This is a genomic window from Streptomyces sp. CA-243310, assembly GCF_050936775.1.
GTDB lineage: Bacteria > Actinomycetota > Actinomycetes > Streptomycetales > Streptomycetaceae > Streptomyces.
Genome location: NZ_JBNJMF010000003.1, coordinates 171,088 through 228,758 on the forward strand (window position 1 = coordinate 171,088; position 57,671 = coordinate 228,758).

A 57,671-nucleotide genomic window follows, 5' to 3' on the forward strand; every position below is an offset into this window, starting at 1 on the left:
GATTCAGAACGGGCCGAGGTGGGGTGCTAACGCCGTTAGCACCCCACCTCGCCCGCCGGGGAAACCGGTTACCCCTCGCTCCGGGCAGCCAGAAGGCGTTCCAGGAGTACCGCACGCTGCGCCTCGGCCATCCTCTCGAAGACGAGGTCGGCCACCTCATTGCCGTCGTGCCACGGCACCCGCGCTGTACCGGACTCCGGGCTCACAGGTGGTACGTCGTACTGCTCCTCCTGCTTGCCGCTTGTGGCGGTGGAGCGAGCCGGAGCAGGAACCGGGTCGGGGGTGCTAACGGCGTTAGCACCCGGGCCGGCCTTCTTGCGCACCTTGCCGGCGGCACGCTTGGCGAGGGCTCCTTCCGCGGCCGGCTGCTGTTGCTGCGCGGGCAACTGACCGACGTTGCGGGCGATCTCGACCGGGAGGGTGCGGTCCTCGACCTGCTTCTGAAGCTCGGGGGTGAGCTTGAGCAGGGCGATGCGTTGGGTGACCCAAGGGCTGGACTTGCCCAGGGCCCGGGCGACGGCGCGCTGGGATCCGTGGACCTGGACGAGCCGTTCCAGGGCTTTGGCTTCGTCGAGCGGGTCGAGGCTCTCGTGCTGGATGGCGGCCGTGAGGGCGGTTTCCAGGAGGGTGTCGGCGTCCTCTGCGAGAGAGTCGTCGAGGTGGACCGGTACGTCGTCCAGGCCGGCGAGGTTCGCGGCGGCGAGGCGCCGGTTACCGTCCACGACGATGTACGCGGCCGCTCCGACCTTGTCCTCCTGGCCGGGGTGCGCGGCGAGGAAAGCCTGTCGGGTCACGACGGCGAGGGGCTGGATGACGCCTCGCGACGTGAGACTGTCCGCGAGGTCCTCGACGGCCTTGAGTTCCTCACGCGGGTTGTACGGGTTGTGCGCGAGGGCGTCGAGGGCGACACGGAGCGTCCCGGCCTGGCCGACGTGCGCGGCCTCGGCAGCGGGAACGTCCTGCCCGGAGAATCGCGCGAAGGAGGCCGCGCGGCTGCTCATGGGCTGAGCGACCGCGTTGAAGGTGGGGGAGTCCCCCAGCATGTCCGCCTTGCTCACGGGAGTTTCACCCCTCGGGCGATCTTCCTCATCTGGTGGGACTGCTCGCAGTCGGGCGCGTAGTCGAGGAGCGCACGCTGCTTGCGCACGGCTTCGCGCTGCTCCTTCACGTCCGGTACGACGGCGAGGACCGGGGGAGTACCGAGCGACTTCCACTTGTCCAACGAGGACGTCGCGATGTACCCGCGGCGGCTGTCGAACTTGTTGACGACGAGACCCAGCTGTTCGATGACGACGTCGAAGTCCCGCGCGACGGAGTCGATCTGCTGGATGAGCATGCCGTAGGCCTGGGCCGAGGTGTCCTCGGCTTCCACGGGAACGACGAGGCCGGATGAACCGGGCTTCTCACCGTCCCTCTGGCGGCCGTAGGTCAGGGCGGCGTCCATGGCGAGGCCGAGACTGGGCGGCGCGTCCAGGACGATGACGTCGAAGTGCTCTTCGAGGGGTGCGAGGGCACGTTCGAGTGCGGCGTGGCGCAGACCGCGGAACGTGGTGAGGCCCGAGTCGAGGAGGAACGCGTCGAACGCCGCGGGCAGGATCCGCAGTCGGTCGCCGAACCGGTCACCGTCTATGGCGACCGTCAGGTCGAGCAGCGCGTGCTTGGCCTGGTCGCGGTGCAGCATGTGGGTGATGAGGCTTTCCTCGCCGGCGGGGATGGCGGTGAGGCCGAGCTGGTGGGTGAGGTGGCCCTGCGGGTCGTAGTCGACGAGGAGGACGCGCAGGCCTCCGGTCGCCGCGTCGGCCGCTGCGCCGACGGCCGTCGGGTCCTCGGCGAGGGCCTGGGCGAGACCTGCGGAGACGGCGGTCTTGCCGACGCCACCCTTCTGGTTGCAGACGACGATCCGCCGGGTGGTCGCCGTCGCTTCGGCGGGGTTGTCCGCGAGCCAGAGCACCACGGATTGGGCCAGTCCCTGGATGTAGGAGACACCGCGCTCGCGACAGTCGGCCTTGAATTCCTCGTAGAGGCCTTCGGGCAGGTAGGTGCCGAACGAGTCGGCCCCGGCGGTGTTGACGTCGGGCAGTTCGTCGGTGCAGTTCCGCCAGGCGTGGATGCCGTTGGTGACGGCGTCCTGCATGTCGGTCTGCAGCTGTGCCGCGCGGACCTTGAGTGCTTGCTGGAGGTGGGCGGGCAGCTTGGAGACGAGCTTCTCCCGCTCACCTCCCGAGGTGGGAGATGACATGGACGGCAGCATACTGCCGCGCGGACGGTTTCAAGCTGCACGTTAGATGCGTTTTGCCTTGTTTCAACGGTAGTTCCTCCCTCGCTGCTCACGCCGTTAGCGCCTGTGCCGTACCTGCCGAAGAGCGCCAGGGACGTGCGCGCACCGGCGGCCCGACCCTTGGAACCCTGAGAGACAAGGGAGTTGACGGTTCGCCGGCCTTGGGGGTGGGGGAGTCGGCCGCCCGGCCCGCCTGGATCCACTGCCGTGGCTGCCGGGAGGCGTTGCGGTGATGGCCGGAGCCCTCCTGAGGACGTGCCGCGGTGATCTCGCCGCCTCCGCCCTCGCCGGCTCCGATCTGCCCCTGGGGCGCGGATGCCCGCGGTCGGGACGACCCGAGGTCCTCGACGTCGGGCCCTGGCCACGGCGGGGCAAGCGGCACGCGGATCTCACCGTGCACCACACGCGTGTCTCACCGTGAACAGCGAGACGTGCGCGCCGCGTACGAAGGGCCTTGCCACGGCGGAGACCCGGCCGAGCACGGTCCCGCTTCAGTCGCTTTCACGTCACCGCAGATCAGAGCGCTGCAAGCCAGGGATCAGCGACTGAAGCGACTCAAGCACCGGCATGGGTTCTCCCGATGGTCCGTCGGTCCGTCGGTCCGTCGAACCGTCGCCCCGACGGACCGGCGGGACAACCGTCAGAGGTCGGCGGCTTGCGCCGGCCGCTCCGACCGTTCGGTCTTGCGACCCTTGCTCCCGGCCGCCAGCGTGGTGGGGTCGACCGCTTCCGCCGGGGCTCCGGAGGCGTAGAGGCCGTCCGGGACGCTGTCGCGGTCGTGCGGCAGGAGCCAGAAGACACGCCGGCGGAACGTGCCGCTGGACCTGGAGGGCTTGGCTTGCGGCCCGAGTTGGGCGTAGCCGACGAGTCGGCCGTCGCGGTGGTAGGCGGGCTTGCCTCGGCGGGTGGGGAGGCGGTCGAGGGACTGGCGGACGTAGTCGAGCTCCGCGACGTCCTCGAGCCAGATCAGGTCGACTTCGTGACGGATCTCGTCGTCGGAGATGAGCGAGCTCACGCGTTCTCCTCCTCTGCGAGCAGTCCGATGCCGGGGTAGTACTTCTTCGAGTTGGACAAGATCATTTCTTTGGGTGAGGCGAGGCCCACGAGTTCTCGGGCCCGTGCCGCGAAGGCGCGGGAGGAAACGGTGGGCGCGCCCTCATTCTGACACCAGGTGCGGTAGACGCTGTAGAGGCGGGCTTGTTCGGCCCGGTGGTCGGCGTGGAAGGTGCAGCATTCCTCGAAGAAGCGGCCGGTGTGGTCTTCGGTTTCCGCGTATGCGGTGGTCGCGATACGGACGGGGGCGGGTCCGGTGAGGTCCTTCTCACCGGCGAGGTAGCGGCGCGCGCCGTCGATGAGCCAGGCGAGGATGCCGGGACCTTCCTCGGTGACGAGGATGTCGGCGAGGTTGTCGATCTTCCGGTCGTCGGAGACGACCTTCTCGAAGGGGACCAGGCGCATGCGGCGCCAGAACGCGAAACCGCCGGTGCCGACCTCGGGGCGGTGGTTGCCGATGAGCCAGAGCTTGTGGGTGGGCGCGAAGGAGAAGAAGTCCTGCCGCATCCGGCGCGCCTTGATGCGGTCGCCGCCGGTGAGGAGCTTGACGCGGGCCTCGTCGAACTTGTCGCCGGGCTTGACCTCGGAGCAGACGATGACACGCCTGCCGTGGAGCTCGGCGAGTTCGGTGGGGTGACCGTCGAAGGCGCGGGCCATCAGGAATCCGGGCGGCGCCGCGTCCGCGTAATCGCCCAGCAGCTTCATGAGGACGTCGAGGAGGACGGACTTGCCGTTCTTCCCCGCGCCGAACAGAAAGGGCATCACCTGGGCGCCGACGTCACCGGTGATGGAGTAGCCCAGCATGAGGTGGAGGAAGTCGATCATCTCCCGGCCCTCGGTGTCCGCTCCGAAGGTGTCGGTGAGGAAGCGCTCCCAGCGGGGTGTGGGCTGCTGCTTGGGTCCGGTGGACGTCGAGCGGGAGTGGAAGTCCTTGTCGGGCCGGGGGGCCCGCAGGAGTCCGGTGTGCAGGTCGACGATGCCTGCGGGAGTGCACAGCGCGTACGGGTCGGCATCGAGGAGTTCGGCCCTGAGGACCATGCCGGGGGCGGACTTCGCCTGGGTGAGCATGGCGTTCACACCCGAGGTGCTCAGGGCCCGGCGCCGGTGCTTCTGCAGGGACTGGTTGCTGTGGAGCCCGCGGGGGTCGGTGGTGGCGATGGCCTCGGCGAGGTCTCCCGCCGCCCAGACGACGGTGTCGTCCTCGTCGACCTGCCAGCGGGTGGTGTCCCAGCGGTACCAACCCAGGCCCGGGACGTGGCGATAGTCGCCCGCGTACAGCCGTACGAAGAGTTTGGCGTTGCCGCGGTCGCTGAGGGTGTCGGGGAGGAGTCCGGCGGGGGTCGCGTGATCCAGGTGCGCCTGCTCTCCGCCCTGGGCGGGCAGGGGAGGCGGTGGCGCCTGGGCGAGGATCTGCGCGGCGACGGCCTCGGGGTCGAAGTCGAAGAGGAAGCCGTGGGTCTCGGGTGCGGGGTTCACCGGCGGCCTCCAAGGTGCAGGGGGCGCTGTGCGCCGGCGGCGATGCCGCTGCGAATGATCCGGCCGGAACGCTGCTCTTGGCCGGGACGGGCGGCTGCGGCGGCGTCCCGCAGAGCCTCCTGCGCGTCGGAGTCGCTGAGATGGCCCGCGGCAACGAGGCCTCCCAGCGTGTAGGCGGCCCTGTTCAGCTTCTCCGTGAAGCCTGCGCCTTCGGCGAACTGTGCGCAGGACACGACGTCGGCGAGGAGGGCGGTGAGGAGCCGTGAGGTCTTGTCCTGGCCTCCACCGGCCGCGAGGACGGCCTGGCGGGCCCTCGGGGGCACCGGGCGGGGGGCCGGAATGTGGGCGGCGGGCAGGTGTCCGGTCCGCTGGAGTTCCTGGGCGAGCCACGCGGGCAGTGGGGCGGGCCGGCGTACGGACCCGAGAGGCTTGTACGTTCCGGCGGACGTGCTGGTGCCGGGCGCGATGATGTACCCGCCGTGGGCTCGGATGTCGACCTGCCAGGCGAGGGCCCTCTTGCCGGATCCCGTGGAGCACTGCCACCGCCGCCCGTCGGTGGCCCGGTACCAGACGTGCATGCCGCCCGAGGGCGTCTGTACGCGAAGGGTCGACGCGTCGTCGGCGGGGGAGTTCTCGCCTCGGAGCGCCGCCAACACGGCCAGGGAGTGAAAGCCCGTTCGCAGGCCCCGCAGGTCGACGGCGTCACCGACGGGGATCCCGGGGAGGAGCCTGTCGCGGTGGGGGAGTTCGCTCTCGTGGGCGTCGATGTCGATGACGACGATGTCCGCCGGGCCGCAGGCGACGCCGACGCCCAGCGACGGGTTGGTGGTCCACCACTGCTCGATGCGGGAGTAGTCCAGGGTCGCGGCGTGGAAGCCGTGACACCAGCGACCAGCCGGCAGGCAGGGGCAGTCGGTGTGGGTATGGCCTTGTTCGCCGCAGTCGTGGCAGTTGGCAGTGGGGGTTTTGCGACCGGGCGCCAACGGGTGGACTGGCCAGCCGTTGCTGGCGCACCACCGGGCCAGTCTCAGGCCGGCGACTGAGCGCTCAGGGGTGGGCTGCCCTGAGTCGCTGCGAGAAAACCGCAGCTCAGCGGGCATGCACTTCCTCTCACAGCGACTGAAGCGACTCAACAACGAACACAGCCTAGCGAAGTCGGTGGGGAAGCGGGCGCAGCGTGTCGCGGCTATCTGGCTCGGCGTGTCGCTGCACGACCGTTGGGTCTCTCCCCAGCGACTGAAGCGAAGGACGGAGCGACCCAACGGTTTCAGTCGCTTGAGTCGCTCTCAGAAGAATCGCAGGTCACAGGCCTACAGCAGCACCAACAGCGACTGAAGCGACTGAAGCCCCCTATATATGACGCACACGCGCACACATGAATGTCTTCATATACCTGAAGTTGAGTCGCTTCAGTCGCTGATTGGGTGCGTGGAGGTGCTCTGAGCTGCAGTTTTCTGGAGCGACTGAAGCCAGCGACTGAACTTTTTCCGGGTCTCCGTCCGTGAAGAGGCCGACTCCGGGGCGATCCTGCGGTCCCGGGCTTCGATCGGGACCCCCACGGAACGCCGGGTGAACGGAATTTGACATTCCAGTCCCTTCAGTCCCTCCGGTCCCTCACTCCTTCCCACGAGAACCCTCTGACCTGCGTCGATGGAGGCGGTACTGCCCAGGGGCCGAACGCACCCAGGGAGTGAACTCGGCCTCGGAGGCGCGCGGGCGGCCTCGACAGTCCCTCGGGCGCCCCCGGCACTGCCCTGGACTCGGGAACCCGGCAGGGGGCAGGTCCGGCGCCCCGCCTCCACCGGCAGGGCTCATCGGGGTCCCCCTGCTTCGGGCCACCGCGGACCTGTGACTGCCGGTCAATCCCCCATCGAAGGGCCCCGAAAGCTCCCTGAAGCCCTCTGTGGGGCCCTCGGGGCCGTAGGGGGCGCTCGTGGACTCCCCGGCGGGTCGGGTGCCGGTAGGGCCTCAGGGGGGCCTTCCAGGGCTCTGGGTCCATGGCGGGGTCCGAGCCTCGCGAAGCCGGGTGCGCTCAGGGTCTGACGGACTGTCCGAGGGAGGGCCCGGGGACGTTCCTGGAGGGTTCCGGAGGGCCCACCCCCTCCCTCGGTACCCGCTCCCCCCGGAACAGGTACTGAACGCGGGTGGGACCCCTTCGGTCCCTGTCGCTTTAGTCACTGCATAAACCTGCTGGTCAGCGGCTCCTCCCTCGTCGTTCAGGGACTGGAGGGACTCAATTTCGCAGTTATGAGCCACCCAGGAATACAGGACCTCTTGCTTACGCCTGCACATGTACACACACGCATGAGAAGTGGAAGTACCAACTTTGAGTCCCTTCAGTCCCTCCGGGTGGATCTCAACCTCTCTGACCTGCGACTTTTCCAAGGGACTGAACAGGTAGGGACTGAACCGGAGTCGAAGCGCTTCAGTACCTGACGCCGACTGGCTCCGCTCGGAAGCACACTGCGGGGCCGGCCGAGTCGGGAGGGACTGACGGGAGAGGCCTCACCGGAGCCTGACTGGAGGATGGAACGAGCCGTGAGCCCGAACCCCTCGGTGAACGGCAGCGACACGCCCGGGAGTCGTTCACCTTCAGGGCAAGATTTTTTCCGGATGAACCTGCCTAAAACTCCAGGTACTGAGGGACTGAAGGGACTGAACTCTCAATACAGCGGCAAAATCAACCTGAGTCTCCCCGGACTCTGGGGTAACCTCCGCGATAGTGAATCTTCAGTCCCTCTGGTCCCTGAACTGCAGGTGAGAACGCACTTCGGGGGACCGGCACCGGGACAGCAACAACCGTTCCTCACATCGCGTCAAGGAAGAGCCAGTGCCCGTCCATTCCGAGAACCCGCCACAAGAGGTGCGCGGCGGGACAGCACTGGACGTGGCGCTCTGGATGGCCCTCAGGGGCTACCCCGTGCACCCTCTGGCCCCGGGGACCAAGACACCCGCACCGAACTGCTCGGACTGCCGAACGGCCCGACACGCGCCTCAGGACTGCCCCTGCCGCTCCCGGGGAGGTTGGTGCCACGGTTTCCACGCGGCGACCACGGACCCCGACACGGTGCGCCGGTGGTGGGGGACCGATCCGGAACCCGGCATCGGAGTCTCCTGTGGACCCGCGGGGCTGGTCGTCGTCGACGTCGATGCCCACGGGGCGACGGTCCCGGACCGAGGGAAACTGCTGCCGGGCATCCCCATCGACGACCGCGTCGACCTGACCGGACTGGAGAGCGGATACGACACCCTGGCGCTGCTGGCCGCGTACAGGTCCGCGCCCAACCCCTGCGAGGACACGTCGACGTTGCGTGTCCGTACGCCCTCCGGAGGGATGCACATCTGGTACCGGGCAGCCCAGGACGGCCCCCGCTTCCGCTGCTCCAGCGGATCGAGTTCCAGGGTGGCGCTCGCCTGGCAGGTCGACGTCCGTGCCGTGGGCGGGTACATCGTGGCCCCCTCGACGCGTACCGTCGCCGGAGTCTACGAACCGCTGCCCGGAGCCCGCGTGCCGGCCGCCCTGCCCCTGTGGCTCTCCGCCGAACTCGTCCGAACCGGTCACCGTGTGGACGCCCCACCCGTTCCGCAGGAGCCCCCCGTGCCAGGGGCGAAGGCCGCGGCCTCCCGCGGTCACCGACAGGACGGACAGCGCGTGCTGGCCTCTCTCCTCGACGAGGTCCGCTCCTGCGGAGCGAGCCGCGAGGGAACGGCGTTCAGCGAGAAACTCAACCGGGCCGCGTTCACCGCCGGAGGACTGGCGGCGGCGGGCCACATCACCGAGGCGGAGGCGCGGCGCTCGCTCCTCGAAGCCGCGGAGCACGCCCGGCCCCACCAGCCACGCCGCATCGCACTCATCGTCGAAACAGGGCTGCGCGCCGGAAGCGATCGACCGATCCACCCCAAGGGACGTCCATGAGCAGCGCTGGAAGCACGGGGTTCAACGCCCAGGCAGCGGCGGAACAGCTCGCCGCGTTCACCACGGACACCGCGACGCCGGGCCGACGCCTGCCCGCTCAGCAGAGCGGAGCTCCCGGCGCGGGCGCCGACTTCATCCAAGCGGGCCTCCTGCACAACCTCACCGACCGCGGCAACGCCAAACTCTTCGCCTACCTCCACCACAACCGTTTCCGGCACGTCGAAGGCCTGGGTTGGTACGTCTGGGACGAGTACCGGTGGAAGCGCACCGGCGGCGAGAAGGCCGCGATCTGGGCGGCCGGGGACATGGCGGAGGACCTGCCCGCGCACGACCCCCGCGGCGTGTTCACCGATCGGGAACTGGCCCAGCACCGCAAGCGCACCATGTCGACGTCGGGTGTGAAGGCCATGCTCACGCAGGCCAAGGCCTCACCCGAACTCGCCCTGGACCCGGACACCCTGGACGGCGACAAGTACGCGCTGTGCACGCCCGCCGGCGTCGTGGACCTTCGTACCGGCGACCTCCACAAGCCCAACCCGACCCGCGACCTGCACTCCCGCGCCACCCACCTGGCGCCCGAGGCCATGCCCACGCCCCGGTTCCACACGTTCCTCAAGCAGACCTTCGGCGACGACGACAAGGGCAAGGAGATGATCCACTTCCTTCATCTCCTGCTCGGCTACTCCATCACCGGTGACGTCGGCGGGCAGGTGCTGCCCTTCCTCTACGGAGTCGGTGCGAACGGCAAGTCGGCCCTGCTCGACGTCGTCATCAAGATCCTCGGCGACTACGCGGACGTGGCACCGCCCGGCTTCCTGATGGAACGCGGCAAGTTCAACGAGCACTCCACCGAGCTGACCGAACTCCACGGACGGCGGCTGTTCGTGTGCAGCGAACTCAAGCCGCACGACAAGTTCGACGAGGCGCGTGTCAAACTCCTCACCGGTGGGGATCGCCTCAAGGCCCGCCGCATGCGGCAGGACTTCTTCAGCTTCGAGCCCACCCACAAGCTGTGGCTCCTGGGCAACCACCGCCCGGAGGTCGGCACCGGAGGCCATGCCTTCTGGCGCCGGATCCGGCTCATCCCCTTCGAGAAGGTCGTTCCCGACCATCGGAAGATCGACAACCTGGCGGAGGCGCTCGTGCAGGAGGAGGGACCGGGGATCCTCCACTGGATGATCCAGGGGGCCAAGGCCTACCTCGCCGGCAAACCGCCCTTGACCGGCCCCAACGTCGTGCGCGCGGCCACCCAGGCCTACGCCACGACCGAGGACCACATCGGGCGGTTCCTCCTGGAGTGCTGCACCACCGGTGCGCACCTCGCCGAACCCCGTGATCTCAAGGTCGAGCAGGGAGCCCTCTACCGCGCCTACAGTGCCTGGTGCCTTGATGGGGAGGGCCTGCGCCCCGCCACCACGCGGGCGTTCGCCACACGCATCCGAGCCGAGGCGGGCGTCGCCTCGCCCAACGAGATGCTCCGTTCTAACGGCCAGAAGTTCTACCCGGGGCTCGCCCTCCTGGCCGACGAGGAGCAGGTTCCGCGTGACGCGATCAGGGCAAGCACGACGTGACTGGCCGACGTGTGCCGCCGCCTCGGGACGGGCACCCCTACGATGGACAAGGACGATGAACACACCCACCCACCGACGGAGACCCTCGCGGTCCTGTCGCATATCGGCATCGGCGCCGCGAGCGGCGCGGAGAGACCAGGGGCCCGGAGGGCCGACGTGAACGAGGAAGGACTCAGGCCATGAGCTCGCTACTGACAGCCAGCGATCTCGCCCACGAGGTCAAAGTGGTGTGGCTGGAGGACCCTGAAGAGCTCGACTACGTCCGACAGGCCCTGGACAAGACCCCCCGCCGTCGGGGAAAGCCGCGCTACCACCGTGACGGACGCATGATCGGTTTCACCGAACTCGGCGAGACGGCGGAAGCCGATCCGGACAGCGGCCTGCAGAAGCGGCGTGTGTTCTACCTCCTGCCGCACGATCGGGACGCCGAGCCCGAGGGTCTCTATCGGGAAGGCGCTCCGGGCGAGGCCGTCGACCCGCGCACGATCGAGCCCAGGCAGGTGGGAAGGAAGACCGAACGCTCACAGCGAGGGCTCTCCGCACCCACCGTTGCCTGACTTCGGTCCCTCCGGTCCGTCTCCCTTGGCGGGAATCCCGTCTCACCTGCCGGCGTGGAACGCTCTGACCTGACGTTTCTCGGGGCCATGTCCGTGTCTCGCCCAGGAGACGGTTGGCTGAAACGCGTTGAGGTCAATGGCGAATTTCAGTCCCTTCAGTCCCTTGGGACCCTGCGGAGCGGAACGTCTGGAAGGCGACGTCGACGTGGTCGACGTCGGTGAACGCGACCAGGAGGCTCGTGGCACGGGCGCCGCGGTGAAGCCGAAGCGGACGCGGGTCTCGATGACCGGGCCGGTGGTACGAGCCGCCTTGTTCCGGGCGCGGGGTTTTGATCCGGTCCCTGGCATGGCGCGCTGGCGGTGCCGGGCGATGGGGTACTGATCGGATGTCGGGGCGCACTTGTTCATCTTGCGGTGCATGTGGAGGCGGGGGGCTCACCGTTAACGCCGTTAACGCCGTTGACGGGGGAGTCGCCGGTACGCGGGCCCCGGCGGCTGGACGCGTGGGCTGAGCCTGAGGGCCGTTAACGGCGTTAACGCCGTTAACGGCGCCGGCGCCCCCGGCGTGGGCGCGGCATCAGATACGGGTCATCAGCAGCTCCGTGACGGTCTTGAGGTCGTCGGGTGTGAGGTGGGCGGTGAGGGCGTCCGCGATGGTCTCCGGGGAGTGCGTGGAGATCGTGATGCGGGGGGAGCCGGTGACTGACTCGGGCGCTGTCGGTGCTGCGGGCGCTGCCGGTGCTGCGGGGGGCTTGACGGCGTTAACGGCGTTAACGCCGTTGACGCCGTTGACGGGAGCGGGCGTCGCACGGGTGCGCTGGCGTGGGGGATTGACGGCGCCGGCGGCGTCGCTCGCCGCCGCTGCCTGCTCCTCCTGGGGGAGGCGACCGATACGGCGGGCCGGTTCCACCTTGAGCTCGCCGGTTTCCACCTTCTCCTGAAGGGTGGGCGTGAGGTTCAGCAGCGTCAGGCGCTGGGAGACCCAGGCCGGAGTCTTGCCGAGCCGCCTGGCCACCTGGGCCTGCGAACCGTGGACGTCGACGAGTTCCTGGAGCGCTCGGGCCTGGTCCATGGGTGCCACGTCGACCCGGTGCACGTTGGCGATCAGTGCGGATTCGAGGATGTCCGCCGCCGACGCGGACAGGGCGTCGTTGACGTGGATGTGCATGGTCTTGAGGCCGGCCAACTGCGCGGCCGCGAGCCGCCGGTTCCCGTCGATCACCACGTACGGGGCGCGGCCGAGGCCATCGGTCTGGCCCGGGTGGGCCTCCATGAACGCCATGCGGGTGGCGACCGCGAGGGGCTGGAGTTGGCCGCGGGAGACCAGGGACTGGGCCAGTTCGTCCAGCTCGGTCAGGTCCTCGCGGAGGTTGAACGGGTTGTGTGCCAGCGCCTCGATGGGTACCTCGGAGGGCGGGACGACCCCGGAGGTGGGGGCGCCCGTGGCCTCCGCGATTGCGGCGCGGCGGGAGCTGACACCTGCCGGCTGGGCTCGCGCGAAGGATGCCGAGACTCCGAGTTTGTCGGCCTTGCTCATGAGATCTCCCTGGCGAGCGCGCGCAGGGCGACCGCCTGGTCGCCCTTGGGGGCGTAGACGAACAGTGGCTGCTTGACCCGTACGGCCTCGCGCTGTTCCTTGAGGTCGGGGACGATGGCGACGACCCGCGGATCCTTTATGTCCATCCAGGCCTGGAGGGACGAGGTCGCGATGTAGCCGCGTCGCCCGTCGTAGAGGTTCACGACGAGGCCGAGGTAGTCGATGTCGAGGCTGAGGTCGTCGCGCAGATCGTTGATCTGGGAGGTGAGCAGGTCGTACGCGTCAGCCGAGGAGTCCTCTGCCTGTACGACGATCAGCGCGCCGGAGGCCCCGGACTGTTCGGCGTCGCGGCGGCGTCCGTAGTAGATGGCGGCGTCCATGCTGAGGCCGAGGCTCGGGGGGCAGTCGATGAGGATGACGTCGTAATCGGCCTCGACGGGGGCGAGGGCGCGTTCGAGGGCGGCCTCGCGGGCGCGGACGGTGGAGAGACGGACGTCGAGGAGGAAGGCGTCGGTGCAGGCCGGAAGGATGTGCAGCCGGTCGCCGAAACGCTCGTCCGGGATGGGGACGATCAGGTCGGCGAGCGGGCCCTTCGCCTCGCCGGCCATGTGGCAGGTCAGGCTGTCCCCGCCGATGGGGAGCGGCTGTCGACCGAGCTGCTTGGTGAGGTGGCCCTGCGGGTCGAAGTCCACGAGCAGGACGCGCATGCCCAGGCCCGGGAGGTCTTCGAGGTCGAGGGGCGTGGTCGGCAGCGGCTGCTGTGCCTCGTACGTGGCCTCGCCGTCGACCTGGACCGGGGAGCGACGGGCCAGTTGGCGGGCGACGCGGACCGGGTGGAGGGTGGCGGGATCCTCGGCGAGGGCTTCTGCCGTGCCGGCGGTGACGGCGGTCTTGCCGACGCCGCCCTTCTGGTTGCAGACGACGATGCGTCGTACGACGGAGGGCCGCTTCACCGTGGGAGCCGGGTTCATCTCCAGCCAGAGCCGGACGGCTTGGGCGAGACCCTGGATCAGGGAGACGCCGCGGTGCTTGGAGTCGGTACGGAAGGACTCCCACTGGCCGGCGGGCAGCCAGGTGGAGAACGACTCGGCACCGGAGGTGTCGACGGGGGACGGTGCCGAGGCGAGGGCGCTCCAGTGGGCGATGCCCTGGTGGACGGCGTCCTGGATGTCGACCCGCAGTTGAGCGGTGCGGATCTTCAATTCCTGGCGCAGCCACGGCGGGAGCTTGGAGACGACCTTCTCTCGGTCGCTCTGGGAGGAGGGTGAAGTCATGAGAGGGACTTTACTAACGTTCCAGGGTGTTCGTGAGCGCCACGCTTGGGTTTTGCTAACGAAACGATACGCAGTGGCCTTCTTCAGGCCCGGGCACGTGACAGGGCGGCCTCGCACACGCCGTGGCGAGCACCCCCGTGGTTCACCACGGCGCGTGCGAGGCCGCCCTGGATACGCAGTCAGCCGACCTGGTCCGCAGGGGAGTCCGGGTTCGGAAGACCGAGTTGGGCCCGGCACTCGGGCGAGCCTGCCGGGTCGAATGCGGAAATGCGGTGCGCGGGCGTGATGCCGGGGAGGAGGAACGTCCACAGGTCGGAGATCCGGGCGTGGAGGTCCTCGCGGGTGGTGCGGACGTAGGAGGTGACCTGGATGCCGGTGAACGAGCCGATGAGGAGGGTCGAGAGGTCGGTGACGTCCAGCGCGGGGAGTACGTCGCCCGCCTGCTGGGCCGGCGTCAGCAGGGTGTGGGCGGTGTTCATCCACGTGTTGTACGGCGTCGAGTCCGGGTGGGTGAACGAACCGAACTCGATGACCAGGCGGATGCCCGCCCGGATGCGGACGTTGGTGCGCAGGCCGTGTGCCATCTGGTGCGTGACGTCGATGGCGGTCTGGAGGCCGGGGCTCTCGATGGCCGGGAGGTCGTCGGACACCTGGAACTGTTCGTCCATCAGGGTGCGGGCGAGGGCTTCCTTCGACTGGAAGTGGAAGTAGAGGGCGCCCTTGGTGACTCCGGCGTGCTTGACGACGTCGCTGAGGCTGGTGCCGTGGAAGCCGGCGTCGTCGAACGCGATGGCCGCGCCGTCTAGGATCGCCTGCCGGGTGACCTCGGCGCGTTCCTGTCTGACCCTGGCCACGTGTGTCTCCTGATGCTGTCCGGTCGTCCGACCGATCGTGCTGCTGTGGTGGGTGGTGCGGGTGGGGCTGTCTGGCCAATCTAGCGGGGTGGGAACAAAGAAAACCAGTCGACAAGTACTTTTTCACGGAGCGGGGTGACGGTCTGTGGGGGCTTGATCGGGTTCGACCCGGTCCTCTTCGACGGAGCGGAGAGGGTGGGCACCGTTAACGGCGTTAACGGCGTTAACGCCGTTAAGTGGAGTGAGGCCTTCCGACAGTCAGGGCGTGTGCGCGCTCGCCCCGGTGGGCGCGGGGTATTCCGGGAGCGCGAGCGTGCTGACCTTCTGGCCCTGCTTCAGCATCCAGGCCAGACAGCGGGGTCGGCTGAGAACGGTGTTGCGCAGGCGCAGTCCGAGTCGGGTGGCGGGGGCCAGAAAAGGGCCCGTACGGTCGCCACCGCGTTGGCAGCCCTCGGCGTACGGGCGGACCAGGGACTCGTAGCGGGCGAAGGCGGCTTGGTGGTTTCCGGGGGTGCGGGCGAGTTCGGAGGCCAGAACGTACGCGGCCACGATCCCGGTCCCGGTGCCCATTCCGCCGATCGTCGCCCCGCAGGCGGCGTCTCCGACGAGGGCCACCCTTCCGGCGGACCAGGTGTCGACGTCGGCTCGGCTGATGGAGTCGAAGTACAGGTCCGGGGTTTCGTGGAGGGTGGCGAGGAGCTCGCGGGTCCTCCAGGGGAGGGGACTGAAGGCGCGGGTGATGTGTTCCTTCCGGGCGCGGTGGTCGTGGCGGTCGTACGACACGGGCGGCGAGGCGAAGACGAAGAAGGCACGGTCGGCGGTCGTGGACGCCAGCCGGCCCGGAACGTTGTAGCCGGTACTGCCGGGGCGGGGGAGGTCAAGGCGGGTCGGAAGGGACCAGGATGCGGCGTGGTAGCCGAGGTGCCTGACGTACTGCTCCTCCGGGCCGAAGGCGAGCCGACGGATGTGGGAGTGCAGGCCGTCGGCGCCGATGACGAGATCGAAGGTGCGGGGTGGGGAGTGGCGGAAGGTGACCTGCACGCCGGTGGCGGTCTCGGTGAGGCCGGTGACGGAGTCGCCGAAGACGTACTCGGTGGTGGGGCGTGAGGCTTCGTACAGCACCCGCGAGAGGTCCCCGCGGAGCACCTCGATGTCCCCGCCGGCGAACTCCGCAGGGAGGTGGAGGAGTTCGTTGTCGTCCTGGTCGACGAAGGTCATGGGGCTGCCGCCGGTCTGGATGCGGCGGAGCGCGTCGAGGATGCCCATGCGTTCCAGGACGGTGAGATGGGTGGTGCCGCGGAAGTCGACGGCCTGGCCACCCGCGCGGAGAGCCGGGGCGATCTCGACGACCGTGGGGCGGAAACCGTGGCGGCCCAGCCAGTGGGCGAGGGCGGGTCCGGCGATGCTCGCGCCGGAGATGAGGACCGTCATGGGGGGCTGGGGGTGTCGGGACACGGGGTCTCCTTGGATGAGCACATTACTGCGTCCGGTGGACGCAGTTCGTTCCGTGTACGGTAGACGCAGTTTTCGTGCGAACGCAAGGAGATGGCGATGTCCGGCGAAGAGTGGGGCGCGGCGGTGCGCTTGCTGTGGGGGCCGCCGACCAGCCCCGCGCGCGGGCCTAAGCGGGGCCTCACGCTGGAGGGCATCGCGGGGGCGGCCGGCCGGATCGCCGACACGCAAGGGCTGGGCGGCGTGTCGATGCAGCTGGTGGCCGGCGAACTGGGGGTCACCAAGATGGCCCTCTACCGGTACGTGCCGGGGAAGTCGGAGCTGGTCGCGCTGATGGTGGAGTCGGCGATGCCCGAACCGCTTCTGCTGGACGAGGCCTTGGCGGGCGCCGACGGATGGCGGGGCGGGCTCGAAGTCTGGGCGCGGGGCCTGCTCGCCGGATTCCGGGAACACCCGTGGTTGCTGGAGGCGACCGTGGGGGCGCGGGTGATGGGGCCGAAGGAGATCGGCTGGATGGAGCGCGCCCTCGTGGCGCTCGACGGGTGCGGTCTGAGCGGGGCCGAGGCCATGGACACGGTGGTGTTGGTGGCGGGCCACGTCCGCGGGATCGCCGAGCAGGAGCGGGCAGCGAGGGGCGGGGCGAGTGATCCGGGTGTAACGAGTGGTCCGGATGGAACCCGCGGTGCGTATGCGGAGAGTGGTGCGTATGCAGAGAGTGGGCCGGATGCTGCGAGTGGGCCGGATGCGATGCTCGGGAGGGTGCTGGGTGAGGTGATGCGCGAGCACGGGGAGAGGTACCCGGCGTTGTGTGCCGCCTTGGCCTCGGTCGCGGAGCACGGGGGGCAGGACCAGGCGCTGGAGTTCGGGCTGGAGCGGATCTTCGACGGTGTGGGCTTGCTGGTGGAGCGGCGGACCCGGGGCTGAGGCGGGCAGGGCTGGTCGCGCGCGGACGGAGGGGCCCGGGCGGCAGGGATGCGACGGACGGGCACGCGCCGTTCGGGGCGGTCGTGTTCGGGGCGTTCGCACCGCGCGGGGCGGGGGCCGTGGGCGTGGCTGCTGAGCGGATGCGGGAGTTCGTGGTGCCGGTGCTGCTGCCGCCGGTGAGGGAGTTCAGGGGACTGGACGGGGAGCGGGCGCGGCGCCTTCGACGGGAAGCGGGAACGCTCTCGACCGAAGTCGGCGTTAACGGCGTTAACGCCGTTAACGCTCTTGGCGGTCTTGCCTGGGGCGCGTTGGCGTTTCGGACGCGCAAGGTGGGCGGGGCGGTGGGTGCGGGCGCTGGGGAGGGGCCGGGCCTCAGGCGATGCCACCAAGGGGCGGATCGTTAACGGCGTTAACGCCGTTAACGATCCGACTGCCACGTCGTCCGGCAGCGACTGCGGGGCGCCCGCGGTGAGCTGAGCATCGTAGGTGTGCACCGCGACCGACCGGGTGCCGCACCAGATCGGACAACGTCCACTCGGGGCAGGTCGCCGCCCGCACATCGAGGTCGGGCGCGCAGGCGATTGCGGCGCGGAAGGCGGTCGTTCGTCGATCGTTCGTCTATCAGCAGCGGCTGTTGCGGCTGAGGCGCGGCTGAGGCGCGGCGGATCCGGCGGTCACGGGCGGGCGATCATCTCAGCGGGTGGTCCAGCCGCCGTCCACGGAGAGGGTGGTGCCGACCACGAACGAGGCGCGGTCGCTGCAGAGCCAGGCAGCGGCCTCCGCGATCTCCTGGGGCTCCGCGATGCGGGGCAGCGGCGCCGAGTTCAGGAGCATCTGCTCGACCTCGGGGTTCTGCTGGAGCCAGGTGTCGATCATCTCGCTGCGAGTGGATCCGGGTGCGATGGCGTTGATGCGGATGCCGTGCGGCGCGTACTCGCAAGCGGCTGCCTTGGTCATGCCGACGACCGCGTGCTTCGAGGCGACGTAGGGGGCGGCGACGGGCGTGGCGACCAGCCCTGCGGTGCTGCTGTTGTTGACGATGGAGCCGCCGCCGGTGGTCAGCATGGCGCGGATCTCGTGGCGCATGCAGTTCCATACCCCGCGGACGTTGGTGTCCATGATGGTGTCGTAGACGTCCTCGTCGAGTTCGTGCATGGGCGCCGGAAGCGCACCGACACCCGCGTTGTTGAAGGCGGCATCCAGCCGGCCGAACGAGGTGACGGCAGCCTCGACGGCGCGTGCCACGTCCCGGGAATCACGGACGTCGGCGACCACGTACTGGACCTGGTGGCCGGCGGCGCGCAGTTCGTCGGTCAGCGTGGCCAGCGGGTCCTCGCGGCGGGACACGAGGGTCACGGAGGCGCCCTCACGACAGAACACCCGGGCGGCGGCTGCTCCGATACCGGCGCTCGCTCCCGTGATCAGTGCTGATTTCCCAGCCAAAAACCGACTGCTGTCGTCCCCCGTCATCACGTCGCGACCGTAGCACGGCGAGGGGTGCCGGAAGGGGGGCGGAGGGTAGGTGGCACGAACCTGTCATGACAGCCGATTGTGCTGGTTGGAGGCTTGCGAAGGTCGGGACGGTGCACGAGGTCGCGAGTGCCCCTGCTGGGAGGGTGGGCGCGGCGCTCCAATCGGCCGGAGGTGTTCACTCCGGTACGAGTCCGGCCAACCTCCAGTGCACCCGCCGACCGTGGCACCAAGATCTCGTGGCCCTTTGTGTAAATCGAGGGTGCGATGAATGCGGCGAGTGCGGTGTGTGGAGCCTCCATGATCAAGAAGGAGCGTGCGGCTCGCACGCGCGAAACGTTGGTGCGTGCTGCCGCGCAGGTCTTCGCGGAGGAGGGGTTCGCGGCAGCGTTGGTCTCGGCGATCAGTCGCCGGGCGGGGGTGACCGCCGGTGGCCTGCACTTCCACTTCGCGAGCAAGACCGAGATCGCCCGGGCCGTCGAGGAACGTGCGGCGGATGCGGTTGCCCGGATCGCCGACGCGGAGCGGGCGGTGGGCCATCCGGTGCGGGTGTTGGTCGATTCGACGGCCGAGCTGATGGAACTGCTCGCGCAGGACGTCGTGGTGCGGGCCGGCTTCGCGCTGTCGGCCGACTCCTCCCACGAGAGTCGGGTGGACCTGCGCGGGCAGTGGCGGCTGTGGGTGGAGGAGTTGCTGGCGGCGGCGGAGCGGGGCGGGATGCTCGCGGAGGGTGTGTCCTCGCAGGACGCGGCGCGGGCGGTGGTGGCCTCGACCGTCGGGCTGGAGGTGTTGAGCGCGGCCGAACCGGAGTGGGTGGCGCCGCAGACCCTCGCGCGGATCTGGGGGTTGGTTCTGCCGCGATTGCTGGCGGGTGAGGAACTCGAAGCAGACTAAACGGTCTGTTTGATGGACCCTTTGAAGGGCGTTTCTCGCCTCGGGTGCTCGCCATTGAGGGGTGGAAACTCCCGGTCTGCTCCTGGAACTCCCGTGAACTCGCAGGTCAAATAGGATTCTTGACTGGAACTCGGGCGCCGCCGGCCTGAAGCTAGGGTGGTGCAAGGTTCATTGACAAACCGTCGGTCCTGTTTTTTACTGACTCTTGCGACTCATCCAAGGACAGGGGAGTACGACGTGGACATCGATGTACTGGGCGCACTGGACGTGCGGGAGAACGGAATCTCCATCACGCCGACCGCCCCCAAGCCCCGGCAGGTCCTGGCCCTCTTGGCCCTCCATGCCGACCAGGTGGTGCCCGTATCGGCACTGATCGAGGAGCTGTGGGGCGGCCTGCCGCCGCGCAGCGCCCGTACGACGTTGCAGACCTATGTACTGCAATTGCGCGCCCTGATCGCGACCGCCCTGGAGGGGAGCGACACTTCGCGGACTCCGAAGGACGTGTTGGTGACGTTGCCGGGGGGTTATTTGTTGAGTGGTGGTGGTGGGACGAGTGATGTGCGGGAGTTCGAGCGGTTGTCGGGGTTGGGGTATCGGGCGATGGATGTGGGTGATCATCCGGGTGGTGCGCGGTTGTTGAGGGAGGCGTTGGCGTTGTGGTCGGGGCCGGCGTTCGCGGATGTTCAGGGTGGTGTGCAGTTGGACATGGAGATGCGTCGGTTGGAGGAGACGCGGTTGTGTGCGTTGGATCAGCGGATCGAGGCGGATTTGCGGTTGGGTCGGCATCGTGAGGTGTTGGCGGAGTTGACGGTGTTGGTGAGCAGGTATCGCACGCACGAGAATCTGCATGGGCAGTTCATGTTGGCTCTGCACCGTTCCGGTCGGCGTGGTGAGGCGCTGGACGTCTACCAGCGACTGCGGACCACGCTCGTACGGGACCTGGGGCTTGAGCCGTCGGGGGCGCTGCGCAGACTCCAGCGCTCCATCCTGATGGCGGGGCCGGAGGGAGCGGCGACAGCCGCCGACGGCGCCGGCGCGGGCGCGGTGGGAAGTACCCGGGTGGAGCGGTTGGTACGGGTCTGAGCCCGGAGCGGCGCCCGTGGGTGCGGGTGTGTGGGTGAGTTTTCGTACTTCTCCTGCGGTGGGATGCGTGTGGGTGGGGGACGTGCGTGTGAGTGGGGCGGGGTCGAGCGGGGCTGGGGCTGAGCGGGGGCTGGTGGGGTCGGACGAGGGCGGCACGTGCGGTGCCGCCGCGAACCGGCTCGGGTGAGAGGAGACGAGCGGTGCAGGAGAGGTCGGAGCGGACGCGTAGGCGACTGCTCTTCGCCGGAGCCGAGATGTTTCACCGGAACGGCTACGCCAATGCGACGCTCGGCGAGATCGCGAGTGTGGCCGGGGTCACGAAAGGGGCGCTGTACTTCCACTTCGCCTCGAAGGACGAGCTGGCGGACGCGGTGCAGCAGTGGGGCTGTGGGCTGTTGCACGAGGCGGTACGGGGATTGCGGGAGGCCGGGGACTCGCCGTTGCAGGCGCTGATCGGCACGACGCACTGGCTGGCGCGGACCCTGCACGAGGATCCGGCGATCCCGGCGAGCTTCCGGATCACCAAGGAGTGCGCGGGACAGCAACCGGCGGTGGTGGACTTTCACGGGGCGTGGCTGTCGGTGGTCTGTCGGCTGCTGCGGATGGCCCGGGACGCGGGGGAGTTGGCGGGCTTCTCGGGAGGGGTCGGCGAGGGCGATGGCGCGGGTGAGGGCGATGGAGCCGACGGGACCGGTGGAGCCGGGAGCGGCGGTGCCGGAGGTCGGTGGGAGGGGGCGGAGGCGTTGGTGGCGGCCGCCGTCTGTGGGATCGAGGTGCTGTCCGGGACCGGGCTGTCGTACCGGGAGTTGAAGGGCAAGGTGGCCGCCCTCTGGGGGCTGCTCCTGCCGAGCCTGGTGGGGGAGGCGCGGGCCGGGGAGTACCGGACGTGTGGTGAGGCGGGCACCGCGGACGAGCGGTGCCTGGAGGCGGTGGGGTTCGTGGCAAGCGGGGGCTAGGTCGATGTCTTCGCTTTTCGATCGCAGGATCGGTCTGCCGGTTGCCGGTTGCCGGTTGCCGTGCGGAGTCGGGTTCAGGCCCGTGTTCAGGCCTTGGTTCAGGGTCGTTGGCCGGGTCGTTGTCAGGTTCGGATTCGTTTTCGGTTTCGCGAAGTGGAGGGGAGACCGTGAAGATTCAGGTTCTGGGTCCGTTGAGTGCCGAGGTCAACGGGGGCTCGATCGTTCCGACTGCGGGCAAGCCGCGCCAGATCCTGGCGCTCTTCTCGCTGCAGCCAGGTCGAGTGATTCCGGTACCCACGCTCATGGAGGAGATCTGGGGTCACGATCTCCCGCAGAGCGCGCTGACCACACTCCAGTCGTACATCCTGCAACTGCGTCGTCGACTGGGCACCGCCATGGGGCCGGGACGGCCCGGCAGGGCCAAGGAGGTGCTCGCCACGCGGCACGGTGGGTACGTGTTGCAGGTGCCGCCGGAGGCGGTGGACGTGTACACGTACGACAGCCTTCTGGCCCGGGGGCAGAACGCGTTCGAGGCCGGTGACGACGAGAGATCCGCGGCCATGCTGAGGGATGCGCTCGCGCTGTGGAACGGGCCGGCGCTGGTCGACGTACGGCTCGGCCCGATTCTGGAGATCGAGTGCATGCGGCTGGAGGAGAGCCGCCTGGTCGCGGTCGAGCGGCGGATCGACGTCGACCTGCGATTGGGGCGGCACACGGAACTCCTGGTGGAACTGACCGAACTGACGGCGCGGCACCCCCAGCACGAGGGGTTGCACTCGCAGGTCATGGTGGCGCTCTACCGGTCGGGTCGGCAGGCGGCGGCGCTGGACGTGTACCGACGGTTGCGGAACCGTCTGATCGACGACCTGGGGGTGGAGCCGTCGCCGCAGTTGCAGCGACTGCACCAGGCGATGCTGGCGGTGGACCCGGCGTTGGATGTGGCGGCGGGGGCGAAGCGGGGGTCGACGTTCGATCTGTACGCGGCGTAGCCGTTTCCCTGGCCGGGGGTGGGATGTGGCGGGGCCGGGGGCTCTGCCGGTGTGGTGCGGTGTGGCGCGGCGCGGCGCGGTGTGGTGTGGCGCGGTGCGGCGCGGCGCGGTGCGGTGTGGTGCGGCGCCGTGGGGCGTGGCCCGGACTGCGTCCGGCTTTCCGGGGCTCCGCCCCGGACCCCGCGCCTCAAACGCCGGCGGGGCTGAGATGGGCTGGCCCGGCGGGGCTGGGGTGGGGTTCGTGTGATCGGGGTGCGTGGCAGGGTGGGGGGATGGGTGATCTTGGGCAGGGGTTTCGGGAGTTCCGGCTGGGCGTGGGCGAAGGGGAGCTGGACGACCTTCGCGGGCGGTTGGAGCGGGTGCGGTGGCCCGATGAGTTGAGCGGGGTCGGGTGGGCGTACGGGATGCCGCTGTCCGAGGTGCGGGAACTCGTCCGGTACTGGCGCGAGGAGTACGACTGGCGGGCCGCCGAGGCGCGGCTCAACGAGTGGCCGCAGTACACCACCGAGATCGACGGGGCCACCGTCCACTTCGCGTACCTCCGCTCGCCCGAGCCGCGTGCGACACCCCTGCTGATGACCCACGGCTGGCCCGGGTCGTTCGTGGAGTTCCAGCGGGTCGCCGGGCCGTTGACCGATCCGCGGGCGCATGGCGGGGACCCCGCCGATGCCTTCCACCTGGTACTTCCGCACATCCCGGGGTTCGCCCTGTCGGGGCCGACCACCGAACCCGGCTGGGAGTTTCGGCGGGTGGCGCGCGCCTTCGGGACCCTGATGGACCGGCTCGGGCACGAGCGGTACGGGGTGCAGGGCGGCGACTGGGGCGCCGCGGTCTCGCGGGAGTTGGGGCGGGTGCGGCCCGGGAACGTGGTGGGAGTCCATCTGAACCTGCTGCCCGGCGCCGGGGCGACGTCCGAACCCACGCCGGAGGAGCTGGCCGCGCTGGATCCCGTCGAGCGGGAGCGGACGTCGGCGTCCTGGGAGCGGTACCGGGTGTGGGCGCGGGAGCGCCAGGGGTACGCCGACATCCAGTCGACCCGGCCGCAGACCCTCGCGTACGCGTTGAACGATTCCCCCGTCGGACTGCTCGCCTGGATCGGGGAGAAGTTCGCCGAGTGGAGCGATCCGCGAACCCCCGTGGACCGGGACCGGATGCTGACGAACGTCATGCTGTACTGGCTGACGGGCACGGCCGGTTCCGCCGCCCGGATCTACTACGAGCGCGCGCACGCCGACCACCACGGGCAGCCGCCCGAGGTGTCGAGGACGCCGACCGCACTCGCCGATTTCCCCCGGGACAACTTCATTCCGCTGCGGCACATCGCCGAACGCACCGATCGCATCGTGCGCTGGACCTCGTACGACAAGGGCGGGCACTTTCCCGCCATGGAGGTGCCCGAGTCGCTGGTGGAGGACGTACGGGCCTTCTTCCGGCAGCTGAGGGCGGCGCCGCGAGCGCGGGGTTCCCGAGGGGTGACGTTCTGAGGGCCGCGTCCGACAGGTGCGGTGTCGGCCGGTGTGGGTGGCGGACGGGACTGCCATCATCAGCCGATGGACGACGAACAGAGGACCCGACCCGTTCTGACGGGTGATGAACGCGCCACGCTCACCAGCGTTCTGCAGGGGCAGCGGGACACGCTGCTGATGAAGTGCGCGGGCCTGACGGTCGAGCAACTGCGCCGCAAGGCGGTCGCGCCGTCCGAGCTGAGCCTGCTCGGGCTGGTACGGCATCTGGCGGAAGTCGAGCGGAGCTGGTTCCGCAATGTGCTCAACGCCGAGGGAGTGAGCAGCTTCTTCCCCAGGAACGAGGCCGGCGAGCGGACGGACTTCCACGTCGAGGACGCGGACCCGGCGGAGTCGTTCCGGATCTGGCAGGAGAGCTGCGAGCGCTCCCGCGCGATCGTGGCGGCGGCGGAGTCCCTGGACGTGCGGGGGCGCCACGAGGACCAGACCTACTCCCTGCACTACGTCCTGGCCCACATGATCGAGGAGTACGCCCGACACAACGGGCACGCCGACCTGCTGCGCGAGGTGATCGACGGGGTCACCGGGGAGTAGCGGGAGCCGGGGGAGGGTCGGGGGCCGCCGGCCGTGTCGGTGGGGGCAGCTGGTGGCTACGGGGCCGCCGGGGTGCCCTGACGGTCCACGGCGTCCAGGGCCAATGCCCACGGGAAGGGGGCCGGGACGTCCTCGTCCGGCGGACCGGGGGTGTACCCGCCCTCGCCGTGGAGGAGTTCCACGCCGGCTCCCCGCAGCTCGGCCAGCGAGAGGTCGAAGCGCGGGTGCGCCGCGAGCGCGGCGTTCGTGCAGGGCATGGCGACGACGGGAATGTCCTTGCCGATGGCCTCGGCGGCGATCCCGGCGACGAACCGGTCGGTGAGCCCGAGAGCCCAGGCGTTGAGCGAGTTGAAGGTGACCGGGGCGAACAGCACGGCGTCGGCCGCGGGCCACACGTCGGGTTCCCCGGGCAGCTTGTACTGCCAGCGCACCGGGTTCCCGGTCAGGGCGGCGAGTCCGTCGAGGCTCTCGGACACCCAGTGCGCGGCCGTCGGGGTCAGACCGAGGCAGACGTCCCAACCGCGCGACTGGGCGTTCTCGATCACGTGGGCCACGTCGAAGACGGGCGGGGCGGCGGAGCAGAGCAGATACAGGGTCCTGGTCATACCGCCATGTGATCATATTCCTCCACCTCAAGCGGACTTGAGGTGTGAAAGTCATCGCCGAGAACACAAAGAACGCGGCGGGTGGAGACCGCCCGTCCCCGGGCCGCGACCCCGCGTGACGTGGAGCGCCGGCGGAGAGAGTGGCGCGAGGTTCTTGCGCGGGGTGCGATGAGTTTCGGGGGGCGGGGCCGTCTATCCCTGTGACGCGGCGGAAAGAGAATGTGGACGGTGTGCACATTGCCTTGTAGGCTGCGGGTCATGGAGATGTGGACGCCGTCCACATGGGTGGGCGGCACCGCCGCGCATCGGCGGTCGACAAGGGAGCGGGACACATGCGCATCGTGGTCAGCGAGTTCATCAGCCTGGACGGCGTCGTGCAGGCACCGGGCGGCGCGGGCGAGGACGGCGACGGCGGATTCGCGCACGGCGGCTGGTCGCACCCGTTCTTCGACCCGGAGGTGGTGGGCGGTGCCTTCTCGGACGCGATGGGCGGGGCCGAGGCGCTGCTGTTCGGGCGACGGACCTGGCAGACCATGGCGGCCGCGTGGCCGGAGCGGGCGGGGGACCCGTTCGCCGACCGGATGAACGCGATCCGCAAGTACGTCGTGTCCGAGACGCTCGACGACTCCGAGCCTGCCTGGGAGAACACCACGCGCATCCCCGGTGGCGAGGCGCTCGCCCGCATCCGGGAGCTGCGCGCGGCGGAGGGCGGCGACCTGCTCGTCATGGGGAGCCCCACCCTCGTCCGCACCCTGTTGAGCGAAGGATTGGCCGACGAGCTGCGGCTCATGATCATGCCGGTGCTGCTCGGCGGCGGTAAGTCGATCTTCCCGGACGACGGCGGTCTGCGGACGCTGGAACTGGTCTCCACGGTCACCAGCGCCGCCGGCGTCAACGTGTGCACCTACCGGCCGGTGACCGGCGGCTGAGGCCGCCCCACCCTTCACCCACACCACCCACGCACCCGTCTCCGTACGAGAGGAACCCCGACATGACCGACGCCGTCAAGGGCCCCGCGAGCTACTTCCCCTCGATCGAGAAGAAGCACGGTCGACCGATCTCGCAGTGGAAGGAACTCATCCGGTCCTCGCCCCTCACCCGGCACATGGAGCTGGTCAGCTGGCTCAAGGCCGAACACGGCCTGGGCCACGGTCACGCCAACGCCCTCGTGGCCCACACCCTCGCCGAGGACGCCGGCAAGTGAACCGCTGAGGGGCAAGTGAACCGCGGAGGGGGTTGCGGGAGCAGGCCGGACGCTCGCGTAGGAGGCTGAACTTCCTCGCCGGCGCCGGGCCGCCGGGCCGGCCACGGGCGCGCGTTCGCGTTGTCCACGGCCCTCAAGCGGGTACGGGGGGTGGGCCCGCAGGAGTTCCGCGCCGGGAAAGCCCTGGCGGTCGAGGCTCCGAAGGACGCTCGGGGCCCGCTGACGGTGGTGCTCCGGGGGTGGCGGCGACCCAAGGAGCCCTCGGCTCGCCCCCAGCCCCGGTCCCGGCGCCGCCCCCGGCGCCGCGCGCCCGCGTCAGAGGGTGAGGACGCCGACCCGCTGGGTGCCGCTGAGTTCGCCCGTGGTCGTGAAGCCCAGACCGAGGTAGAAGGGCTCGGGGGTGTGCTCGCCCGGGTTCCAGGTGACGTACGCGTGGGTGCCGCCGAGGCGGCGGATCTCCTCGGCGACCGCCTGGACCGCGAAGCGTCCGTATCCCCGGCCCTGGCGCGCGGCGGAGATGTTCAGGCGCCAGATGCCGGAGCGGCGGTCGTTCGCGTCGTCCGCCCAGGAGATGTCGAGGAAGGCCATGACGAAGCCGACCACTTCCTCCGCCCCGTCGTCCCCGCGGTCCACGATGGCCCGCGGCCAGGCGTTCGTCCCGTACACGTAGGCCTCCGCCAACGATTTCAGGACAGGTGACACAAGGTGCTCCTGATGCGGGTGAAGACGAATCGCGCACACCGCGTCGAAGTTTTCCGGGGTGACCGGTACCAGGCGGGGAGTTGAGCTGCTCATCGTCTCAGCCTACTTTCCGCCAGGGTGACGATCGACGGAACGGTGATGCTGTAAGAAGTAAGTGCGGACCACTCCTCCACTTCCTTGCGGGCCGTGCTTCCCGTACCGCCCGTGCTTCCCGTACCTCCCGACGAAAGGCTGTCGTTGATTCCCGAACGGATCCTCGTGACGGGCGCCACCGGCTTCGTCGGATCCCATGTGACGGACCGTCTGACGGCCGCCCTGGGCGCCCCGGACGGACGGAGGGGCCCGGAAGGCCCGGTCGGTCCCGCGCTGCGGTTGCTCACCCACCGGCGGGCTCTCCCGGGGCGCACGGGTGGGGCGGTGGCCGGGGTCGAGACGGTGACCGGCGATCTGACGGACCAGGCGTCCCTGCGGGGCATCTGCGAGGGCGTCACCGCGGTCGTCCACCTCGCGGCCCGGATCGGCGGCACCGAGGAGGAGTGCCGGACGGTCAACACCGAGGGCACCCGCGCCCTGCTGGCCGAGGCCGCGCAGGCCGGCGTACGGCGCTTCGTGCACCTCGGCACCGCCGCCGTCTACCGGGACGAACCCCACCGGGGCGAGGCCGAGGGGCTGTTGGCCGAGGAACCGGTCTCCGCGACCAGCGTCACCCGTCTGGAGGGCGAGCGACTGGTCCTCGCCGCAGGGGGCGTCGTGGTGCGGCCCCACCTGGTCTACGGACGCGGTGACACCTGGATGGTCCCCGCGCTGGTCGACCTGATGGGGCGCTTGCCCCACTGGGTGGACGGAGGACGCGCGCGGCTCTCGATGATCTCCGCGGACGCGCTGGCGGACGCGGTGGTGGACCTGGCCCGGCTCCCCGGACGGCTCGCGGGACAGGTCCTGCACGCCTGCCACCCGGAGCCGGTCGGCGCCCGGGAACTGGTCACCACCGTGGGGGAGGCCCTCGGGGTGCCCCTGCCGGAACAGGACGTCACGCTGGAGGAGGCCTGCGCACGGCTGGGTGCGGCGGGCGACCCGGTCACCCGCCGCAGGATCTCGCTGCTGGCGGTCGATCACTGGTACGACGGCAGCCGCTTGTGGAAGCTGGTCGGCGCGGAGCCCGGACCTGGGCTGCCGGAAGGATTCGCCCGGTACGCGCCGTGGTACCGGGAGCACATGGGCCGATGAGCGGCCACGGCTCCCGGCCGAGGAGGCCGGATCAGTCGGAGGCTATGGTTCCGGTGACGGTCGCCTCGAATATCCGGGCGTCGCCCTGGTGTCCGGTGACGTGCACGGTGCGGATGCCCGGGTCCATGGAGTGGGGGACCTCGGTGTCGATCCAGCACGGGGCGTCGAGTTCCGCGTAGTTGTGGAACGAGGACTCCACCGCCGTGGGTCTGAAGGAGCGGGCGTGGAGCGTCCCGCAGGCGGCCTGGCGGGCCGCCTCCACCAGGACCATGCCCGGGTGGTGGTCGTTGGCGTGCTCGAAGAGGATCGGGTGCGTCAGGTCCGGCGAGAGCAACCAGCGGCCGGGCCGGTCGCCCGGGGCGAGGACCACGTCGAAGGGCAGCAACCGGCCCGCCTCCGCCGGCAGGATCGGCGCCGGACGCGGCGGGAGCTGCGCGGGAGCGGCCGTGGACAGCGCGCCGTACTCGCCGCGCAGCCGACGGTAGACCGCCGGGGGAACGAAACTGAAGAGCCCGGAACCGGTGGCCGCGATCCGTCCCTCACGGCGGACGCTCACCTCCAGGAAGCCGGAGAACCGGTTGCCCTTCCAGCCGAAGTCCCGGCAGGTGGCGATGAGTTCCAGGTCGGTCGGGCCGGCGCCGATCAGCAGCTGTTCCAGGTCGGCCTTGAAGCCCAGGCTCCACAGCAGCACACTGTGCCCCAGGGGCACCCCGTATTCCGCGTGGCACAGTAAAAGGCCGGCCTGACGGACGGTCTCGCCCACTTGGACGAGGTCGTGTCCGGTACCGTCCGCGCTGATGAAGAAGGTATGGGCCCGCGGCCACTGGCCGGTCAGCAGGAAGGTGTCGTCACCGATCCGTTCGTAGCCGGTCAGGAACACCTCCGCCACCGAGCTGCGATGCACGTACTCCCGGGGGACGGTGCTCGTGAGCCGGGGGAGTTCGTCACAGCGCGTCGTCCGCCGCACGCCGGCTTCCTTCATGGACAGCGCGGGGGTGTTGTTCTCGAACGTGAGCAGGGTCATGGACCTCTCCGCAGAGCCGAGTTGACGGATGGGACGAGCACTTGAAGTCGTAAGATACGTACTCTCCGGTTTTGTTTGCAAGGATGTTCTGGCCTCCACTTGGCGCAGATGTCGCTGCGGGGCCGATGTGAGGGTGCGAGTGTCACCGTAAGGTTAAAACAAACCAGGTGGATGGTTCGTTTGAGGCGGTGACAGCCTGTTCATTCTTGGCTGCTCAGCGAAGTTGATCGTGCGAGAGCGCGACCAACGCGAGAACTTCTCCCGCCACGTGAGACGGACTTGACTGCCGTGGCCAGAAGGTCACGGTTTATTGTTTCCGTCTTGATAAAATACGAACCTTCTGGTTGGTTTTACGGGGGGGAGCGGAATCCCGAAGGGGTTCCGTCCGTGTGGGCCCGTGAACATCGGAGGCATCGTGGCACGTCAGGAACGTGCAGTGCGCACGCGTCGTGCAATCTTGGAAGCGGCGGCCTCGGTCTTCGACGAGCGCGGATATGAGGCTGCGACCATCGCGGACATCCTCACCCGCGCCGGAGTGACCAAGGGAGCGTTGTACTTCCACTTCTCGTCCAAGCAGGACCTGGCGCGAGGAGTCCTCGACGAGCAGTTCGCCGAGGGGGGCGTACCACCGCGCCAGAGCAAACTGCAGGAACTCGTCGACACGTCGATGGTGATGGCCCATCGCATGCAGCGCGACCCCATGCTGAGCGCCGGCGCGCGGCTCTCGCTCGGTCCCGACATGCGGGAGATCTTCGGAGGCGGATCGGTCCCCGGCTGGATCAAGGTGACCGAGGAGATGCTGATCCAGGCCAAGGCACGCGGCGAGCTGCTGCCGCACGTCAACACGGCCGAGACGGCCTGGACCCTCTCGGCCTGCTGGACCGGGGTGCAGATCTACTCGCAGACGCTCGTCAACCGCGAGGACATCGAACACCGGGTCTCGGTGCTCTTCGAGCACGTCTACCCGAGCATCGCGACGCCCGCGGTCCTGGCCCGGCTGGAGATGGGGCGGACCCGCGGGGCCGAGGTGGTGGCCGAGATGGAACGGTTGGGGGCCGCGGAGGTGGTCGGCGACCAGGTCGCCTCCTGACGCGCGTCGGCGTTTCTCGGGCACGGCTCCACCGAGGCGTCGGACCGTGCCTGCGAAGCTTTGTAATCCCCTGGGCAAACCGCCGAGGCGGTTTGTGGAGATCGCATGGTCAAGCAAGAGCGTGCTGCCCGCACGCGTGAGATTCTGGTCCGCGCCGCCGCGGAGGTGTTCGTCGAGGAGGGTTTCGCCACGGCCTCGATCGGCGCGATCAGCAAACGGGCCGGGGTCAGTGCCGGCGGCCTGCACTTCCATTTCGGCAGCAAGACGGCCTTGGCCGAGGCGGTGGTGGACCGGGCCGCGGCATCCGTGCGCGTGATCACGGTCTCCCGGCCGGCGGGCGGAAACGCGCTCCAGGTGCTCGTCGACTCGACGCACGACCTGATGGCACTCCTCGCGCATGATCCCGTGGTCAGCGCGGGATTCGGGCTCTGCGTGACGACCGGGACCGGCGACGACGCGGCAGCCGGCCCCTGCGGTGTGCGCCGTCAGTGGCAGCGCTGGGTCGAGGCCATGTTCCGTACCGCCGCCCGGAACGGGGAACTCGCCGACGGCGTCTCGGCGCAGGACGCGGCCGCCGCCGTGGTGGCGGCGATCGTCGGCTTCGAGGCCCTCGGAGCCGACGAGGGAGCATGGCTCGCCGAGCCCTCGCTCGCCCGGTACTGGGCCCTGATGCTGCCCCGGATCGCCGCCGACGGCTCGCTCGGAGAGCTGCGCGCAGACGGCTCGGACCCGATGTGCGTGGCCGGCGCCGCCCGAAGCGGCGCCCCCGACTAGAAAACTGAACGGTCCGTTCCGGTCTCTGAAGCACCCCTCAGGAAGGTTTCTGAGGGGTGTTTTTGTGCGCGCCGGCGGCTTCCAGGGACCCCCGATCCCTGGCAAATGCGCAGGTCAGATGCTGTTCGCCGGTGTCTGTGGCCTCTGATGGCAAAAAAACGGCCCAGCCGGTTTGGTATTGACAAACCGCTGATGCTGTTTTTTGCTCATTCCGGTGAAAGTCGAGGGCTCATCCATGGACGAAGCAGGGGAGTACGGCGTGGACATCGATGTACTGGGCGCACTGGACGTGCGGGAGAACGGGATCTCCATCACGCCGACCGCGGCCAAACCCCGTCAGGTGCTCGCGCTCCTCGCGTTGCACGCCGACCAGACGGTCCCCGTCGCCGCGCTGATCGAGGAGCTGTGGGGCGAGCAACCGCCGCGCAGCGCCCGCACCACGCTGCAGACGTACATCCTCCAGCTCCGGGCGCTCATCGCCACGGCCCTCGCCAACGGCGGGGACACTTCGCGGACTCCGAAGGACGTGTTGGTGACGTTGCCGGGGGGTTATTTGTTGAGTGGTGGTGGTGGGACGAGTGATGTGCGGGAGTTCGAGCGGTTGTCGGGGTTGGGGTATCGGGCGATGGATGTGGGTGATCATCCGGGTGGTGCGCGGTTGTTGAGGGAGGCGTTGGCGTTGTGGTCGGGGCCGGCGTTCGCGGATGTTCAGGGTGGTGTGCAGTTGGACATGGAGATGCGTCGGTTGGAGGAGACGCGGTTGTGTGCGTTGGATCAGCGGATCGAGGCGGATTTGCGGTTGGGTCGGCATCGTGAGGTGTTGGCGGAGTTGACGGTGTTGGTGAGCAGGTATCGCACGCATGAGAATCTGCATGGGCAGTTCATGTTGGCCCTGCACCGTTCCGGTCGGCGTGGTGAGGCGCTGGACGTCTACCAGCGACTGCGGACCACGCTCGTACGCGAACTCGGCATAGAGCCCTCGGCGGCCCTGCGCCGGCTTCAGCGCTCCATCCTGATGACCGGGCCCGAACGCCCCCTGGATTCCACCGAGACGCCCAAGAGGCGACTGGTTCCCGTGGGCTGACAGGTCATCGCACGGTCTCTGTGCGCTCATTTCCCCGCGGCCACCGGAACCCCACTCCGGAAAAGCCCGGACAGCACCGCGGAAAGAACTGCCGCGGGAGCCCCCGAGGAAAGGTCATCATCACTGATGAAGGGGCTCCCACCAGCGGAAAGGCACCCAACCGCGCGCCGGCGCGGAGGGCCGCTCGACGCAGGCTCAAGAATTCGGTGACCTTGCCCGGGGCCCCGTTACCGTGATCGGGTCGAATGCTGAAATCCGAGTATGGCGCGACGAATTGCGGAGGGGAGACGGGAAACCGTGAAGATTCAGATTCTGGGACCTTTGAGTGCCGAGGTCAACGGAGGATCGATCGTTCCCACGGCGGGCAAGCCGTGTCAGATCCTGGCGCTCCTCGCGCTCTACCCGGGCCGGGTGATGCCCGTGCCGACCCTCATGGAGGAGATCTGGGGCACCGACCTGCCACAGAGCGCGCTCACCACCCTGCAGACGTACATCCTCCAACTGCGCCGCCGGCTCGGCACGGCCATGGGGCCGGGGGCCCCCGGCTCGGCGAAGGACATCCTCGCCACCCGGCACGGCGGATACCTGCTCCAGATCCCCCCGGAGTCCGTGGACGTCCACACGTACGAGACCCTCGTGGCCGGCGGCCAGAACGCCTTCGAGCAGGGCGACGACGAGACCGCGGCGGACCTGCTGCGCAGGGCGCTCGCCCTGTGGCAGGGGCCGGCGCTCGTCGACGTACGGGTGGGCCCGATCCTCGACATCGAGGTGCTGCGGCTCGCGGAGAGCCGACTCGTCACCACCGAACGGCGGATCGATGTCGACCTGCGGCTGGGCAGGCACACCGAACTCCTTGCGGAACTGACCGAACTGATTGCCCGGCACCCGCAGCACGAGGGACTGCACTCGCAGGCGATGGTCGCGCTCTACCGATCGGGGCGACAGGCGCGGGCGCTGGACGTCTTCCGGCGGCTGCGGACACGGCTCATCGACGAACTGGGCGTGGAGCCGTCGCAGCAGCTGCAACGGCTGCACCAGGCGATGCTGAAGGTGGACCCCGCGTTGGACGTGGCGGCGGGGCCGCGGAGGTCTTCGACGTTCGACCTGTACGCGGCGTAGCCCTCCGGGGGTTGTGCGGGTGCGGATGGCGGCGCGGTGCGGGTGGGCCGGGCCGCGGCCGGGGTTGCGGGGCTCCGCCCCGGACCCCGCGCCTCAAACGCCGGCGGGGCTGAAAGGGCCCGGCGGGGCTGGAATTGCCCGGTCGGGCCAGGGGGCGTTGAGTGGTGCTCCAGGGAGGGTGGTCAGGCTCGGGGTACCCGGGACGCGTCCGCGTGCTCGCGGACGAGGAGAGGGGTACACCCATGGACCGGCTGGAACTCACCGACCTGACGCGGATCCTGCGCGCATGGGGAGGTGAGGAGGAGGGCGTCGAGCTGGACGACGACGTCCGCGACCTGTACTGGGTGGAGCTCGGCTACGACTGCCTTTCCGTCCTCCAGACCACCGGATACCTGGAGCGGAGGTTCGCCATCGCCTTCGACGAGGAGGCCATGGAGTACGCCGACACCCCGCGCCGCTACCTCGACCTGGTCAACCACGTGCTGGGTTCCCGCGCCGCGGTCTGAGGTCGCGCCCCGGAACTCCACCCGGAGTCCAGGAAGCTTCCTGCGGATACGGACAGGCTCTGCATCAAGCGTTGAGAGAGGGTGTCTGATGTCTGTCGAACGAGTGCACCGGATGACACACGCGGTGGACGTCGCCGCACCGGCCGGCGTCCTGTACGCGCTGGTGGCCGACACCGCCCAGTGGCCGCTGCTGGTACCGGACACCGTCCATGTCGAGCCGTGGGACTTCGACGGCAGCCGGGAACGGTTCTCCCTGTGGGACACCCGCGACGGGACCGTACGGTCGTCGTTGTGGCGGCGGACCCTGGACCCCGAACGGCGGCGCATCGACTTCCGCCAGGAGGTTCCCGCGGCGCCCGTCACCTCCGCGGGCGGCAGTTGGACGGTACGGCAGCTCGCCCCGGGCTGGTCGCGGCTGACCCTGGAACAGGACTTCACCGTCGCCGGCAACCGCGGCTCCGACGTCGAGCGGACCCGCGCCGACGTCGAACGAGGCGGGCGGGACATGCTCGACCGGCTGCGCGAGGCCGCCGAGCGCTGGGAGCGGCTCGACGCGCTGACGATGAGCTTCGAGGACTCCGTCCGCGTCGACGGACCGGGCGAACCGGTCGGCGCCTTCCTGTACGACGTGGCCTCCTGGCCCGACCGGGTCCCGCACATCGCGCGCGTCGACGTCGTCGAGGACCGCCCGGGAGTGCAGCGCGCCACCACGCACACGCTGACCGTCGACGGCTCCGTCCACACGACGGAGTCCGTACGGGTGTCCTTTCCGGCTGCCGGCCGCACCGTCTACAAGGAGACCGTGCCGTCGCCGCTGCTGGCCGCGCACACCGGGGAGTGGTCGATCGTCCCGGACGAGACGGGAGTCACCGTGATCTCCCTGCACCACGTGCTGCTGGACGAGCGGATGGTGGAACGCGTCCTCGGTCCCGACGCCGACCTGACGCAGGCGCGCCGGTACGTCCGCGAGACCCTCGGCCGGGAGAGCGCGGCCACCTTCGAGCAGGCCCGCGCGTACGCGCGGAACGCCGTCAGGGGCCTGCGGGCGCTGTGAGCGCCGGACCGCGAGCGGAGGTCCGGCGCCCCTTCGCCCCGGTCAGCCGCCCAGGACCGTCCAGGTGTCGTTGCCGGCGAGGAGGGCGGAGAGGTCCGCCTTGCCCTGCTGCGCGATGGCGGTGTCGAGTTGGTCGGCCATGAGGGTGTCGTAGACGGGGCGTTGGACGCTGCGCAGGACTCCGATGGGGGTGTGGTGGAGGGTGTCGGGGTCGGCGAGGCGGGAGAGGGCGAAGGCGGTGGTGGGGCTGGTGGTGTGGGCGTCGTGGATGAGGAGGTGGGGGGTGTTCTCGGGGGTGAGGGTGACTGCTTCGAGGTCGCCGGTGGTGGGGTTGCGGATGACGCCTTTGGTGTGGTCGGTGCCGAAGCGGACGGGTTGGCCGTGTTCGAGGCGGATGACGGCGTCTTGTGCTTGTTCGTTGTCCTTGAGGGCTTCGAAGGCGCCGTCGTTGAAGATGTTGCAGTTCTGGTAGATCTCGACGAGTGCGGTGCCTTGGTGGTCGGCGGCTTGGCGCAGGACGTCGGTGAGGTGTTTGCGGTCGGAGTCGATGGTGCGGGCGACGAAGCCGGCTTCGGCTCCGATGGCGAGGGAGACGGGGTTGAAGGGGGCGTCGAGGGAGCCCATGGGGGTGGATTTGGTGATTTTTCCGAGTTCGGAGGTGGGGGAGTACTGGCCTTTGGTGAGGCCGTAGATGCGGTTGTTGAAGAGGAGGATTTTGAGGTTGACGTTGCGGCGGAGGGCGTGGATGAGGTGGTTTCCGCCGATGGAGAGGGCGTCTCCGTCGCCGGTGACGACCCAGACGGAGAGGTCGCGGCGGGAGGTGGCGAGGCCGGTGGCGATGGCGGGTGCGCGTCCGTGGATGGAGTGCATGCCGTAGGTGTTCATGTAGTAGGGGAATCGGGAGGAGCAGCCGATTCCGGAGACGAAGACGATGTTCTCTTTGGCGAGGCCGAGTTCGGGCATGAAGCCCTGGACGGCGGCGAGCACGGCGTAGTCGCCGCAGCCCGGGCACCAGCGGACCTCCTGATCCGACTTGAAGTCCTTCGCCGACTGACGGGCTTCCGCCTTCGGGACGAGGGACAGGGCTTCACTGGGCACGACTTGCCTCCTGGACGGCCTCGGCCAACTGCGCGGCTTTGAAGGGCATCCCGTTGACCTGGGTGACGGAATGGATGTTCGTCAGGTACTTGGCCCGGATCAGGGTGGCGAGCTGCCCGAGGTTCATCTCCGGCAGCACCACCTTGTCGTAGCGCTCCAAGACCTCGTCCAGATTGCGGGGGAAGGGGTTCAGATGACGCAGGTGGGCCTGGGCGACCGGGAAGCCGTCCTTGCGCAGCCGGCGTACGGCCGCGGTGATGGGGCCGTAGGTGGAGCCCCAGCCGAGGACGAGGACGCGGGCCTCGTCGGGGTCGTCCACGTCCAGGTCGGGGACCCGGATGCCGTCGATCTTGGCCTGGCGGGTGCGGACCATGAACTCGTGGTTGGCGGGGTCGTAGGAGATGTTGCCGGTGCCGTCCTGCTTCTCGATGCCGCCGATGCGGTGTTCGAGGCCGGGAGTGCCGGGGACCGCCCACGGGCGCGCCAGGGTCTGGGGATCGCGCTTGTAGGGCCAGAACACCTCGGTGCCGTCCGCCAGCTCGTGGTTCGGACCGGTGGCGAAGCGGGTGCGCAGATCCGGAAGTTCGTCCACGTCCGGGATCTTCCACGGTTCGGAGCCGTTGGCGAGGTAACCGTCGGACAGCAGGAACACCGGGGTCCGGTAGGTCAGCGCGATCCGGGCGGCATCGATCGCCGCGTCGAAGCAGTCCGCGGGGGTGCGCGGGGCCACGATCGGGACGGGTGCCTCGCCGTTGCGCCCGTACATGGCCTGGAGCAGGTCGGCCTGCTCGGTCTTGGTCGGCAGCCCCGTCGAGGGCCCGCCGCGCTGGATGTCCACGATCAGCAGCGGCAGCTCCAGCGACACCGCCAGACCGATGGTCTCCGACTTCAGCGCCACACCGGGGCCCGAGGTGGTCGTGACCCCCAGGGCGCCGCCGAAGGCCGCGCCCAGGGCCGCGCCGATCCCGGCGATCTCGTCCTCGGCCTGGAAACTGCGGATCCCGAAGTTCTTGTGCCGGCTCAGCTCGTGCAGGATGTCCGACGCCGGCGTGATCGGGTACGAGCCCAGGTAGACCGGCAGGTCGGCGAGGTGCCCGGCGGCGATGAGCCCGTACGACAGGGCCAGGTTCCCGGAGATGTTGCGGTAGGTGCCGCTGGGGAACGCGCTGGTGGCGGGCGCGACCTCGTAGGAGACGGCGAAGTCCTCGGTGGTCTCGCCGAAGTTCCAGCCGGCCCGGAAGGCGGCCACGTTCGCCTCGGCGATCTCCGGCTTCTTCGCGAACTTCCGACGCAGGAACCGCTCCGTGCCCTCCGTCGGACGGTGGTACATCCACGACAGCAGGCCCAGCGCGAACATGTTCTTGCTGCGCTCGGCCTCCTTGCGCGACAGCCCGAACTCCTTCAGCGCCTCCACCGTCAACGTGGTGAGCGGGACCGGGTGCACGCGGTAGGCGTCCAACGAGCCGTCCTCCAACGGGGAGGTCGCGTAGCCGACCTTCGCCATCGGGCGCTTGGTGAACTCATCGGTGTTGACGATGATCTCCGCGCCGCGCGGAACGTCCGCGATGTTCGCCTTCAGCGCCGCCGGATTCATCGCCACCAGCACATTCGGGGCGTCGCCCGGTGTCAGGATGTCGTGATCGGCGAAATGCAGCTGGAAGGACGACACGCCCGGCAGAGTGCCGGCGGGGGCGCGAATCTCGGCGGGAAAGTTCGGCAGGGTCGAGAGGTCGTTGCCGAAGGACGCCGTCTCCGAAGTGAAACGGTCGCCGGTCAGCTGCATGCCGTCGCCCGAGTCACCCGCGAAACGGATGATCACACGATCGAGGCGGCGGACTTCCTTCTCGCCGGCCGGGGGAATGGCAGTCTCGGTCATCACTCAGGCCTTGATCTCGCAGATGGTGGCGCCGGAGGTGAGGGACGCGCCGACTTCGGCCTTGAGGCCGACGATGGTGCCGGAGCGGTGTGCGTTGAGGGGTTGTTCCATCTTCATGGCCTCGAGGACGACGATCAGGTCGCCCTCGTCGACCTGCTGGCCTTCCTCGACGGCGATCTTGACGATGGTTCCCTGCATCGGGGAGGCCAGGGTGTCGCCGGAGGCGGCTTTGACGCTCTTGTTGCCGCGCCGCTTGATCTTGGTCGCGGTACCGCCGCCCATGGAGGCCGCGCCCCGTGTGAACGTCGTCCCCAGCGATGCGGGCAGCGAGACCTCCAGACGGCGGCCACCGACCTCGACCACCAGCGATTCGCGTCCCTCTTCCGCCTCGGGATCCTCGCCCGCCACCGCGTTGAAGGCCTTGATGTCGTTGACGAACTCGGTTTCGATCCAGCGGGTGTGGACCGTGAAGGGTCCTTCCGCGGGGGCGAAGGCGGGGTCGGTGACGACGGCGCGGTGGAAGGGGAGGGCGGTGGCCATGCCCTCGATCTCGAACTCGGCGAGTGCGCGGGCGGCGCGTTGGAGGGCCTGTTCGCGGGTGGCGCCGGTGACGATCAGCTTGGCCAGGAGGGAGTCCCAGGCCGGGCCGATGACGGAGCCGGACTCCACGCCCGCGTCGAGGCGGACGCCGGGGCCGGAGGGGGGAGCGAAGCGGGTGACGGTGCCGGGGGCGGGCAGGAAGCCCCGGCCCGGGTCCTCGCCGTTGATGCGGAACTCGAAGGAGTGTCCGCGCAGTACCGGATCCCCGTAACCCAGTTCCTCGCCGTCGGCGATGCGGAACATCTCCCGGACCAGGTCGAGGCCGGTGACTTCCTCGGTGACGGGGTGTTCGACCTGGAGGCGGGTGTTGACCTCCAGGAAGGAGATCAGACCGTCCGCGGAGACCAGGAACTCCACCGTGCCCGCGCCGACGTAGCCGGCTTCCTTCAGGATGGCCTTGGACGCGGCGTACAGCTCGGCGTTCTGGGCGTCCGTCAGGAACGGGGCCGGGGCCTCCTCGACCAGCTTCTGGTGGCGGCGCTGGAGCGAGCAGTCGCGGGTGGAGACGACCACGACGTTGCCGTGGGTGTCGGCCAGGCACTGCGTCTCCACGTGGCGGGGCTTGTCGAGGTAACGCTCGACGAAGCACTCGCCGCGTCCGAACGCGGCGACGGCCTCGCGGACGGCGGAGTCGTACAGCTCGGGGACCTCTTCGAGGGTCCGGGCGACCTTCAGGCCGCGACCGCCGCCACCGAACGCGGCCTTGATCGCGATGGGCAGGCCGTGTTCCTTCGCGAACGCCACGACCTCGTCGGATCCGGAGACCGGGTCGGGGGTGCCGGCGACCAGCGGGGCGCCGGCGCGTTGGGCGATGTGCCGGGCGGCGACCTTGTCGCCCAGGTCACGGATGGCCTGGGGCGGCGGCCCGATCCACGTCAGACCGGCGTCGAGGACGGCCTGCGCGAACTCGGCGTTCTCCGACAGGAAACCGTATCCGGGATGGATCGCGTCCGCGCCGGAGTCCGCCGCCGCCTGCAGGACCTTCGCGATGTCGAGGTAGCTGGCGGCCGGGGTGTCACCGCCCAACGCGAAAGCTTCGTCGGCCGCGCGGACGTGCAGAGCGTCCCGGTCCGGGTCGGCGTAGACGGCTACGCTCGCGATCCCGGCATCCCGGCAGGCCCGAGCAACGCGGACAGCGATCTCGCCGCGGTTCGCAATCAGCACCTTACGCACGAACGCTCTCCTCAACTTCGGTGACAGTTCGAACCATCGACGGTCGAAAACGTAGCCCCGGCTCCTCGCCGGCGGCCCACCGGCAGGTAATCACCGCACGAGGACCGCCAGAGAACGCCTGGTGACCGAGTTGTGGTCGGGTGGCCGCGCCTCGGGTTACTCCCGCGGTTTATCGGTGCCGCGGCTCTGCTCCGGCGCTCTTCTCCGGCTCTTCTCTCGTGTCTCTGGAGGTATGCGGTCATGACCGATGTGTCCCGTCGGGTGCTCATGAAAGGCGCGGCGCTGACCGGCGGCGCTCTGGCGGTGCCCGCGATCGGTGTCGTGGCGGCCGCGGGAACCGCCGAGGCGGCCGTCGTCGAAGGCACCGGGGAGGCCGCCGCCCGCGCGGCCGTCCCCGCCCCGATCACCGTCACCCCCGCCGACCCGCGCTACCGCGGCCTCATATCGGGCTCCAACCAGCGCTGGGTCGGCTCCCCCGACTACGTCCGGCTCGTCGGCTCCGCCGACCAGGTCGTCAGCGCCGTACAGGAGGCCGTCGACCGGAGACTCAAGGTGGTGGTCCGCAGCGGCGGCCACTGCGACGAGGACTTCACGACCCACCCCGAGGTCCGGGTCGTCATCGACATGGCCGGGCTGGGCTCCATCGCGTACGACCCGCGGATGCGCGCCGTCTCCGTCGAGCCGGGCGCCCTGCTGGGCACCGTCTACCGCACCCTCTACAAGCGTTGGGGCGTCGTCCTGCCCGGCGGTACCTGCCCGACCGTCGGGGCCGGCGGACACATCAGCGGCGGCGGCTACGGCGCGCTGTCGCGCTCGCGCGGACTGACCGTCGACCACCTGTACGCCGTCGAGGTCGTCCACGTCGACCAGAACGGTCGGGCCCGCAAGGTGGTCGCGACCCGTGAGGCGAACGACCCGAACCGTGAGCTGTGGTGGGCGCACACCGGGGGTGGCGGCGGGAACTTCGGGATCGTCACCAAGTACTGGCTGCGCTCCCCCGGCGCCACCGGCGACGACCCGACGAAGCTGCTGCCCAAGGCGCCCTCCGAGGTGATCCTGTCGGACGTCAGCTGGTCCTGGGACGACCTGGACGAGGCGAGCTTCACCCGGCTCGTGCACAACTTCAACGTCTGGCACGAGAACAACTCGGGCCCCGGCTCCCCGGGGCGCTTCCTCTACAGCCAGTTCAAGGCGATGCACAAGGCGGCCGGCTACTTCCGGATGAGCACCCAGATCGACGCGGCGGCTCCGAACGCCGACCAGGTGCTCGACGGGTTCCTCGCGGCCGTCTCCGAGGGCACAGGGGTCCGCTACACCGTCGGCGACCGCTACCGGGCGCCGTGGCTGTACGCGGTCACCGAGTGGTCCGGGTTCGTCGAGGCCGCCGTGCCGCGCTGGAAGTCCAAGTCGGCGTACATCCGCAAGGCGATGCCGCAGGACCAGCTGAAGGCGATGTACCGGCAGCTGACCCGCACCGACTACCCGGGACCGTACGGGATGATCGCCATCGTCAGCTTCGGCGGCAGGATCAACGACACGGCGAGCGCGGACACCGCGACCGCCCAGCGGGACTCCGTCGCCAAGATGCTCTACTGCAGCCTCTGGACGAACCCGGCGGACGACGCGGTGCACCAGGGCTGGGTGCGTGAGGCCTACGCGGACGTGTACGCGAGCACCGGCGGCGTGCCCCGCCCGGGCGGGGTCAACGACGGCTGCTACATCAACTACGCGGACGCCGACATCGCCGATCCGACGCTCAACACCTCGGGCGTCCCCTGGCACCGGCTGTACTTCAAGGACAACTACCCGCGCCTCCAGCGGGCCAAGGCGAAGTGGGACCCGCGGGACGTCTTCTCGCACCGTCTCGGCATTCGCCTGCCGTAACGATTCCTCACAGGCGGCACCGCGTCCCACACGCGGTGCCGCAACGCAAGGGGAGAGCCCCGCCGGCCTCGGGCCGGCGGGGCTCTCTCGTGGCCGCCCCCGTCACGGGGCCGCCGGGAAGTGGCCTTCCTCGACGAAGAAGCCGACGTACTTCTCGAACAGTTCCTTCGTCAGCACGGGGATCTCGACGCCGGTGCCGGCCAGGGCCGCGGCCGTCTCGGTGGTGTCGATCGGCGGGTAGAACCCGTCGGTGTCGGACGTCATCATCTCGAAGGCGTCCAACAGCGGCAGCAGCGCGTTGTCGCCCGCCTTCACCGTGGTGTTCCAGTTGTCCCAGCTCACCTCGTCCAGCTCGTAGCCGAGGCCGCGCAGGAACTCGGCGCACCGGGTCAGGGCCAGCGAACTCCGGTTGAAGAGGTGGAAGGTGCGGCCGACCGCGCCGGGCTGCCGCGAGATGCCGGTGATCGCCGCGCTGACGTAGTCGACCGGCAGCAGGTGGAAGCGGCCCTCGGTGCCCTTGGGGATGCTCCGGGACTGGACCAGGCCCTTCAGCGTCAGCCACACGAAGTCGGCGGTCTGGCAGGCGCCGTTGACCTGGTCGCCGGAGATCACGTCGACGCGGTAGACCGAGACCGGCAGGCCCCGGTCCCGGGCCAGCCCGATGATCTGCTCCGCGACCCACTTGGAGCGCAGGTACCCGCTCGCGAGGGCCTCGGCCGGCCCGGTCGGGTCGGTCACCTTCAGCGGGACGCCGGGCTCGCGCACCCCGTTGAAGACACCGACGGTGGAGACGTAGTGCACCGGGACGGTGCGGTGGCGCGCCGCGAGCCGCAGCACTTCCTCCGTGCCCGTGACGTTCGAGGCCTTGAGGGTCTCGTACGGGTGCAGCCAGTGCACCCGGGCGCCGTTGTGGTAGACCACGTCGACGGTGCGGGCGAGGGCGTCGAACGCCTCCTCGGTCAGGCCGAGCCGCGGTTCGGCCAGATCGCCGAGGACGACCGACAGCCGGTCCTCGTCGATCTCGTCCCACACCCGGTACCAGCGGGCGTTGGCCTTCAGCCGCTCCAGCGCCGAGGCCTCGTCCTCGCCGCGGACCAGGCAGCGCACCCGGCCCGTGGTACCGCGCATCAGGTCCCGCAGCAAGAACGCGCCGAGGAAGCCGCTGGCCCCCGTGAGCAGGATCTCCTTCGGGTCCACGGCGGTACGTACGATCTCCTGCGCGGGCCGGATGTCGTCGGCGAGCCGGATCTCCGCGGCGTAGTCCGTTCCCTTGCGGCCGGCGGACCCGCTGGCCACCTCGCCGTGCAGGAACGCGGCGAGCGCGAGCGGCGTCGGGTGGTCGAAGACCAGCGTGGGCGGCAGCTTGAGGCCGGTGGCCGTGCCCAACTGGTTGCGCAGCTCGACCGAGGTGAGCGAGTCGAAGCCCAGCGCCGAGAACGGCTGCCCCGTGTCGATCGCCGAGGTGTCGGAGTGCCCGAGGACCGCCGAGACCTGCGCGAGGACGACCTCCAGCACCGCCCGCGACTGCTCCTCGGTCGCCAGCCCGGCCAGCCGGTCCGCCAGGGTCTCCGTGGAGACCTCGGTGTTCTGTGCGGTCCGGCGGGCCGGAGTGCGGACCAGCTTGCTCAGCAGCACCGGCACCTGGACCTGCTCCCGCAGGGTCGCGAGGTCCATCGGGGTGGCGACCAGCGCCGCGTGACCGGTCTCCAACGCGATGTCCAACAGGGCGGGGCCCTGCTCGGACTCCACGGGGCGGAAGCCGCTGCGGGCGATGCGCTGGAGGTCGGCCTGGTCGAGGTGACCGGTCATGCCGCTGGTCTGGGACCACAGGCCCCAGGCCAGGGACGTCGCGGCGAGGCCCCGGGCCTTGCGGTGCTGGGCGAGGCCGTCGAGGAAGTGGTTCGCGGCCGAGTACGTGGACTGGCCGGGGCCGCCGACGACCGCCGCGATGGACGAGAAGAGCACGAAGGCGGAAAGGTCCAGGTCCTTCGTCAGCTCGTGCAGGTTCCACGAGGCGTCGACCTTGGGACGCAGCACCGCCGAGAGCCGCTCCGGGGTCTGCGATCCGATCAGCCCGTCGTCCAGTACGCCGGCGGTGTGCAGGACGCCGGTCAGCGGGTGCGAGCGCGGGACGTCCGCCAGCACCGCGGCCAGTGCCTCCCGGTCGGCGACGTCGCAGGCCGCGATGGTCACCCGGGCGCCGAGCGAGGTCAGTTCGGCCGCGAGCGCGCCCGCCCCCTCGGCGGCGAGACCGCGCCGGCTGGTGAGCAGCAGGTTCCGTACGCCGTGCTCGACGACCAGGTGCCGGGCGAACAGGGCGCCCAGGCTGCCGGTGCCACCGGTGATCAGGACGGTGCCGTCGGGGTTCCACTCGCCGGTGCGGCCCGCGGCGGACTCGGAGATCCGGCCCAGGCGCGGTATCAGCACCCGCCCGGCGCGCACGGCCGACTGGGGTTCCCCGGAGGCGACCACCGAGGCCAGTACCGCGAACGGGTCGGCGGCGGGGTCGTCCAGGTCGAGGTCGTGGTCGACGAGCACGATCCGGCCTGGGTTCTCGGACTGCGCGGAGCGCAGCAGGCCCCACACGGTGGCCGCGCCCAGGTCGGTGACGTCCTCGTCGCGGGCGGCCACGCCGCCTCGGGTGAGGACCACCAGCCGGGTGTCGGCCAGGCGCTCCTCGGCCAGCCAGTTCTGTACGAGGGCCAGCGCGTTCCTGGTCGCCGTGTGCACGTCGGCGGCCAGGTCCCCGGTGTCGGGGGTTTCCTGGCGGGCCAGGACGACGTCGACGCGTTCGCCGGCGCCGATGACCCGTGCGGCGCGGGCCACGTCGGTGAACCGGCGGTCCCCGAAACCGTCCTTGCCCAGGGTCGCCCAGTGGGTGGTGTCCCCGGTGGCGACGACCGGGTAGGGCGCCCAGTCGACGTGGAAGAGGGAGTCGCGCCGGCGGGCCAGGGCGTTGGAGACCTCGCCGACGGCGATGGCCCGGCAGGCGACCGACGCGACCCGGGCGACGGGCTGCCCGCTCTGGTCGGCGAGCTGGACGACCAGCGCGTCGTCGGCGTCGAGCGAGAGCCGTACGCGCAGCTTGGAGGCGCCGGTCGCGTACAGCCGGACGCCCTTCCAGTCGGTGGAGATCCAGACCGCGCCCTCGGGGACGGTGCCGTAGCTCGCGAGGCAGGAGGCCGCCAGCGCGACTTCGAGGAGGGCCGGGTGCAGGCCGAAACCGGCCTGGCTGGTGCGGCTCCCGTCGGGCAGGCTGACCTCGGCGTACACCTCGTCGTCGCGGCGCCAGACGGCGTCCAGGCCCCGGTAGACCGGGCCGTAGACGTAGCCCTGGGTGGCGAGTTTCTCGTACGCGTCGTGCAGCGGGACCTCCTCGGCGCCGGCGGGCGGCCACTCGGTGAGCGCGAACGGCTCGTCCGCGCCCTGGAAGCTGAGGTGGCCGCGGGCGTTGAGGGTCCACGGCACGTCGGCGTTGTCGGGCCGCGAGTAGATCGCCAGCTCGCGCCGACCGCCGCCGGCGGCGGAGCCCACGCTGACCTGGAGGTGGATGCCGCCCTTCTCGGGCAGGGCCAGCGGGCCGAGGATCGACAGGTCGTCGAGGACGGTGCTGCCCAGCTCGTCGCCGGCGCGGATCGCCATCTCGATCAGCGCGGTCGCCGGCACCAGGATCTGGCCCAGGACGATGTGGTCCGCGAGCCAGGGATGGGTGCGCAGCGAGAGCCGGCTGGTGAACAGGACCTGGTCGGAGCCGGCGATGGTGACCGCGGCGCCGAGCAACGGGTGGTCCGCCGATTCGAGGCCCAGGTCGGAGGCGTCGGCCACGATCCCGCTGGTCTCGACCCAGTACCGCTCGTGCTGGAAGGCGTACGTGGGCAGGTCGGCGCGGCGGGCGCCCGTGTCGGCGAAGAACTCACGCCACCCGACGGGAACTCCCGCCGTGTGGAGCCGGCCGAGGCCGCTGACGAGGGTCTCGGCGTCGGGGCGGCCCCGGCGCAGCAGCGGTACGGCGGTCGCGTCGGTGAGGGTGTCGCTGACCAGCCCGGCCAGGACGGCGTCGGGGCCGATCTCGACGAAGGTCGTCGCGCCGAACTGTTCCATGGTGCGGACCGCGTCGGTGAAGCGGACGGCGCCGCGGACCTGGTCGGTCCAGTAGCCGGGGGTGCGCAGGTCGTCCCCGGTGGCGAGCTTGCCGGTGAGGGTGGAGATGACGGGCAGCTGCGGCTTGTTGTAGGTGAGGGTGGCCGCGACCTTCCGGAACTCCTCCAGCATGCCGTTCATGTGGGGGGAGTGGAAGGCGTGCGAGACCGTCAGGCGCTTGCTCTTGCGGCCCAGTTCGGCGAGCTTTCCCGCGACCTTGAGGGCGGCCTCCTCGTCGCCGGAGACGACGACGGAGGTCGGGCCGTTGACGGCGGCGATGGACAGGCGGTCCTCCAGGCCTTCGAGGAGCGGCAGCACCTCCGCCTCCGTGGCCTGCACGGCGATCATGGCGCCGCCGGTGGGCAGCGCCTGCATCAGCCCGGCCCGGGCGACCACCAGCTTCGCGGTGTCCGCGAGGTCGAGCACGCCCGCGATGTGCGCGGCCGTCAGCTCGCCGATGGAGTGCCCCGCGAGGTGGTCGGGGGTGATCCCCCAGGACTCGACGAGGCGGTACAGGGCCACCTCGACGGCGAACAGGGCCGGCTGGGTGTAGCCCGTCTCGTCCAGGTCCGTGCCGGAGGCGATGACCTCGCGGATCGACCGGTCCAGATGCCTGTCCAACTCGGCGGCGACCGCGTCGAAGGCCTCGGCGTACACGGGGAAGTGCGCGTACAGCTCCTCGCCCATCCCGGCACGCTGTGCGCCCTGACCGGTGAAGACGAACGCCGTGTGGCCGCCCGCCTTCGCGCCCCGCACCACGCTCGCGTCGGGTGCGCCGGCGGCCAGCGAGCGCAGGCCCTCCAGCAGCGCCGACCGGTCGGCGCCGACGACCACCGCGCGCTGCTCCAGCGCCGCTCGGCCGGTGGCCAGCGAGTACGCCACGTCCAGCGCGGAGGGTCCGGCGTCGGCCTCCACCAGCTCCAGCAGGCGCCGGGCCTGGTCGGCGAGCGCGTCGGGGGTCTTCGCGCCCAGCGTCCACGGCAGGAAGGGGAGCGCGCGGACGGGTGCTTCGCCGGCCGGCCGGCCCTCGTCCGAGGCCTCCTCGGCCGGCGGCTCCTCCAGGATGACGTGGGCGTTGGTGCCGCTGACGCCGAAGGCGGAGATGCCGGCGCGGCGCGGGGCGCCGCCGGCGGGCCACGGGCGGGCCTCGGTCAGCAAGGAGACGGCGCCCGCGTCCCAGTCGACCATCGGGGTCGGCTCGTCGATGTTGAGGGTCCTGGGCAGCACCCCGTGCCGCATCGCCATGATCATCTTGATGACGCCGCCCGCGCCCGCCGCCGCGACGCTGTGCCCGATGTTCGACTTCAACGAGCCCAGGTGCAGCGGCCGGTCCGCCGGGCGGTTCTGCCCGTACGTGGCCAGCAGCGCCTGCGCCTCGATCGGGTCGCCGAGCCGGGTCCCGGTGCCGTGCGCCTCCACCGCGTCCACGTCGGCCGCGAACAGCTTCGCCGCGGCCAACGCCTGGTGGATGACCCGCTCCTGGGAGGGGCCGTTGGGGGCGGTCAGCCCGTTGGAGGCGCCGTCCTGGTTGACCGCGCTGCCGCGGATCACCGCGAGGACCTCGTGGCCGTTGCGCCGGGCGTCCGACAGCTTCTCGACGAGCAGCAGACCGACCCCCTCCGACCAGGCGGTCCCGTCGGCCGCCGCGGCGAACGACTTGATCCGGCCGTCCTCGGCCAGCCCGTTCTGCCGCGAGAAGTCGACGAAGCCGCTCGGATTGCCGGACACCGTCGAACCGCCCGCCAGGGCCATGGACGACTCGCCCTTGCGGACCGACTGCACCGCCAGGTGCAGCGCCACCAGCGAGGAGGAGCACGCCGTGTCCACGGACACGGCCGGGCCCTCGAAACCGAAGGAGTACGCGATGCGGCCCGAGGCGACGGCGCTCAACTTGCTCGTCATCAGGTAGCCCTCAAGCTCCTCGGGGCCCTCCAGCCCCAGGTAGCTCTGCTCCACCACGCCCGCGAACACGCCGACCGGGGTGCCCCGCAGCGAGGTCGGGTCGATGCCCGCCTGCTCGAAGGTCTCCCACGCGGTCTCCAACAGCACCCGCTGCTGCGGGTCCATGGCGAGCGCCTCACGGGGCGAGATCCCGAAGAAGCCGGGGTCGAAGAGGGCCGCGCCCTCAAGGAACCCGCCCTTCTTCGTGTACGACTTGCCGGGCCTGCCGCGCTCCGGGTCGTAGAGGGCGTCGATGTCCCAGCCGCGGTCATCGGGCCAGTCGGTGATCCCGTCGGCCTCGTCCATGACCAGCTTCCACAGGGTCTCCGGAGAGGTCACCCCGCCCGGGAAGCGGCAGGCCATGCCGACGATCGCGACCGGCTCGTCCTGGCCGGCCTCCAGTTCCGCGACCCGCTGCCTCGTCTTCTGAAGGTCGGTGGTCACCCACTTGAGGTACTCGACCATCTTCTGTTCTTTGGAAACAGCCTGGTCCGTGGACGCTGACGGTTCGTTGGACTTGGTCTCATTGGACATGCGAAATCAACTTCTCCTCAGAGCTGCGTACGTCGGGACCGTCAGTTCGCGGAACGGCCGAGCTGGTTGTCGATGAAGTCGAAGAGGTCGTCCGCGGAAGCGGATTCGATCGTGCTCGCCAGGTCCGGGCCCGCGGCCGTTCCCGTCGCCTCGTTCAGCCGGGAAAGGATCGCCTGGAGCCGTACAGAGACCGTGGAGCGCGCCTGGACGTCCTCCAGGAGGGCGGTCAGGTTCGCCTCCACCCGGTCGAGGTCCGCCATCACGGGCGCCGACGCGTCGCCGGCGCCGTCGGGCGCCACCTCGCCCAGCACGTGCTCCGCGAGGGCGGTGGGCGTCGGGTGGTCGAAGACCACCGTCGCGGACAGCCTGACCCCCGTCGCCGCACCCAGACGGTTGCGCAGCTCCACCGCCGTCATCGAGTCGAAGCCCATCTCCTGGAAGGCCCGGTCGGCCTGTACCGCGTCCTGGCCCGAGTGCCCCAGCACCGTGGCCACTTCACCGCGTACGAGGTCCAGCACCATCTGGTGCCGCTCCAGCGCCGACAACCCGGCCAGCCGGGTCGCGAGGAGCTCCACGGAGCCCGTGCCGGACTGGGCCGCGCGCCGGTTCGCCACCCGCACCAGGGACCGGAACACCGGCGGCACCAGGCCGTGCGCCCGCATCGCGGACAGGTCGACCGGGAGCACCACGACCGCCGGGCTGCCGCCGGCCGCGGCCGCGTCGAAGAGACCACCGCCCTCCTGCGGGGTGACCGGCCGGAAGCCCTCGCGGCCGAACCGCTTCAGGTCGTTCTCGTCCAGGCCCGCGTTGATTCCGTGGCTCAGGTCCCACAGGCCCCAGGCCAGTGAGGTCGCCGGGAGCCCGAGGGCCCGACGATGCGCGGCCAGACCGTCCAGGAAGGCGTTGGCCGCCGCGTAGTTGGACTGGCCGGGGCCACCGATGACACCGACGCTGGAGGAGAACAGCACGAACGCCGACAGCCCCAGGTCCCGCGTCAACTCGTGCAGGTGCCAGGCCGCGTCCGCCTTCGGACGCAGCACGGCCGCCAGACTGTCCGGCCCGAGTGCCGCGACCAGACCGTTGTCGAGGACACCCGCGGCGTGCACCACGCCCCGCAGCGGATGTTCCGTCGGGATCGCCGCCAGGGCTCCGGCCAGCGCGTCCCGGTCGGAGACGTCCACGGAGGACAGCGTCACCCGGGCGCCGAGCGCCCCGAGTTCGGCCCGCAACTCCGCCGCGCCCGCGGCGTCCGCACCACTGCGGCTGACCAACAGCAGGTTCCGTACGCCGTGCTCGGCGACCAGGTGCCGGGCGAAGAGCGCGCCCAGCGCCCCCGTGCCACCGGTGATCAGCACGGTGCCCTCCGGGCCCCACGGGGTCGGCGCGTCCTCGCTCTCCCGGACCACGCGGCGCAGCCTCGGCAGCAGTACCTCGCCGCCGCGCAGCGCCGCCTGCGGCTCGCCCGAGGCGAGTACGGCGGACAGGGCGTCCACCGGCACCGCGCCGGCGTCGGCGTGGTCCAGGTCGACCAGCACGATCCGGTCCGGGGCCTCGGCCTGCGCGGAGCGCAGCAGCCCCCACACGGTGGCCGAGCCCGGCTCGGGAACCCCCTCGGAACCGGTGTCGACCGCGCCCCGGGTGAGGACCACCAGACGGGTCGCCTCCAACCGGTCGTCGGCCAGCCAGTCCTGCGCCAGCGACAGGGCCTGTCGCGCCGCCGCGTGGGCCGCGCCCACCACGTCACCGGAGGTGTCCGGCGCGATCCGGGCCACCACGGCGTCCACGGCGGCCCCGGCCTCGGCGGCCTTGCCGACCGCCGCCACCTCCTCGAAGGACGGGCCGTCGAAACCGCCCTCGGCGGCGCCGAGGACGCCCCAGCGGACCCGGCTGCCCGGCTCGGGCAGCGCGGTGGCCGACCAGTCGACCCGGAACAGCGGCAGGTTGCCGCCGGCGCGCGCGGTGAACTCCTCGTCCGGCACGTCCCGGAAGACGAGCCGCTCGATCGTGGCGACGGGCTGCTCCTCCGCGTCCGAGAGCCGTACGGTCACGGCCCCCTCGGCGTCCCCGTCGAGCGGGGCGATCCGCACCCGCACGGCGGTCGCGCCGGTCGCGTGCAGCCGGACACCCTGCCACCGGGCCGGGATCCTGGTCGTGCCGGCCGCGCCGGCGCCGCCGGTTCCGGCGAGCGCGGCCTCCAGCAGCGCCGGGTGCAGCTCGTAGGCGGCCGCGTCGGGCAGCAGTTCCTCGGGCAGCCGGACCTCGACGGCCTCGCCGCCCACCGCGGCGGGCACCTGCTGTCCGCCGGTGGTCTCGAAGGAGCCGTGCGCGTGGACCGTCCAACCGGCCTCGGCCTCGTCACCGCGGGTGTGGACCGTGAAGGGACGCCGCCCGGCCGCGTCCACCGGGCCCACGCCCAACTGGAGTTGGAGGGCGCCCTGGACGGGCAGCACCACCGGGGTGCTCGACTCCAGCTCGGCGAGCCCGCCCAGCCCCAGTTCGTCGCTCGCCCGGACCGCCAGCTCCACCAGCGCGGAGGACGGCAGCACGGCCGATTCGAAGACGGCGTGCTCGGCCAGCCACGGGTGCGAGCGCACCGAGAGCCGGCTGGTGAACAGCACCTGGTCGGCCCCGGCGATGGTGACGGCCGCCCCGAGCAGCGGGTGCCCGGTCGGGTCCAGGCCGTATCCGGCCTCGGCCGCCGCACCCGATCCCTTCAACCAGAACGCCTCGTGCTGGAAGGCGTACGTCGGCAGGTCGGTCCGCTCGGCGCCCGTACCGGCGAAGTAGGCCTCCCAGTCGACGCGGAAGCCGCGGCTGTGCAACCGGCCCACACCCGCGACGAGGGTCTCCGCGTCGGGTCGACCCCGCCGCAGCAGCGGCACGGCGACCGCGTCCGTCACGATGTTCTGCGCCAGGGCGGTGAGGACGGCGTCGGGGCCGATCTCGGTGAAGGTGGTGGTGCCGAGGGTTTCCAGGGTGGAGATGGCGTCGGTGAAGCGGACGGTGCCGCGGACCTGGTCGGTCCAGTAGTCGGGGGTGCGCAGGTCGTTGTCGGTGGCGAGTTTGCCGGTGAGGGTGGAGACGATGGGGATGCGGGGTTCGTGGTAGGTGAGGCCGGCCGCGATGGTCTTGAACTCCTTGAGCATTCCGTCCATGTGGGGGGAGTGGAAGGCGTGGGAGACGGTGAGTCGTTTGGTTTTGCGGCCTTGTGCCTCGAACTGCTCCGCGAGGTGCAGGGCGGTGTTCTCGTCGCCGGAGACGACGACGGATGTGGGGCCGTTGACGGCGGCGATGGCGAGGTGGTCGTGGAGGTCTTCGAGGTGGTGGAGTGTTTCGGTTTCGGTGGCTTGGAGGGCGATCATGGCGCCGCCGGTGGGGAGGGCTTGCATGAGTCGGGCGCGGGCGGCGACGAGTTTGGCGGCGTCGGGGAGGGTGAGGATTCCGGCGATGTGGGCGGCTGCGAGTTCGCCGATGGAGTGGCCGGCGAGGTGGTCGGGCTTCAGGTCCCAGGATTCGAGGAGTCGGTAGAGGGCGATTTCGAGGGCGAAGAGGGCGGGTTGGGTGTTTGCCGGTGTCGTCGAGGTTGTCGCCGGTGGTGATGATCTCGCGGATCGGCCGGTCCAGGTGCTGGTCCAGCTCGGCGGCGACTGCGTCGAAGGCGGTGGCGTAGGCGGGGAAGGCGGCGTACAGCTCCTCGCCCATTCCGGCGCGCTGCGCGCCCTGCCCCGTGAACAGGAACGCCGTCTTGCCGCCGACCCGGCTGTCACGTACGACCCCCGGCGCCGAGGCACCCGAAGCCAGCGCCCGCAGACCCTCCAGCAGAGTGTCCCGGTCCGTGCCGACGACCGCCGCCCGGTGCTCGAACAGCGAGCGTCCGGCCGCCAGCGAGACACCGACGTCGATCGGGTCGACGCCCGCGCCGGCACCGGAGAACAGCTCCAGCAGCCGCCGGGCCTGGTCCGTCACGGCCTGCGCCGTCTTGCCGGACAGGGTCCACGGCACCACCGGAAGCGGCGACCGGTCCCGGTCGACGGCCGCGGGCGACGGTCGGGCCGCGGGCTGTTCGATGATGACGTGCGCGTTGGTGCCGCTGATGCCGAAGGAGGAGACGGCCGCACGGCGCGGACGCTCGTACGCCTGCCAGGGCCGTGCGTCGGTGAGCAGCTCGACCGCGCCCGCCTCCCAGTCGACGTGCCCGGACGGCGCGTCCACGTGCAGGGTCTTGGGCAGCACCTCGTGGCGCATCGCCTCGATCATCTTGATGACGCTGCCGACGCCGGCCGCGGCCTGGCTGTGCCCGATGTTCGACTTCAGGGAGCCGAGGTACAGCGGCCGGTCCTCCGGCCGGTCCTGGCCGTAGGTGGCCAGCAGGGCCTGCGCCTCGATCGGGTCGCCCAGGGTGGTGCCGGTGCCGTGCGCCTCGACCACGTCCACGTCGGCCGTGGTCAGACCTGCGTTGGCCAGCGCCTGGCGGATGACCCGCTCCTGGGAGGGGCCGTTGGGGGCGGTCAGACCGTTGGAGGCGCCGTCCTGGTTGATGGCGGAGCCCCGGATGACCGCGAGGACGGTGTGTCCGTTGCGTTCGGCGTCGGAGAGCCGCTCGACGAGGAGCAGGCCCACGCCCTCGGACCAGCCGGTGCCGTCGGCGCCGGCGGCGAAGGGCTTGCAGCGGCCGTCGGGCGACAGCCCGCGCTGACGGGAGAACTCCACGTACGAGGTGGGACTGGACATCACGGTGACACCGCCGGCGAGCGCGAGGTCGCACTCGCCGGAACGCAGCGCGTTCGCCGCCATGTGCATGGCCACCAGGGAGGAGGAGCAGGCCGTGTCGACGGTGACCGCCGGACCCTCCAGCCCCAGCGTGTACGAGACCCGGCCCGAGGCCACACTGCCCGCGTTTCCGCTGGCCAGGTAGCCCTCCAGGTCCTCCGGGATCGTCGTGAGGGCCGAGCCGTAGTCGTGGTACATCACACCGGCGAACACGCCCGTGCGGCTGCCGCGCAGCGAGGCCGGGACGATGCCCGCGTTCTCCACGGTCTCCCAGGCGGTCTCCAACAGCAGCCGCTGCTGCGGGTCGGTGGCCAGCGCCTCGCGCGGGGACATCCCGAAGAACTCCGGGTCGAACAGGTCCGCGTCGTGCAGGAACCCGCCGCCCCGGGCGTACGTGGTGCCCGTGTGGTCGGGGTCCGGGTGGTACAGGTTCTCCAGGTCCCAGCCCCGGTTGACCGGGAACTCGGTGATCGCGTCCGCGCCCTGGGCGACCAGCCGCCACAGGTCCGCGGGCGAGGAGACCCCGCCCGGGTAGCGGCAGGCCATGCCGACGATCGCGATCGGCTCCGGCGCGCCGCCCGAACCGGCCGCGACCGTGACGGCCACGACGGCGGCCGGGGCGTTCCCGCGGTCCCCGAACAGCTCGGCCGACAGATGCGCGGCCAGGGCCGCCGGGTTCGGGTAGTCGAAGACGAGGGTGCTGGGCAGCCGCATGCCGGTGGCCGTGTTGAGCTGGTTGCGCAGCTCGACGGCGGTCAGCGAGTCGAAGCCCAGTTCCTGGAAGGCGCGGTCGGCGTCGATGCCGGTGTGGTCGGTGTGCCCGAGCACCCCGGCGACCCTCGCCCGGACCAGGTCGATCAGAGCCTGGTCCCGTTCGGCCGGGGAGAGGGCGCCCAGCCGGTCGGCCAACGAGGATTCGCCGGCCGCGCGGGACGCGGCCTTGCGCGGGGCGGCCGTGACCAGACCCCGGAACAGCGGGTGCGGGCCGTCGGTCTGCTTGCGCAGCGCGGTGGTGTTCAGCCGGGTCACCGCGAGGATCGCCTCGCCGGTGCCGGGGGCCGCGTCGAAGAGGTCCATGGCGTCGGTCGTGGACAGCGGCAACAGCCCGGTGCGCTCGATGCGCCTGAGGTCGGCTTCCTCGAGGGAGCCGCTGAGGGTGGAGGCCTGGGCCCACAGGCCCCAGGCCAGTGAGGTGGCGGGGAGGCCGTTGGCCTGCCGGTACTGGGCGAGGGCGTCGAGGAAGGTGTTGCCGGCGGCGTAGTTGGCCTGGCCGGCGTTGCCGATCAGGCCCGCGATGGAGGAGTAGAGGACGAAGGCCGACAGGTCCAGGTCCTTGGTGAGGTCGTGCAGGTTCCAGGCCGCGTCGACCTTCGGCGCCAGTACCCTCCCCAGTCGCTCGGGGGTGAGCGAGGAGAGCAGGCCGTCGTCCAGCACACCGGCCGTGTGGATCACCCCGGTGAGCGGCTGCTCGGAGGGGATCGCGGCCAGCACGCCCGCCAGGGCCTCCCGGTCGGCGACGTCACAGGCGGCCACGGTGACCTCGGCACCGAGCCCGGTCAGTTCGGCCGTCAACTCGGCCGCGCCCGCCGCCTCGGCACCGCGTCGGCTGAGGAGCAGCAGGTGCCGCGCGCCGTGTTCGGTGACCAGGTGCCGGGCCAGTACGCCGCCCAGCGCGCCGGTCGCGCCGGTGATCAGGGTCGTTCCCCGGTCCCAACGCGGCGTCACCGCCTCGGAGTCCGGGCGGGTACGGGCCAGGCGCGGGACGAGGTACGCGTCGCCGCGCACCGCGATCTGCGGCTCGCCCGACGCGAGGGCGGAGGCCGGCAGGGTGTCACCGTCCAGGTCCACCAGGACGATCCGCCCCGGGTTCTCGCTCTGCGCCACGAGCAGCAGACCCCGCACGGAGGCCTGCGCCAGATCGGTGACGGGCTCGTCGGCGGTGGCGACGGCGCCCCGGGTGACCACCACCAGCGTGGTGTCGGCGAACCGCTCGTCGGCCGTCCAGGACTGGACCGTCGCGAGCGCCTCCCGCACCGCGCGGTGCGTGGCGGTCGGCACGTCGGTGTCGACGCCGCCGACCGGCAGCGCGAGGACGAGCGTGCCCGGCACGGGTTCGGCCGCCGCGACCGAGGCGAGGTCGGCGTACGGGCGGGCGCCCTCGACGGTGAGGTCGCCGATCACGGCCCAACCCGAGGTGTCCACCGTCGGGCGTGCCGAGGGCAGCGTGTTCCAGGCGACCCGGAACAGCCCGTCGCGGGCCGTGGAGTTCGCCTCGCGCAGCGCCTCCTTCGACAGCGGGCGCAACAGCAGCGACTCGACGGTCGCCACCGGGGCGCCCGTCCCGTCGGCCACCGTCAGCGAGGCCACCTCGGGACCGGTCAGCGTCAACCGCACCCGCAGGGCCGAGGCGCCCGTGGCGTGCACGCTCACCCCGGACCAGGAGAACGGCAGCAACGCCACCCGTTCGTCGTCCACCACGCCGGGCAGCAGCGGGTGCAGCGCCGAGTCCAGCAGCGCCGGGTGCAGCAGGAAGCGTCCGGCGTCGGCGCGCCGCGCGTCCGGCAGGGCCAGCTCGGCGAAGATCTCCCCGTCGCCCTTCCAGACGCGGCGCAGCCCCTGGAAGGCAGGGCCGTACGCGTAGTCCTGGGCGGCGAGCCGCTCGTACACCCCGTCCAGGGGGACCTCGGTCGCGCCGGCCGGCGGCCACACCGACAGGGCCTCGCCGCCGGTGTCGGCGGCGGGGGCCAGGACGCCCTTGGCGTTCAGCGTCCACGGTCGGGCCTCGGCGGGCTCCTCGCCGTCGGGACGCGAGTACACGTCCACACCGCGGCGACCCGAGCCGTCCGCGTCCGCGACCACGAGCTGGACCTGCACCCCGCCGTGCTCGGGCAGCACCAGCGGGGCCGACAGGGTCAGTTCCTCCACCTGCGGGGTCCCCAGCCGGCCTCCCGCCAGGACGGCCAGTTCCACGAAGGCGGTGCCCGGGAGCAGGACGCTGCCGAGGACGGCGTGGTCCCCCAGCCAGGGGTGCGAGCGCAGTGACAACCGGCTGGTGAAGAGGGTCTGTTCCCCGTCGGCGAGGTCCAGGCTCGCCCCGAGGATGGGGTGGTCGGTGGGGCTCAGGCCGAGCCCCGACGCGTCGGCGGCGGCCTCGACGGCGTCGAGCCAGTAGCGCTCGCGCTGGAAGGCGTACGTCGGCAGGTCGAGGGCGGAGTCGAGCCGGCCGCCGAAGTACGCGGACCAGTCGACCCGACCACCTCGCGCGTACACCTGGCCCACGGCCGACGCCAGCTGCGGGGCCTCGGGGCGGCCCGCCCGCAGGGTGGCCGCGGCCACCGCGGCGTCGGGGTCCTCGACGGCTCCCGTCACCAGGGCGGTGAGGACGGCGTCGGGGCCGATCTCGGTGAAGGTGGTGGTGCCGAGGGTTTCCAGGGTGGAGATGGCGTCGGTGAAGCGGACGGTGCCGCGGACCTGGTCGGTCCAGTAGTCGGGGGTGCGCAGGTCGTTGTCGGTGGCGAGTTTGCCGGTGAGGGTGGAGACGATGGGGATGCGGGGTTCGTGGTAGGTGAGGCCGGCCGCGATGGTCTTGAACTCCTTGAGCATTCCGTCCATGTGGGGGGAGTGGAAGGCGTGGGAGACGGTGAGTCGTTTGGTTTTGCGGCCTTGTGCCTCGAACTGCTCCGCGAGGTGCAGGGCGGTGTTCTCGTCGCCGGAGACGACGACGGATGTGGGGCCGTTGACGGCGGCGATGGCGAGGTGGTCGTGGAGGTCTTCGAGGTGGTGGAGTGTTTCGGTTTCGGTGGCTTGGAGGGCGATCATGGCGCCGCCGGTGGGGAGGGCTTGCATGAGTCGGGCGCGGGCGGCGACGAGTTTGGCGGCGTCGGGGAGGGTGAGGATTCCGGCGATGTGGGCGGCTGCGAGTTCGCCGATGGAGTGGCCGGCGAGGTGGTCGGGCTTCAGGTCCCAGGATTCGAGGAGTCGGTAGAGGGCGATTTCGAGGGCGAAGAGGGCGGGTTGGGTGTTGCCGGTGTCGTCGAGGTTGTCGCCGGTGGTGATGATCTCGCGGATCGGCCGGTCCAGGTGCTGGTCCAGCTCCGATGCGACTGCGTCGAAGGCGGTGGCGTAGGCGGGGAAGGCGGCGTACAGCTCCTCGCCCATCCCGGCGCGCTGCGCGCCCTGCCCCGTGAACAGGAACGCCGTCTTGCCGGCGGACTTCGCACCCCGCACCAACCCCGGGGCCGAGCCGTCCTCGGTCAGGGCCCGCAGGCCCCTCACCAGCTCCTCACGGTCGACGCCCGCGATCACCGCCCGGTGGTCGAACGCCGCCCGCCCGCCGATCAGCGCCCGGCCCAGCTCTGCCGGATCGAGGTCCCCGTGGGCGTCCACGTACGCCAGCAGCCGCTCCGCCTGCCCGGTCACGGCCCGAGCCGACTTGCCGGACAGCACCCAGGGCACCACCGGCACCAGCGGTACCACCGGCGGGGCCGGCAGCGGTTCGGTGTCCGCCGCCTCCGGGACGGGCGGGGCCTGCTCGACGACCACGTGGGCGTTGGTGCCGCCGAAGCCGAAGGAGGACACGCCGGCCCGGCGCGGAGCACCGGTCTCGGGCCACTCCCGGGCCTCGTGGAGGAGCGCGACCGCGCCCGCCTCCCAGTCGATCCGGGTCGAGGGCTCCTGCGCGTGCAGGGTCTTGGGCATCACTCCGTGCCGGATCGCCTGGACCATCTTGATGATGCCGCCGACGCCGGCCGCGGCCTGGCTGTGCCCGATGTTCGACTTCAGGGAGCCGAGGTACAGCGGCCGGTCCTCCGGCCGGTCCTGGCCGTAGGTGGCCAGCAGGGCCTGTGCCTCGATCGGGTCTCCGAGCGAGGTGCCGGTGCCGTGCGCCTCGACCACGTCCACGTCGGCCGTGGTCAGACCTGCGT

At 70.6% G+C, this 57,671-nt stretch carries 38 protein-coding genes and 1 pseudogene (1 of these 39 running past the window's edge); 20 read left to right on the forward strand and 19 right to left on the reverse strand.

What is annotated here, in order from left to right:
• Positions 1-68: 68 nt before the first annotated feature.
• The 5 genes from ACQEVM_RS34140 to ACQEVM_RS34160 all read right to left on the reverse strand — a co-directional run bounded on the left by ACQEVM_RS34140 (position 69) and on the right by ACQEVM_RS34160 (position 5,907).
• On the reverse strand, positions 69-1,058 hold the full coding sequence (locus tag ACQEVM_RS34140) for a ParB/RepB/Spo0J family partition protein (RefSeq protein ID WP_433085836.1): 990 nt from the start codon (positions 1,056-1,058) through the stop codon (positions 69-71).
• Positions 1,055-2,239, reverse strand: coding sequence for a ParA family protein (locus tag ACQEVM_RS34145; protein ID WP_433085838.1), 1,185 nt, complete (start codon positions 2,237-2,239; stop codon positions 1,055-1,057). Before ACQEVM_RS34145 ends, ACQEVM_RS34140 begins: the two co-directional genes overlap by 4 nt.
• A 679-nt stretch (positions 2,240-2,918) precedes the next feature.
• Positions 2,919-3,293: a DUF6009 family protein gene (locus ACQEVM_RS34150; protein WP_433085840.1), complete on the reverse strand. Its 375-nt coding sequence runs from the start codon at positions 3,291-3,293 to the stop codon at positions 2,919-2,921.
• Entirely contained in the window at positions 3,290-4,807 is a 1,518-nt protein-coding gene (locus ACQEVM_RS34155; RefSeq protein WP_433085842.1) for a DNA primase family protein, read from the reverse strand. Before ACQEVM_RS34155 ends, ACQEVM_RS34150 begins: the two co-directional genes overlap by 4 nt.
• Positions 4,804-5,907: a bifunctional DNA primase/polymerase gene (locus ACQEVM_RS34160; RefSeq protein WP_433085844.1), complete on the reverse strand. Its 1,104-nt coding sequence runs from the start codon at positions 5,905-5,907 to the stop codon at positions 4,804-4,806. The genes ACQEVM_RS34155 and ACQEVM_RS34160 overlap by 4 nt, the downstream gene beginning before the upstream one ends.
• A gap of 1,730 nt (positions 5,908-7,637) precedes the next feature.
• Here ACQEVM_RS34160 and ACQEVM_RS34165 point away from each other — a divergent pair.
• From ACQEVM_RS34165 to ACQEVM_RS34175, 3 genes are all read left to right on the forward strand, one after another.
• A complete protein-coding gene (locus ACQEVM_RS34165; RefSeq protein WP_433085846.1) occupies positions 7,638-8,723 on the forward strand; it encodes a bifunctional DNA primase/polymerase in 1,086 nt (361 codons plus the stop codon).
• Positions 8,720-10,294 (forward strand): DNA primase family protein, encoded by a 1,575-nt coding sequence (locus ACQEVM_RS34170; protein ID WP_053685109.1) that lies wholly within the window; start codon positions 8,720-8,722, stop codon positions 10,292-10,294. The genes ACQEVM_RS34165 and ACQEVM_RS34170 overlap by 4 nt, the downstream gene beginning before the upstream one ends.
• 179 nt (positions 10,295-10,473) lie before the next feature.
• Positions 10,474-10,851: a DUF6009 family protein gene (locus ACQEVM_RS34175; RefSeq protein ID WP_267801927.1), complete on the forward strand. Its 378-nt coding sequence runs from the start codon at positions 10,474-10,476 to the stop codon at positions 10,849-10,851.
• Between the two features lie 577 nt (positions 10,852-11,428).
• Here ACQEVM_RS34175 and ACQEVM_RS34180 read toward each other — a convergent pair.
• The 4 genes from ACQEVM_RS34180 to ACQEVM_RS34195 form a co-directional block, all read right to left on the reverse strand.
• The gene (locus ACQEVM_RS34180) at positions 11,429-12,388 is read right to left on the reverse strand and encodes a ParB/RepB/Spo0J family partition protein (protein ID WP_433085849.1); all 960 of its coding nucleotides are present in this window, start codon (positions 12,386-12,388) and stop codon (positions 11,429-11,431) included.
• Positions 12,385-13,662 (reverse strand): ParA family protein, encoded by a 1,278-nt coding sequence (locus tag ACQEVM_RS34185; protein ID WP_433085851.1) that lies wholly within the window; start codon positions 13,660-13,662, stop codon positions 12,385-12,387. The genes ACQEVM_RS34180 and ACQEVM_RS34185 overlap by 4 nt, the downstream gene beginning before the upstream one ends.
• 179 nt (positions 13,663-13,841) lie before the next feature.
• The gene (locus tag ACQEVM_RS34190) at positions 13,842-14,516 is read right to left on the reverse strand and encodes a ScbR family autoregulator-binding transcription factor (RefSeq protein ID WP_433085853.1); all 675 of its coding nucleotides are present in this window, start codon (positions 14,514-14,516) and stop codon (positions 13,842-13,844) included.
• A 258-nt stretch (positions 14,517-14,774) separates the two neighbouring features.
• A complete protein-coding gene (locus tag ACQEVM_RS34195; protein ID WP_433086934.1) occupies positions 14,775-15,947 on the reverse strand; it encodes an FAD-dependent monooxygenase in 1,173 nt (390 codons plus the stop codon).
• Between the two features lie 120 nt (positions 15,948-16,067).
• On the opposite strand from ACQEVM_RS34195, the gene ACQEVM_RS34200 reads away from it, so the two are divergent.
• On the forward strand, positions 16,068-16,892 hold the full coding sequence (locus tag ACQEVM_RS34200; RefSeq protein WP_433085855.1) for a TetR/AcrR family transcriptional regulator: 825 nt from the start codon (positions 16,068-16,070) through the stop codon (positions 16,890-16,892).
• A gap of 372 nt (positions 16,893-17,264) precedes the next feature.
• Here ACQEVM_RS34200 and ACQEVM_RS34205 read toward each other — a convergent pair whose 3' ends face one another.
• Both ACQEVM_RS34205 and ACQEVM_RS34210 read right to left on the reverse strand, forming a co-directional pair.
• Positions 17,265-17,450, reverse strand: a complete 186-nt coding sequence (locus ACQEVM_RS34205; RefSeq protein WP_433085857.1) for a hypothetical protein — start codon at positions 17,448-17,450, stop codon at positions 17,265-17,267.
• 135 nt (positions 17,451-17,585) lie between these two features.
• Positions 17,586-18,362, reverse strand: a complete 777-nt coding sequence (locus ACQEVM_RS34210) for an SDR family NAD(P)-dependent oxidoreductase (protein ID WP_433086936.1) — start codon at positions 18,360-18,362, stop codon at positions 17,586-17,588.
• 300 nt (positions 18,363-18,662) lie between these two features.
• Between ACQEVM_RS34210 and ACQEVM_RS34215 the strand changes: the two genes are divergently transcribed.
• From ACQEVM_RS34215 to ACQEVM_RS34240, 6 genes are all read left to right on the forward strand, one after another.
• Positions 18,663-19,256: a ScbR family autoregulator-binding transcription factor gene (locus ACQEVM_RS34215; RefSeq protein ID WP_433085859.1), complete on the forward strand. Its 594-nt coding sequence runs from the start codon at positions 18,663-18,665 to the stop codon at positions 19,254-19,256.
• 237 nt (positions 19,257-19,493) lie between these two features.
• Complete coding sequence (locus tag ACQEVM_RS34220; RefSeq protein WP_433085861.1) at positions 19,494-20,339, forward strand: AfsR/SARP family transcriptional regulator; 846 nt, start codon at positions 19,494-19,496, stop codon at positions 20,337-20,339.
• 200 nt (positions 20,340-20,539) lie between these two features.
• The gene (locus ACQEVM_RS34225) at positions 20,540-21,295 is read left to right on the forward strand and encodes a ScbR family autoregulator-binding transcription factor (RefSeq protein ID WP_433085863.1); all 756 of its coding nucleotides are present in this window, start codon (positions 20,540-20,542) and stop codon (positions 21,293-21,295) included.
• Positions 21,296-21,462: 167 nt separating this feature from the next.
• Positions 21,463-22,284, forward strand: a complete 822-nt coding sequence (locus ACQEVM_RS34230; RefSeq protein WP_433085865.1) for an AfsR/SARP family transcriptional regulator — start codon at positions 21,463-21,465, stop codon at positions 22,282-22,284.
• A gap of 272 nt (positions 22,285-22,556) precedes the next feature.
• Positions 22,557-23,768: an epoxide hydrolase family protein gene (locus tag ACQEVM_RS34235; protein WP_433085867.1), complete on the forward strand. Its 1,212-nt coding sequence runs from the start codon at positions 22,557-22,559 to the stop codon at positions 23,766-23,768.
• A 66-nt stretch (positions 23,769-23,834) separates the two neighbouring features.
• The gene (locus ACQEVM_RS34240) at positions 23,835-24,341 is read left to right on the forward strand and encodes a DinB family protein (protein WP_433085869.1); all 507 of its coding nucleotides are present in this window, start codon (positions 23,835-23,837) and stop codon (positions 24,339-24,341) included.
• Positions 24,342-24,397: 56 nt separating this feature from the next.
• Here the strand turns inward: ACQEVM_RS34240 and ACQEVM_RS34245 are convergent, their stop codons facing one another.
• The gene (locus tag ACQEVM_RS34245) at positions 24,398-24,946 is read right to left on the reverse strand and encodes a flavoprotein (RefSeq protein WP_433085871.1); all 549 of its coding nucleotides are present in this window, start codon (positions 24,944-24,946) and stop codon (positions 24,398-24,400) included.
• Between the two features lie 332 nt (positions 24,947-25,278).
• On the opposite strand from ACQEVM_RS34245, the gene ACQEVM_RS34250 reads away from it, so the two are divergent.
• Positions 25,279-25,875: a dihydrofolate reductase family protein gene (locus ACQEVM_RS34250; RefSeq protein WP_433085873.1), complete on the forward strand. Its 597-nt coding sequence runs from the start codon at positions 25,279-25,281 to the stop codon at positions 25,873-25,875.
• 62 nt (positions 25,876-25,937) lie between these two features.
• Entirely contained in the window at positions 25,938-26,150 is a 213-nt protein-coding gene (locus tag ACQEVM_RS34255) for a DUF4287 domain-containing protein (RefSeq protein WP_433085875.1), read from the forward strand.
• Between the two features lie 315 nt (positions 26,151-26,465).
• On the opposite strand, the gene ACQEVM_RS34260 is transcribed toward ACQEVM_RS34255, so the two are convergent.
• Positions 26,466-26,945 carry a GNAT family N-acetyltransferase gene (locus tag ACQEVM_RS34260; RefSeq protein ID WP_433085877.1) on the reverse strand — a complete coding sequence of 160 codons (480 nt, stop codon included), beginning with the start codon at positions 26,943-26,945 and terminating at the stop codon, positions 26,466-26,468.
• A 111-nt stretch (positions 26,946-27,056) separates the two neighbouring features.
• Between ACQEVM_RS34260 and ACQEVM_RS34265 the strand changes: the two genes are divergently transcribed.
• Entirely contained in the window at positions 27,057-28,079 is a 1,023-nt protein-coding gene (locus ACQEVM_RS34265; RefSeq protein ID WP_433085879.1) for an NAD-dependent epimerase/dehydratase family protein, read from the forward strand.
• Between the two features lie 31 nt (positions 28,080-28,110).
• Here ACQEVM_RS34265 and ACQEVM_RS34270 read toward each other — a convergent pair whose 3' ends face one another.
• The gene (locus ACQEVM_RS34270) at positions 28,111-29,103 is read right to left on the reverse strand and encodes a ScbA/BarX family gamma-butyrolactone biosynthesis protein (RefSeq protein WP_433085881.1); all 993 of its coding nucleotides are present in this window, start codon (positions 29,101-29,103) and stop codon (positions 28,111-28,113) included.
• Positions 29,104-29,539: 436 nt separating this feature from the next.
• Between ACQEVM_RS34270 and ACQEVM_RS34275 the strand changes: the two genes are divergently transcribed.
• The 6 genes from ACQEVM_RS34275 (at position 29,540) to ACQEVM_RS34300 (ending at position 34,730) form a co-directional block, all read left to right on the forward strand.
• Positions 29,540-30,193: a ScbR family autoregulator-binding transcription factor gene (locus ACQEVM_RS34275; RefSeq protein WP_433085883.1), complete on the forward strand. Its 654-nt coding sequence runs from the start codon at positions 29,540-29,542 to the stop codon at positions 30,191-30,193.
• A 105-nt stretch (positions 30,194-30,298) separates the two neighbouring features.
• Entirely contained in the window at positions 30,299-30,967 is a 669-nt protein-coding gene (locus ACQEVM_RS34280; protein ID WP_433085885.1) for a ScbR family autoregulator-binding transcription factor, read from the forward strand.
• 259 nt (positions 30,968-31,226) lie between these two features.
• Positions 31,227-32,051, forward strand: a complete 825-nt coding sequence (locus ACQEVM_RS34285; protein ID WP_433086938.1) for an AfsR/SARP family transcriptional regulator — start codon at positions 31,227-31,229, stop codon at positions 32,049-32,051.
• A 297-nt stretch (positions 32,052-32,348) separates the two neighbouring features.
• Positions 32,349-33,170 (forward strand): AfsR/SARP family transcriptional regulator, encoded by an 822-nt coding sequence (locus ACQEVM_RS34290; protein ID WP_433085887.1) that lies wholly within the window; start codon positions 32,349-32,351, stop codon positions 33,168-33,170.
• A gap of 242 nt (positions 33,171-33,412) precedes the next feature.
• Positions 33,413-33,676, forward strand: a complete 264-nt coding sequence (locus tag ACQEVM_RS34295; protein ID WP_433085889.1) for an acyl carrier protein — start codon at positions 33,413-33,415, stop codon at positions 33,674-33,676.
• Between the two features lie 88 nt (positions 33,677-33,764).
• The gene (locus ACQEVM_RS34300; RefSeq protein WP_433085891.1) at positions 33,765-34,730 is read left to right on the forward strand and encodes an aromatase/cyclase; all 966 of its coding nucleotides are present in this window, start codon (positions 33,765-33,767) and stop codon (positions 34,728-34,730) included.
• A 42-nt stretch (positions 34,731-34,772) separates the two neighbouring features.
• On the opposite strand, the gene ACQEVM_RS34305 is transcribed toward ACQEVM_RS34300, so the two are convergent.
• From ACQEVM_RS34305 to ACQEVM_RS34315, 3 genes are read right to left on the reverse strand one after another with little or no spacing between them, the layout of a single operon-like run.
• A complete protein-coding gene (locus ACQEVM_RS34305; RefSeq protein WP_433085893.1) occupies positions 34,773-35,828 on the reverse strand; it encodes a 2-oxoacid:ferredoxin oxidoreductase subunit beta in 1,056 nt (351 codons plus the stop codon).
• Positions 35,818-37,704 carry a 2-oxoacid:acceptor oxidoreductase subunit alpha gene (locus tag ACQEVM_RS34310; RefSeq protein ID WP_433085895.1) on the reverse strand — a complete coding sequence of 629 codons (1,887 nt, stop codon included), beginning with the start codon at positions 37,702-37,704 and terminating at the stop codon, positions 35,818-35,820. The genes ACQEVM_RS34305 and ACQEVM_RS34310 overlap by 11 nt, the downstream gene beginning before the upstream one ends.
• A gap of 3 nt (positions 37,705-37,707) precedes the next feature.
• Positions 37,708-39,477, reverse strand: coding sequence for an acetyl/propionyl/methylcrotonyl-CoA carboxylase subunit alpha (locus tag ACQEVM_RS34315; protein ID WP_433085897.1), 1,770 nt, complete (start codon positions 39,475-39,477; stop codon positions 37,708-37,710).
• A 240-nt stretch (positions 39,478-39,717) separates the two neighbouring features.
• Here ACQEVM_RS34315 and ACQEVM_RS34320 point away from each other — a divergent pair, with 240 nt between their 5' ends.
• Entirely contained in the window at positions 39,718-41,361 is a 1,644-nt protein-coding gene (locus ACQEVM_RS34320; RefSeq protein WP_433085899.1) for an FAD-binding oxidoreductase, read from the forward strand.
• A gap of 102 nt (positions 41,362-41,463) precedes the next feature.
• Here the strand turns inward: ACQEVM_RS34320 and ACQEVM_RS34325 are convergent, their stop codons facing one another.
• Together ACQEVM_RS34325 and ACQEVM_RS34330 are read right to left on the reverse strand one after the other, a co-directional pair.
• A complete protein-coding gene (locus tag ACQEVM_RS34325; RefSeq protein ID WP_433085901.1) occupies positions 41,464-47,976 on the reverse strand; it encodes a type I polyketide synthase in 6,513 nt (2,170 codons plus the stop codon).
• Positions 47,977-48,017: 41 nt separating this feature from the next.
• Positions 48,018-57,671: pseudogene (locus tag ACQEVM_RS34330) on the reverse strand (SDR family NAD(P)-dependent oxidoreductase); its annotated part runs 961 nt beyond the window's last position; the annotation flags it as partial.

Coding starts and splice junctions, on each gene's coding strand:
- ACQEVM_RS34145 (WP_433085838.1), bottom strand. CDS start 2,239: ATGTCATCTCCCACCTCGGGAGGTGAGCGGGAGAAGCTCGTCTCCAAG.
- ACQEVM_RS34160 (WP_433085844.1), bottom strand. CDS start 5,907: ATGCCCGCTGAGCTGCGGTTTTCTCGCAGCGACTCAGGGCAGCCCACC.
- ACQEVM_RS34170 (WP_053685109.1), top strand. CDS start 8,720: ATGAGCAGCGCTGGAAGCACGGGGTTCAACGCCCAGGCAGCGGCGGAA.
- ACQEVM_RS34175 (WP_267801927.1), top strand. CDS start 10,474: ATGAGCTCGCTACTGACAGCCAGCGATCTCGCCCACGAGGTCAAAGTG.
- ACQEVM_RS34180 (WP_433085849.1), bottom strand. CDS start 12,388: ATGAGCAAGGCCGACAAACTCGGAGTCTCGGCATCCTTCGCGCGAGCC.
- ACQEVM_RS34185 (WP_433085851.1), bottom strand. CDS start 13,662: ATGACTTCACCCTCCTCCCAGAGCGACCGAGAGAAGGTCGTCTCCAAG.
- ACQEVM_RS34195 (WP_433086934.1), bottom strand. CDS start 15,947: ATGACGGTCCTCATCTCCGGCGCGAGCATCGCCGGACCCGCCCTCGCC.
- ACQEVM_RS34200 (WP_433085855.1), top strand. CDS start 16,068: ATGTCCGGCGAAGAGTGGGGCGCGGCGGTGCGCTTGCTGTGGGGGCCG.
- ACQEVM_RS34210 (WP_433086936.1), bottom strand. CDS start 18,362: ATGACGGGGGACGACAGCAGTCGGTTTTTGGCTGGGAAATCAGCACTG.
- ACQEVM_RS34215 (WP_433085859.1), top strand. CDS start 18,663: ATGATCAAGAAGGAGCGTGCGGCTCGCACGCGCGAAACGTTGGTGCGT.
- ACQEVM_RS34235 (WP_433085867.1), top strand. CDS start 22,557: ATGGGTGATCTTGGGCAGGGGTTTCGGGAGTTCCGGCTGGGCGTGGGC.
- ACQEVM_RS34240 (WP_433085869.1), top strand. CDS start 23,835: ATGGACGACGAACAGAGGACCCGACCCGTTCTGACGGGTGATGAACGC.
- ACQEVM_RS34245 (WP_433085871.1), bottom strand. CDS start 24,946: ATGACCAGGACCCTGTATCTGCTCTGCTCCGCCGCCCCGCCCGTCTTC.
- ACQEVM_RS34250 (WP_433085873.1), top strand. CDS start 25,279: ATGCGCATCGTGGTCAGCGAGTTCATCAGCCTGGACGGCGTCGTGCAG.
- ACQEVM_RS34255 (WP_433085875.1), top strand. CDS start 25,938: ATGACCGACGCCGTCAAGGGCCCCGCGAGCTACTTCCCCTCGATCGAG.
- ACQEVM_RS34260 (WP_433085877.1), bottom strand. CDS start 26,945: ATGAGCAGCTCAACTCCCCGCCTGGTACCGGTCACCCCGGAAAACTTC.
- ACQEVM_RS34270 (WP_433085881.1), bottom strand. CDS start 29,103: ATGACCCTGCTCACGTTCGAGAACAACACCCCCGCGCTGTCCATGAAG.
- ACQEVM_RS34280 (WP_433085885.1), top strand. CDS start 30,299: ATGGTCAAGCAAGAGCGTGCTGCCCGCACGCGTGAGATTCTGGTCCGC.
- ACQEVM_RS34295 (WP_433085889.1), top strand. CDS start 33,413: ATGGACCGGCTGGAACTCACCGACCTGACGCGGATCCTGCGCGCATGG.
- ACQEVM_RS34300 (WP_433085891.1), top strand. CDS start 33,765: ATGTCTGTCGAACGAGTGCACCGGATGACACACGCGGTGGACGTCGCC.
- ACQEVM_RS34310 (WP_433085895.1), bottom strand. CDS start 37,704: ATGACCGAGACTGCCATTCCCCCGGCCGGCGAGAAGGAAGTCCGCCGC.
- ACQEVM_RS34320 (WP_433085899.1), top strand. CDS start 39,718: ATGACCGATGTGTCCCGTCGGGTGCTCATGAAAGGCGCGGCGCTGACC.
- ACQEVM_RS34325 (WP_433085901.1), bottom strand. CDS start 47,976: ATGTCCAATGAGACCAAGTCCAACGAACCGTCAGCGTCCACGGACCAG.